The sequence below is a fragment of the Micromonospora sp. NPDC050784 genome (genome assembly GCF_044456765.1).
Lineage (GTDB): Bacteria > Actinomycetota > Actinomycetes > Mycobacteriales > Micromonosporaceae > Micromonospora > Micromonospora foliorum.
Genome location: NZ_JBITGG010000009.1, coordinates 115,343 through 170,129, shown reverse-complemented (window position 1 = coordinate 170,129; position 54,787 = coordinate 115,343). Strand labels below are relative to the sequence as shown.

Genomic DNA, 54,787 nt, shown 5'->3' with positions numbered 1-54,787 from the left:
TGTCCAATCGCCGCGGCGCGACCATGACGAGTGCGACAGGAAGGGGCAGCCATGGGTGTACGTCGTCGCTCGTTGCTTGGCCGGGCCGCCGCGATCGGGGCAGCCAGCGCGGTCGGTTCCGTTGGCGCGATCCTGACCGCGGCCGCTCCGGCCCAGGCGGCGGTCTGGAAGAAGCGGCTGACCGGCGCGGACCTCGACACCAGCAGTCGCTGGCGGGTGGCCGGCACCGATCTGGGCATCCCCTACGTGCTGGAGAACGGGTCGATCGGCTACCTCTTCGGCGACACCTTCGACACGCCGTGGCCCGAGGGCCCGCCCCTGCCGAACGACTGGCGGTCGCCGGTCATGTTGCGCTCGGCCGTCCACCCGGCCGCGCCCGGCGGAGTCGTCTTCGACAGCGCCGCGCGGGTCGTCGGCAACGGACGGGCCCCGGAGTTGATGCACAACGGTCACCACGGCATCGGCATCGACGGTCTTCCGGAGGTGACCGTCATCCCCAACGACGGCATCAGCTTTCCGGAGACCGGTCGGCAGCTCATCTCCTACATGAGCATCGAGAACTGGAACTCCGCCGGCCCGGCCGGGCCGCAGTGGAAGTCCCGCTACGCAGGGCTGGCCTTCTCCGACAACGGCAACGACTTCGTCCGTACGCCGTTGAAGTGGTGGAACAGCCCGGACAACAAGGACCCGTTCCAGATGTGGACCATGCAGCGCGACGGCGAGCACGTCTACGTCTTCTCGGTCCGCTCCGGGCGGCAGGACGGCCCGATGATGCTGCGACGCGTCCGGTGGGACCGACTGTTCTACCCCGAGTCGTACGAGGGCTGGGGCTGGAACGGCACCAACTGGGGCTGGGGGAGACCCTGCACGCCCATCCTCACCGGCCGGTTCGGCGAACCATCGGTGCGCCGGCTCGCCGACGGGACCTGGGTGATGTCCTACCTCAACTGCCAGAACGGGTGCCTGGTCACCCGGACCGCGCCCGGACCGGACCGGGCCTGGACGGCGGAGAAGGTTCAGCTGACCAGCTGGCAGGAGCCCGGGCTCTACGGTGGGTTCATCCATCCCTGGTCCAGCCGAAACGTCGACGACCTGCACCTGATGGTCTCGAAGTGGACCCGCACGCCGGACGGCCGCAGCACCGCCTACCACGTCAGCCAGTTCACCGCCTCGGTGTGACGGGCCGCTGACCGACGGTCGTCGGGGCCCGGCGCTGACGCCCCGACCCGCCGGAGCTGATCTGCCCAAACGCCTGCCGCCCGTCCCTCAGCAGGGTGTGAGTGCGTGACTCAGGGGGTAGGACCACGGTTGCTGACGACCGCCCCGGAGCTGCCGGGCATCTGACGAGGTGCCGGCCATGCCGGAACTTCCCAATCCGGCGGACGCCGATCGAGGAGGGCGTACTGCGATGACGCAGCCGACGATGGATCCCGCCGACGCGATGGCCGAGCTGGGCCGGGTCAGACTCGACGAGGTCAGCCTCGACGACATGCTGGCCCGGATCGCCGAACTCGCCAAAGGGAGCATTCCCGGGACGAGAGAGGTGACGGTCACGCTGGTCCGGGGTCGGGTCGGTTGGACCGGGGCGTTCACCGGTGAGCTGGCCCGTCAGTTGGACGAGTGGCAGTACGAGCAGAACCGGGGCCCCTGCCTGGATGCCTCCGCCAGCGGCGACACCATCTCGGTGCCGGACATGGCCACCGAAGAGCGCTGGCCGACCTGGGCGGAGACCGCTCGCGCCGCCGGGGTGCAGAGTTCCCTCTCCATCGGGCTTCCCATCCAGGGGTCGGTGGTCGGTGCGCTCAACGTCTACAGCGATTCAGCGCACGCATTCGACCTGGCCTCGATCGCCAGCGCGGAGGGCTTCGCCGCGTACGCGGCGGTGGCTCTGGCCAACGCGCACCTGTACGAGAACGCCGCCACGCAGGCGGCGCAGATGCAGGAGGCGATGCGGAGTCGGGCGGTGATCGAGCAGGCCAAAGGAATCATCATGGGGGGCCGGCGGTGCTCGCCGGAGGAGGCGTTCGCGCTGCTGTCGAAGATCTCCCAGGACACCAACCGGAAGGTGCGCGAGGTCGCGGAGACCCTGGTCGCCCAGGCAGCGGGAAAAACTCAGGGGTGAGCGTCGCCCTGGCTGCGCTGCTTCGCCTGACAGGGCCGCCCGCACGAGGCGGGCGAGCCGGTCGACGGTGCCAACCAGGCAGTCGTCCGCAATGCGGTCCGATGACGACTCGCGGGTGTGGGTGCCGGACCGGTGGGTAGGGCTGAGCCATGCTGAAGCGAGCGGTGTGGCAGGGAGTGGTGGCGGGTCTGGCCGGGGCGGCGGTGATGACGGCCGCCGAGAAGATCGAACAGCGGGTGAGCGGACGGCCTGACTCCTACGTGCCTGCTCGGGTTCTGGCCAGGCTGACGGGCCTGCCGGAATCATCCGGGCAGCAGCCCCGGTGGCAGAACCTGACGATGCACTACGGCCAGGGCGCGCTGGTCGGCGTGCTGCGCAGCGTCATGGCGCAGGCCGGGCTGCGCGGCGTCTGGGCGTCAACGATGTTCACGGCGGTGCGCCTGACCAACGACCAGATCCTGGAGAACGCCACCGGCGTGGGGGCGCCCCCACCGACCTGGCCCCGCCCCGAACTCGCCATCGACGTGTTGCACAAGTCCATCTACGCGTTCGCCACCGGAGCGGTGGCCGACGCGCTCGCCGCCCGCGACGGAGCGGGTCCCGGGCAGCGGCACGCGGCGCTCCGTCCCGGTCGCCACGCGGACGTCGGTCCGTTGCCCCGGGCAGCAGCACGTCGGGCCTAGCCGCGGAGGAGTTGCCGACGGCCAGGAAGCCGCGTGCGGGACCGCGGCGTGTTTAGCTGCACGGATGATCACACCCGTTCCCCTCGGTACGTGGCCGACGCCGCTGGAGGCCGCGCCCCGGCTCGCCGCCCGGCTGGGGCTGGCCGAACTCTGGTTCAAGCGTGACGATCTCAACGGCCTCGGCGGGGGCGGCAACAAGATCCGCAAGCTCCAGTACACCTGCGCGCAGGCGATCACCGAAGGCGCCACCACTGTCGTCACCTCGGGGGCGCCGCAGAGCAACCACGCCCGACTCACCGCGGCCGCGACCGCACGGCTCGGTCTCTCCTGCGTGCTGGTGCTCGCCGGTGCGCCCCCGGAGAACCGGCGCGGGAACCTGCTGCTCGACGGGCTCGCCGGCGCCGAGATCGTCTGGAGCGGAGACCGTCCGCTCGCCGAGGTGGTGGCGGTCGAGGCGGAGCGACGATCGGCGTACGTCATCCCGTTCGGTGGCACCTCACCCGCGTCGACCCAGGGCTATGTGGACTGCGGTCGGGAGCTGCGAGCCCAACTGCCCACCATCGACGGGGTCGAGGTCGTGGCGGCGCTCGGCTCCGGCGGGACGATGGCCGGCCTGGTGCGGGAGTTGGGCGCGGAGCGGGTGGTCGGCGTGGATGTCGGCGCCGTGCCGGACCCTCGGGCGACCGTCGCCGGGCTGCTCGTCGGCGAGGTCGAGCCGGAGGCGCTGCGGATCGACGGCACCCAGGTGGGTGCCGGGTACCGGACGCTGACCGACGCCGTCCGGGTGGCGTTGGAGGTGACCGCGCGTACGGAGGGGGTCTTCCTGGATCCGACGTACACCGGTCGGGCGATGGCGGCGCTGCTGGCCGGCAGCTTTCCGCGCGGCGACCGGGTCGTCTTTCTGCACAGTGGCGGGTTGCCGGGACTCTTCGGCCATCCCGAGTTGTAGGGGCACCGGCCGGGCACGCACGGCGGTGCCCTCCGGTGGATCGCGCCGGAGGGCACCGCGCCGAGCTGTCGGCGGATCAGGCGCTGGCGAAATGCTCGCGGTGATCGTGGACGAACTCGGCGAAGGTTCGCGGCTGGCGGCCGACGATCCGCGCGACGTGGTCGTTGGTGAAGTCGCCCCACCCGGAGCCGTAGGCCACCCGGTACTCGGCGAGGACCTCGGCCGACCACTGGTCGAGGCCGGCCTGGAGCAGGCCGTCGCGTGCCTGTTCCGGGCTCTGCGGTACGTAGCGCACCGGCTGGCCGAGCGTACGGGCGATCTCGGCGGCCGCCTGCTCCAGCGTGATGCTCTCCGGGCCGGTGGGCGTGTAGATCATGCCCTCGTGCTGCTGCGGCGCGGCGAGGATCGCCGCCCCTACGGCGGCGATGTCCCGGGCGTCGATCAGGCCGACCCGCGCGTCACCGAAGAGGCCGAAGAGGTGCTCACCGGCCTTGGCGCCGAGCAGGTTCTGCATGAAGTGACTGGGTCGCAGGATCGTCCAGGGGATGCCGGACTCCTGTAGCTCAGCGTCGGAGAGGGCGTGCAGTCGGCCGTTGCGGGTGGGCGCGTCGTGCGCGGCGCCGATCGCGGAGAGCCGGACGATGTGCCGCACGCCGGCCTGCCGGGCCGCCCACACCGCGTTCATGCTCTGGCTCGGCGCCAGCGGGCCCATCGGCATCAGCAGCCACAGCGTCGTCACGCCCTCGAACGCCGGAGTCAGCGTGGTGGGGCGGTCCAGGTCGCCGACGACGTACTCGACCCCGTCGAGGCCCGGCGTGCGCGACGCGTCCCGCACGAGGGCGCGGACCGGCTGGTGGCCGGCCAGTTCCCGCAGCACCTCCCTGGACACGGTGCCATTTGCCCCGGTTATCAGAATGGTCATGGTCATCCTCTCGGTCAGGCGGACCGAGGTCGGGCCGCCGGTCGCCGCCAGCGACGATATAGTCCATAAGTTGTACCGTCCAATGATTGGACCAAATTATGAAGCGCAGCACACTGAAGGAGCGGGACCCCGACCTCGGGATCCTGGCCGTGCAGCTCTCCGCGCGCGTCCAGCGGGAGATCTTCCGACGCTCGGCGGAGCAGGGGTTCGACGACGTCCGCCCCCGCCACGGCGCGGTCCTCGCCTACCTGGACGCCGAGGGCACCCGCCCCGGCGAGCTGGCCCGGCTGGCCGGCCGCAACAAGCAGACGATGGGCGCGATCCTCGACGAGTTGGAGCGGCTGGGTTACGTCCGGCGTACGCCCGACCCGGCCGATCGCCGGGCAAAGTTGATCGTGCCAACGGATCGGGGCCTCAGCTTCATGGCGGCCTCCGACGGCTTCGTGCACCTGATCGAGCAGAAGCTCGCCGACACGCTCGGCCCCGACCGGTACCGGGACTTCCGGGACGCGCTGGCCCGCGGCGTGGCGAGCCTCCCGGCGACCGGTCAGGACACCGAGGGCTGAGCTGGCATGTGCCGGCGTCAACCGGGTACGCCGCCGTGGCCCCGGGGGCCGGCGGAACGCCCAGGCTGACCGCTTTTCACGCAGCCGAGGAGCACCGACATGCGCATGGCAGGGCGGGCCCGACTCACACCGACGGTCTCCCTGGTGCTGCTGGCGTCGATCCTGGTGTCGTTCCTGGCCGCCTCGGCCGCCCCGACCCCGCTCTACGGTGTGTACCAGGAACGCTGGCACTTCTCGCCGGTCACCACCACCGTGGTGTTCGCCGTCTACGCGCTCGCGGTGCTGGCGTCGCTGCTCACGTTCGGCAAGTTGTCCGACCACGTCGGTCGACGGCCGGTGCTGGCCGTCGCGATCGCGGTGCAGATGCTCGCGCTGGTCGTCTTCATCTTCGCCAACGGTGTCGCGGCCCTGCTGGTCGCCCGCCTCGTGCAGGGGCTGGCTGCCGGCGCCGCCACCGGCGCCGTGGGCGCCGCCATGCTCGACATCGACCGGGCCCGGGGCACGCTCGCGAACTCGATCGCCCCCGGTATCGGAACCGGGAGCGGTGCGCTGCTCTCGGCGCTGCTCATCCAGTTCCTGCCCGCGCCGACGCGACTGGTGTACGTCGTACTCCTCGTGATCCTGCTGGTCCAGGCCGTCGGGGTCGCGCTGATGCCGGAGACGGTCACCCCGATGGCCGGAGCCCGACGCAGCCTACGGCCGGACATCACGCTGCCCCGCTCGGTGCGCCAGCCGGTCCTGGTCGTCGTCCCGGTGCTCTTCGCGGTCTGGGCACTGGCCGGGTTCTTCGGCGCGCTCGGCCCGGCGCTCGTCCGCAGTCTCATGAACACGTCGATCGTGATCGGCGGTCTGGTCCTCTTCGTCTTCGCCGTCTTCGGGTCGATCGCCGTGCTGGTACAACGCAACACCGCCGCGCGGACCGTGATCCTGACCGGCATCGTCGCGCTCATCCTCGGCATGATCGTCACGTTGGTGGCGGTCATGGCGCAGTCCATCCCGGGCTTCTTCGTCGGCCTCGCTCTCGGCGGCGTCGGCTTCGGCAGCGGCTTCCAGGGCAGCCTCAAGACGGTCATGCCGCTGGTCGAGGCGCACCAACGCGCCAGCGTGCTGTCCGTGCTCTACGTCGTCAGCTACGTCGGCTTCGGTCTCCCCACGGTGATCGCCGGCTTCCTCGTGGTCTACGCCGGCGGCCTGCCGCGGACCGCCGACGAGTACTCCGTCGCCGTGATCCTCCTGGCCCTGGTCGCCCTGCTGGGGGTGCGCAGGGCCACCAGGATGGCGCCGGGTTGATGCCGGCAAGCCGGCGCCGAGCACTGACCCAAACAGTAGCGTGATGATCAGAAAGGGGGGGGCGATGAGCCCGAAGGTGGCCCAGGGCGACGCGAGTGCGACGTCGCGCATCGAGAGCCTCGACGTCAAGCTCGAGGTGATCGTCATTCCGGTGTCGGATGTCGACCGGGCGAAGGCGTTCTACGAACGGCTCGGGTGGCGGCTCGACCAGACCCCGCCCGGCATCGTCCAGTTGACGCCGCACGGCTCCGCGTGCTCCGTACAGTTCGGCCCCGGCCTCACGCCGGCGGCGCCCGGCTCGGCCATGGCGTACCTGATCGTGTCCGACATCGAGGCGGCCCGCGACACCCTCGTCGCGGCCGGTGTCGAGGTCGGCGACGTCTTCCACGTCAGCCCGGACGGCCCGGTCGACGGGCCGGACCCGCAGCGGCGCAGCTACTTCTCGCGCGCCACGTTGCGTGACCCGGACGGCAACACCTGGCTGATGCAGGAGATCACGACCCGCCTTCCCGGACGCATCGAGGGTGGCCTGACGTCGTTCGGCTCCACGAGCGACCTGGCGAGCGCGCTTCGGCGCGCGGCCGCCGCGCACGGTGAGCACGAGAAACGCACGGGCGAGCATGACGACAACTGGCCCGACTGGTATGCGGCGTACATGGTGAGCGAGCAATCGGGGGCCACGCCGCCCGAGTGAGCTCCGCCGACGGGTCAGACATCTGCTGATCGACGTGCTGCCGGTGAGTCATCATCACGATGACTCACCGGCAGAGCTGTTCGTAGGGGCGGCGTACGCGAGTTCCACGCCGAGCACCGGCGCTGGGATTCCATGCAGTGGACGATTCCTTGTGGATACCCCACCAAAGCTGTAGGAATAGTAGGTCATAGTGATCGGGAGAAGCCGTGACCGTTGTTTCCGCAGTACAGACCGTGGCCGCCGACAACGGCGCCGCACCACCGACACGCCCGCCGCACGCGCAGCGGCGCGCCGGTTGGTGGCGACGCGTCGCGCTCCGCGTCGTCTCCCTCCTGGCCCTGCTGGCGCTGTGGCAGCTCCTCGCCGTGCTCACCGACAACCCCACGTTCATACCGTCACCGGGGGCGGTGTGGGACCGCCTGGTGCAGACCTCCACCACCCACGACGGCGTTCGCGGCTACAGCGGTCACCTGCTGGTCGAGCACCTTGGCGTCAGTCTGCGCCGCATTCTGATCGGCTCGGTGGTGGGCGTGGCCGCCGGGCTGGTGCTCGGCCTGGTGATGGGCACCGTCGCCTGGGTGCGGGTCGCGACCGAGCCGGTCGTCACCTTCGTCCGCGCGCTGCCACCACTGGCGTACTTCAGCCTGTTCATCATCTGGTTCGGCATCGACGAGACGCCGAAACTGTGGCTGCTGTCCATCGCCGCGCTGCCCCCGGTCGCGGTCGCCACCGCCTCCGCCGTCAAGGCCGCACCCGCCACCCTCGTCGAAGCGGCCAGGGCGTTGGGCGGTGGCCGTTGGGCGGTCACCCGCGACGTGGTGCTGCCGCACGCGCTGCCGGAGATCTTCACCGGCATCCGGCTCGCCGTGGGCATCGCGTACTCGTCGGTGGTCGCCGCCGAGACCATCAACGGCGTACCGGGCATCGGCGGCATGGTCCGCGACGCGCAACGGTACTCGCAGACCGACGTGGTGGTGCTCGGGCTGTTCGCCATCGGCCTGTCCGGCCTCCTCATCGACGCGCTGCTGCGCACCGCGGAGGACCGGCTCGTCCCCTGGCGCGGTCGAAGCTGACCCGCGCTCTCCACCCCTCTCAGAAATGGGCGTCCCGTGCGTAGACCGATCACCAGAATCCTCATCGCGACCGTTCTGCTCGCTGCCGCCGTACCACTCGCGGCGTGCGGCGACGGCGCCGCCAGCGGTGGTGGCGATCCGCAGCGTAAGAGTCTCCGGCTCGCCTACCAGGCGTTCCCGAGCGGCGACCTGATCGTGAAGAACCAGCAACTGCTGGAGAAGGCACTACCGGACTACAAGATCACCTGGACCAAGTTCGACTCCGGCGCGAGCATCAACACCGCGTTCGCGGCCGGCAGCGTGGATATCGCCGCGATCGGCTCCAGTCCGGTCGCCCGGGGTCTGTCGGCGCCGCTGAACCTGCCCTACAAGGTGGCCTTCGTCCTCGACGTCGCCGGCGACAACGAGGCGCTGGTGGCCCGCAACGGCGCCGACGTCGCCAGCATCACCGACCTTCGGGGCAAGAAGATCGGCACGCCGTTCGCGTCGACCGCGCACTTCAGTCTGCTCGCCGCCCTGGAGCGGGCCGGGGTGAAAGAGAGCGAGGTGACCCTTGTCGACCTGGAGCCGCAGGACATCCTCGCCGCCTGGACCCGCGGTGACCTCGACGCCGCGTACTCCTGGCTGCCGTCGCTCGACGAGCTGAAGAAGACCGGGAAGGTGCTCCTGAGCAGCCGGGAGTTGGCCACCGCCGGCAAGCCCACCCTGGATCTCGGCGTGGTCTCCACCGCGTTCGCCGACGCGCACCCGGAGGCTGTCGACGCGTGGCGCAAGGCCGAGGCGCAGGCCCTCGACCTCATCGCCAGCGACCCGACCGCCGCGGCGACCGCCGTGGGCCGTGAGCTGAACCTGGACACCGCCGCGGCCCAGCACCAGTTGAGTCAGGGCGTGTTCCTCAAGCCCGCCGACCTGGCCAGCCCGGAGTGGCTGGGCTCGCCGGACAAGGTCGGCGCGCTCGCCGAGAACCTGTACAACGCGGCGGTCTTCCTGAAGGGCCAGAAGAAGATCGACGCGATCCCGGACCGTTCGGTGTTCGAGGCCGCGATCTACACCAGGGGTCTGCCGAATGTCCTCCAGCCCTGACGCCGCGGTCGAGGTCCGCGACGTCACCCACACCTACGGGAGCGGGTCGGTGGCGGTCACCGCCCTCGGCCCGGTCGACCTCCGCGTACCGCCGGGTGCCTTCCTGGTGATCGTGGGCGCCTCGGGCTGTGGCAAGACGACGCTGCTGCGGCTGATCGCCGGTTTCGAGCGGCCGACGGCCGGCACGGTGACCGCGGCCGGCCTGCCACCGGTGCCGGGACGCAACGCGGGTCTGGTCTTCCAGCAACCACGGCTGCTGCCGTGGAAGACGGTCGGCGGCAATGTCGGGCTGGCGTTGCGCTACGCCGGTGTCTCCCGTCCGGAGCGGTCCCGTCGGGTGTCCGCTCTGCTGGACCGGGTCGGCCTGCCGCACGTCGCGCACCGGCGCACCTGGCAGCTCTCCGGCGGCCAGCAGCAGCGGGTGGCCATCGCGCGGGCACTGGCCGTGGACAACCCGTTGCTGCTGCTCGACGAGCCGTTCGCGGCCCTCGACGCGCTGACCAGGGAGAGGTTGCAGGAGGACCTTCGCCAGGTCAGCGCGGAATCCGGCCGTACCTGTGTGTTCGTCACGCACAGCGTGGACGAGGCCGTGTTCCTCGGCAGCCGGGTGATCGTCCTGACCCGCCGGCCCGGCCGGGTGGCCCTGGACCTCGACGTCGACCTTCCGCGCACCGGCGTCGAACCCGACGAGTTGCGCGGCTCACCGGAGTACGCGGCGCTGCGCGCCACCATCGGCCACGCCGTACGCGCCGCCGCCGCCTGAAAACGAAAGGGCACCGTCATGACCGACACCCTCGTGAAACTCGCACTGGAACCACTCGGGCCGCACTTCGGGGCCGAGGTGCGGGACCTGGACCTGCACGGCGCGACCGACGCGGAACTCGCTGCCGTACGGGCGACGTTGGTGCAGCGCAAGGTGCTGTTCTTCGCCGACCAGCGCCTCGACGACGACGGCCAGGTGCGCCTCGGTCGCCGGCTCGGCGAGCTGACCGCCTCGCATCCCGTGGTCGGCGGCGTCGACGAGAAACACCCCGAGGTGTACGCCCTGGACAGCGCGGACAACGGCTTCGCCGACGTGTGGCACACCGATGTCACCTTCGTGGCCCGTCCACCGCTCGGCTCGATCCTGCGCGCGGTGACGCTGCCGCCCACCGGTGGCGACACGTCCTGGGCGGACAGCCAACTCGCGTACGACTCCCTCGCCGAGCCGGTGCGGCGGCTGGTGGACCAGTTGGTCGCCGTGCACGACGGCAACCGTGAGTTCGGCTACTACCTCGCACAGCGCCGTGGTGGTCGGGGCAACGTCTGGGAGGGCGAGGTGGTCACCCGCCTGGACCCGGTGGAGCACCCCGTCGTGCGCGTCCACCCGGAGACCGGTCGCAGGGGCATCTTCGTCAACCCCGGCTTCACCTCGCACATCGTCGGTGTGTCGGAGGCCGAGAGTCGGGCGATCCTGGACCTGCTCTACGCCCACCTCACCAAGCCGGAGCACGTGGTGCGACACCGGTGGCGACCCGGCGACGTGGTGATGTGGGACAACCGCAGCACCGCGCACTACGCCAACCGCGACTACGGCGGCGCACGCCGGGTCGTACACCGGATCACCCTGCGCGGCGACCGCCCGCAAGGCCCGGTCGATCCGTGGCGTGGCGCGGTGGCCTGACCGCTGGCGGTCAGCGCAGTCCGCGGATGAGGTTGTCGACCAGGGTGCGGGCGAAGTCCTCGGTGAGCGGCAGGTCGGCGATGAGAAGCCGGTGGTAGCAGGCGCCCCAGAGCTGGTCGACGACGGATTCGGGGTCGATGTCGGCGCGTAGCTGCCCACGGGCCATGGCCCGGGTGAGTGTCTCGACGGCGAGGGCCCGACGGGGGCCGGAGTAGCGCTCGCGGTAGGCGGCGGCCAGTTCCGGGTCGGTCTGCGCCTGCCCGATGAGCTGGCTGATGACCCGCCCGGCGGTGGTGTCCCGCACGAGGTGGACGAAGGCGACGAGCTGGTTGGTCAGGTCGGCGACGATGTCGGCGCTGTCGGCGAAGGCCAGGGTGGGCGCGACGACGGTGAAGTAGCCGTCCAGTGCGAGCGCTCCCTTGGACGGCCACCACTTGTAGATGGTCATCCGGCTGGCTCCGGCGCGGGCCGCGACCTTCTCGATGGTGAAGCCGGCCATGCCCTCGGCCAGCAGGAGCTCACCGGCGGCCGTGAGGATCTCCACGCGTACCTGGTCGGCGGGGCGACGGCCGCGACCACGGCGCACTGGCGTCTGGGCATCCGGCGTGAGCTCGGCCACTGGTCCTCCCGGTGATATGGACACGCTGTCTACTGAATGGTTATATGGACACAGCGTACACAGCGTACACAGCGGTGCCCGGACACCACGACGCGCCGCGACGACGACCGAAGGAGACGAGGAACATGACGGGTCTACGACGGCGACGGTTGGGTGCCTCCGGGCCAGAGGTGTCGATCATCGGGCTCGGCGCGATGGGCATGTCCGACCTGTACGGGCCGGCCGACGAGGCGGAGAGCATCGCGACGCTGCACGCGGCGGTCGACGCCGGTGTGAACCTGATCGACACCGCGGACTTCTACGGGTCGGGTCACAACGAGCTGCTGATCGGCCGGGTGCTACGGGAGCGTCGCCGCGACGAGGTGGTGCTCAGCGTGAAGTTCGGCGCACGCCGTACCCCCGACGGCGGGTTCCAGGCGGCACCGTACGACGTGTCGGCGGCGGCGGTGAAGGACCGGCTGGCGTACTCGCTGCGCCGGTTGGGCACCGACCACATCGACATCTACCGGCCGTCGCGGCTCAACCCCCAGGTGCCCATCGAGGAGACCGTGGGCGCGCTGCTCGAGATGCAGCAGGCCGGCTACATCCGGCACATCGGGCTCTCCGAGGTGGGCGCGGACAGCATCCGTCGGGCCGCGGCGGTGGCGCCGATCAGCGACGTCCAGATCGAGTACTCGCTGCTCTCCCGTGGCCCGGAGGCCACCATCCTCCCGGCGCTGCGGGAGCTGGGCATCGGATTGACCGCCTACGGCGTGCTGTCCCGGGGTCTGCTCAGCGGCCACTGGTCGCCGGACCGTGAGCTGACCGGCACCGACTTCCGGGCGAACAGCCCACGGTTCCAGGGCGAGCACCTGACCGCCAACCTGCGCCTCGTGGACGCGCTCGGCCGCGTCGCGCAGCGGCTGGGGGCGACCACGAGCCAGGTGGCGATCGCCTGGGTGGCAGCGCAGGGCGAACAGATCGTGCCGCTTGTCGGTGCGCGGCGGCGGGACCGGCTGACCGAGTCGCTGGCTGCGGTCGACCTGGTGCTCGACCAGGACGCGTTGGACGAGATCGAGCGTGCCGTGCCGGCCGGCGCCGCCTCCGGTCAGCGGTACGCGACCCCGATGATGGCCCTGCTCGACAGCGAGAAGTGACCCGACGGGCGGGCTCAGGAAGCTGCTCGCCAGACCCAGTTGCGGCGTTCGTAGAGCGGCACCAGCCCGGCCCGGCGCAGGTTGTTCAGCGACGGGTTCTGCTGACCGGGCGCGGGCTTGCCGGTCTCGGCGAACAGCCACCGGCACCCCGCCTCGGCGGCGGCTCGGGCGCGGGCGGCGATCAGCGCCGACTGCGCCCCGAGGCCGCGGTGACCGGAGGCCGTCGCGGCGGCGTTGAGCGACGCGGCCTCGCCGTGCAGGAACAGGTTGCCGCCCGCCACCAGCTCACCGTCGTTTCAGGCCGCATACGGTCGCCACGCCGGCCGGCCGACCGTCGCGGCCAGCATGTCGGTGAGCCCACCGGACGGCATGCCGAACCCGGCGAGCAGCACATCGGCCCAGCGCTGCGCCTCGGCGGCCGGCACCGGGGCGACGCGCAGGCGGGTCTGCGCCGCGGCGACGTCGCCGGGTCGGCCGGCGAGCTTGACCCAGGTGCTTCCCGGCTCAAGTCCGCGCGCGGCGGCGACCTCGTCGAAGCCCGCGGGCAGCACCGAGGAAACGAGCTGGAGGACGGCCTGGCCGACGCCCTGCTCCCGGTAGAAGTCGAGGACGTGATCCAGGGTCTGCGCGGTGAACGGCTCGGTGGTGCCGAAGCCGAGGGCCTTGCTCCAGTACCCGCCGGAGGGATCGTTGCGCATGGCCAGGGCGACACCGCCGCCGACGCGGGTGGTCGCGATCCCGAGATCGGTGTACGAGGGCCCGGGCGCCTGTGACTCGTAGGAGTACATGAACTCGCACTCCACGGCTTCGGCGAGCGGGGTCAGGTCGGCTGGCGCGGTCATCGGCCGATTATCGTCTGGCCCGTTCCCAGGCCCGCACCAGCTGCATCCGATTGTGGATGCCCAGCTTGTGGTATATGGAGCGGAGTTGGGTGTCCACCGTGTGGAAGGAGACGAAGAGGCTCCTGGCCGCCTCCTTCTTCGTGGCGCCGGCGGCGAGCATCTCGGCCACCCGCTCCTCGGCGGGCGTGAGCGCGCCGATGCCCCGGTGTGGCTGTTCGTCGAGCGACGGCCGGTGGCGCGGGGTGGCGGCGAGGTCGGCGCAGCGCCGGTCGGCGATCGCCTGGTCACCAGGGGCGCCGATCCGGGCGTAGAGGGCAGCCGCCTCGTGCGCGGCGTCGCGCGCCTCCCCGGATCGCGCCCGGGGGCTGTTCGCGAGGTCGAGCAACGCGTCGGCCAGCGCCGGCCGCGCGGCGGTGGTGCGCAGCTGGTCGACCGCCGACCGGAGCGCGTCCGGGTCACCGTCGCGCAACCCTCGGCTCTGGTCGGCCAGTGCGTGCCACAGCGGCACCGGAGTGCGGGTGGACACCAGCTCGACCAGTTCGGTGACCCGGCGGGCGGCCCGGGTGTCGTCGGCGGCCACCGCCGCGCGTACCAGTCGGGGGCCGAAGTGCGGCACGGGCAGCAGTGACCGGACCGACCGGTGCAGGTCGGCGACGACCCTGGTGAGAAGGCCGGCCGGCGCGCTCAGGGCGGGGTCGCGAACCGCCACACAGAACGCGAAGGTCCACATCGTACGGTCGGGCCATCGATCCTCGGCGAGGCAGGCGCGGAGGATGGCACGCGCGTCGTCGTGCTCGCCACGGCGGTAGCGGACCTCGCCGATCACCGCGACCAACAGGGCACGCACCTCCCTGCTGAGGTCCGCCGAGTCGGAGCTGAGCGTCGTGACGGCCAGCGCGGCCGCCTCGGGCAGCTCTCCCACGGCAACCATGCGCAGACAGTCCAGCGCGGTCAGCCCGGTGAACGAAACGTCGGCCTCGTCGGGCGCCTGGCGGGTCGCGGCCCGCGCGTCCTGGTGCCGGCCCAGGCCGAGCTGCACGAGGATCCGTTCCGTCCGGATGGACGGGGCGTCGGCGCGTGCCGCCCAGGAGTCCGGGTCCAGGGACGCCAGCACGGCCTGGGCGCCCGGTAGGTCACCGTGCGCGAGCGCGCGGGCGGCCCGGCCGAGGGCGAGGTGGCGGGCGGACGCCTGGTCACCCGACGCGGCGTGCGCGGTGCCCGCGTCGCGGAGCAGGGCATCGGTGTCCGGATGCCCGGTGCGGGCCGCGATCGCGGCGACCAGGGCGAGCAGGGTGCCGCGGCTCCGGGCGTCCAGTCGGAGGTTCAGCGCCTGCCGCAGACCGGCGAGGGCGATGGTGGGCTGCTCCAGTGCCACCATCTGCGCCAGGCGCCCGAGCAGGAGGGCGCGGTGACGCTCCCCGCTGCGACTCGTGGCGACCTCCGCCGCCAGGACGTGGAGCGCCTCCATCCCGCGTCCGGCGAGCCGGAGCTGGTCCGCCGTGCCGAACAGCCGGTGGCGTCTCTGCTCGGTGTCGGCGGCGGTGTCGTCGGCCGGGAGCGTTCCGGCGTGGAAGGGTGATTCGGACAATGGCGTTCTCCCCGGTTGTTACCAGGCGCGTCGAAATGCCGTCCTGCGACCGAGCCTAGCCATGGCGGCCGGTACGGGCGACCAGATCGACGAACCGGCGGGATTGCGCCGAATGGTCAACGCCGTCCGGGATTTGACGCCTGGTAATGGCGCGATCACGTGATGCGACGGTCGGTGTTCGGCACCGATGATCGAACCATGGCTCAGCTCACCCAACTTCCCGGTCTGCACCGGCTCCGGGTCGTACTGCTGATGTTCGTCCTCTATGCCGGCACCGGGGCGGGTGGTCACGTTCCGGCGTGGACCCGCCTGGTGCTGATGGCGATCGCGGCGGCGGTTCCGGTCGCGATCGCGGTCCAGTACGGCTGGCCCGGAGTGCGTGCCCTGCTGGGGGTCTCGTCCCGGCTACGGCTGCGGGGCGGATCCGTTCCCGCGCCCAGTCCGATCCGACCCGAGTGAGGAGACAGCGATCATGGCGAACAGCGATCCCGAGCCGCGGCGCGGCGACCAGGGCGCCGCGCCCTTCGCGGGCCGTAACGTCGAGCTCGAACGGCAGAACCCGGACCTCCTGGTTCCGCCGACGACCGACAGCCGGCTGGTGCCCAACCTCAAGTTCTCGTTCTCCCAGGCGCACACCCGCGTGGAGAAGGGCGGCTGGACCCGGGAGGTCACCAGCCGTGACCTTCCGATCGCCAGTCAGTTGTCCGGCGTCCAGTTCGGTCTCGAGCCGGGCGCGTACCGGGAGATCCACTGGCACCAGCAGTCGGAGTGGGCGTACATGCTCAGCGGAAGCTGCCGGATCAGCGCAGTCGACCACGAGGGTCGCAACTTCATCGAGGACGTGAAGGCGGGCGATCTGTGGTTCTTTCCGCAGGGTGTGCCGCACAACATCCAGGCGTTGGAGGACGGCGCGCAGTTCCTGCTGGTCTTCGACGACGGCGCGTTCTCGGAGAACAACACGTTCCTGCTCAGCGACTTCTTCGCACACACGCCTCGACACGTCCTGGCCAAGAACTTCGGCTGGACGCTGGAACAGATGGAGAACCTGCCCGAGCGGGAGAAGTACATCTTCCAGGGCGACGTCCCACCACCCCTGCAACAGGACCGGGTGGTCAGCCCGACCGGCGACATCCCACGAACCTTCAAGCACCGGATGCTCGCGCAGACCCCACAGCGTTTCCGCGGCGGAACGGTTCGGATCACCGACTCGACCAACTTCGCCGCCTCCGTGACCACCGCCGCGGCCCTGGTGGAGGTCGAGCCGGGAGGGCTGCGCGAGTTGCACTGGCACCCCACCACCGACGAGTGGCAGTACTACATCTCCGGCACCGGGCGGATGGGCGTCTTCGCCTCGCAGGCCGCCGCCCGGACGTTCGACTTCCAGGCCGGCGACGTGGGTTACGTCCCCTTCGCGTACGGCCACTACATCGAGAACACCGGCGACGAGCCGCTGGTGTTCCTGGAGATGTTCCGCCATCCCCGGTTCGAGGACATCTCGGTGATGCAGTGGATGGCCAACACGCCCCACGAGGTCATCGCCGACACGATCAACGTGCAGAAGTCGATCGTGGACAGCCTGCCGAACACCAAGCAGGTCGTGATCTGAGCGAGGCGTCCGGCCGTCCGTCGCCTGATGGACGGCCGGACCGGTGGATCAGCTTCCCGCGGGTGCCGGGGAGGTGGGAACCGCGGCAGGTCGTCGGCGGCGAGACACCGCCCCCAGCGCGACGTCGATGACGAGGAAGGCGAGCAGGGTGAGCCCGAACAGGGGCAGCGCCCAGCCGATCGCCACGATCACCGGTACGCCGATCAGCAGCGCCCAGAGCGGCAGGCCGCGTACGCCACCGCGGGCCGGCGGGGCGCCGGCTACCGCACGGCGGTCGGCGCGGGTCGGTCGGCGTTGCCACCACATGCGGTAGCCCCAGAAGATGACGCAGAGCAGCCCGAGGGCGAGGGCGGCGAGCAGGATCTGGTTGACCAGGCCGAAGAGGATCCCCATGTGGGCCTGGGTGCCGAGGCCGCTCAGTTGGGCCAGCAGCGGCCAGTCGGCGAAGTCGCTGCGGGCGGTGACCGTGTCGGAGGCCGGGTCGACGGCGACGCGGTCCTTGTTGACCGGCCAGGTGTTGTCGACCTGCGTGACGGTCCACGCTGAGCCCGGCTCCGGCGCGGGGGTGATCTCGACCGGGCCGGAAAGGCCCGCGTCGCGAGCGACCGCCAGGACCCGGTCGAAGGCCGCCGACTCGACCACCCCGCCCGCCCCGGCGGCACCGTGCTCGTGGCCGCCGCCAGTATCGGCAGGGGCGGCAGGGACATTGGTGAGGCTGGTCGAGATCTCCGGTGCACGGGCCTGTAGTGCGTCGAGGCCGGCGCTGAAGTTGGCCCCGGCATAGCGCGACCAGGTCAACCCGGTGGCGGAGAGGAAGAGCAGGCCGACGGTGAGCCAGATGCCTGTGGTGGCGTGCCATCCTCGGGTGCGGCGGACACCCTTACCGGTGGACAGGTCCGGCACGAGCAGGTGCCGAGCGGCGGCGCGGGCTGCCCCGCGTCGACGCCACCAGAGGACGACCCCGCCGAGTGCCATCACCCACAGCCAGCTCGCGGCCAGCTCGGAGTAGTGCCGGCCCACCACGCCCAGGTGCAGGTTGCGATGCAGGTCGTCCAACCAGGTCGTAGCCGGGGTTGACCCGAACCAGGTGGTCAACTGGCCCTTGACCTGCGCGGTGTACGGGTCGACGTAGACCGTGTGCTGCTTCTCGCCGAGATCCGGCAGGGAGAACGTCACCCGGGTGGTCTGGTCGCCGTCGCCGGGTTGCACGGTGGTGATGCTGCCGTCGGGGTGTGCGTTGCGTGCGGCGCCGACCTGCTCGGCCAGCGGTAGCTGACGGTCACCCACCTGGGCGACGGTCAGCTGGTCGCCGTAGAGGATCGTGTCGAGTTGCGGTGTCGTGGTGTAGGCCAGGCCGGTCAGTGCGGCGACCACCAGGAACGGGGCGACGAGGATGCCGGCGTAGAAGTGCAGCCGCAGCAGCAGCGCGCCGAACGGTGACGTGCGCCGGGCCGGCCGGGCCGGCTTCTCGGCGGTGGTGGCGGGCTTCGGCGTCGGCGTGCCGGACAGTTCGGTGAGAGACATGGTGATCCGATCGGAAGAGTCGGGAAGCCGAAAGGGTTTTTCCCGTACTGGTCTGGTCGCCCGGTGAGGTGTCGCGTCGGCCCTGACTGGTAGTCGGGGGAGAGACGCCGGCGGTTCCCGAAGATCAGGTTCCCGATGTCAGGGCTGGTCCGGCCGGGCCGTGCGGCGGGGGTCGCTGTCGGTCCGTCCGGCTGCGGCGAGAAACGCGTTGTAACGGGCGAGGTCGTCCTCCGCGCCGGTGGCGTCGGCCCGGTCGGCGGCCCGGTCGAGGCGCCCCTGTTCGCGCTGGTCGGCGCGAATCCACTGGCGAATCAACACGATCATGACGACGACGGCCGGCAGCTCGCCGAACGCCCAGGCGATGCCGGCGCCGAGCTTCTGGTCGGCCAGTAGCGACGACGCCCAGGTGGGGTGTACGGCGAGGTACCAGTCGGGGGCGATGACCGTGGTCGTCTGCACGAGGACCAGGCCGAAGAAGCCGTGCGCCATCATCGACGCCAGGTGGATGACCACCAGCAGGGGATGGGGGAGGCGGCGGCGACCCGGGTCGACACCGATGAGCACCCAGAACAGCAGACAGCCGGCGACCACGAAGTGGGTGAGCATCGCGAGGTGACCGAGGTGGGAGCGCATCAACACGCCGAGCAGATCGCTGAAGTACAGGCCGAACAGGCTGGCGGTGTAGATGCCCAGCGCGACGAGCGGATGCGTGAGCAGCTTCGCGAGCCGGCTGTGCACCGCGATCAGCAGCCACTCCCGGGCACCGCGTACCCCCGGGTCGGTCGGTCGACGCAGGGCTCGCAGGGCGAGGGTGACCGGCGCGCCGCCGACAAGCAGGATCGGCACCAGCATCGACAACACCATGTGCTGGGCCATGTGCACGCTGAACAGCACGTACGCGTAGCGGGCGACACCAAGGTTGGTTACCGCCGCCAACAGGAGCAACCCGCTCAGCCAACTCGCCGTTCGGGTGACCGGCCAGTGGTGCCCGCGTGCGTGCATCCGGCGCACTCCGGCCAGGTAGCCGCCGATGCCGAGCACGCAGAGGGTCAGGAAGAACATGTCCGGCAGTGGCTGTCCGAGCAGGTGTCCCGCGCTGGGCGCGGCGGGCATCGGGAAGCCCAGCAGTTCGGTGATCGGGTCGGCGTCGGTGCCGGCTTCGGCGACGGGAGTGGGGCTGCGCGAGAGCGCCACCGCCAGCCCCACGGTGGCGGCGAACACGACCAGTTCACCGGCGGCCAGTCGGCCGAACGCCCATCGCCCTCCGGCGCGCAACGCCGGCAGGGTGCGGGCGCGGTGTATCGCGCCGAGCGCGCCGAGGATCAGCAGGGCGGCGAGCTTGCCGAGAACCAACCAGCCGTAGCGGGAGTGCCAGAGCTGCTCGACCGACCCGAGGCGGACGGCGGCGTTGGCCGCCCCACTGACCGACACGGCGACGAAGCAGCCCAGGGCGAGGCGACTGTACCGAGCGGCGGCGTCGGCCAGCAGCCGACTGCGCCGTACCACCAGCAGGGCGACGAGCGCGCCGATCCACACCGCGGCGGCGAGGATGTGCAGGGCCAGGCTGGTGACGGCGATCTGGTGGTTACCAGCACCAGCGGAGTGCCCGGTGAAGGCCGGGGGGAGCACCGCCACCAGGGCCAGGACCGCGACGGTCGCGGCGAGCCCCCGGGACACTCCGAACCGGGCCAGCAGTGCCACGGTCAGGGCCAGGCCGGCCTGCAGCGTGAGCGACTGGCCCTGCGAGATGGTGGTGGCGAAGCTGACGACCGTCGCGGGCCCGAGCGTCGTCAGTGGTTGTCCGAGGAGGTCCGAGGCGGTCAGTCCCACCAGGGACAGCGTCGTCACCGACCAACCGAGGGCGGCGACACCGGCCCGCCGCAGGAGCAGGTAGCCGTGCGGCGAGACGCTGCGTCCGTCGCCGGGCAGCAGGAACGCGGCGGTCACCAGCATGCCGACGGTGACGGTGGCGAGACCGTCGGACAGGAGCCGGAAGACGGGTAGTGCCCGGGTCGTGATCGGCCCGGCGTCGGGGAGGCCCGGAATCGCCGCCGTGAGCGCACCCCCGACCCGCAGGCCGAGGACCAGGAGGGTGACCCCCGACGCGACGGCGGCGACCGTGAACAACCAGCCGGATCCTGCAAACCCCTTGTCTCGGGCGGCGGACGAGGCTGGACCGGTCGGGGTTGTCGAGGCGGTGGCGACGGTGCGGGCGCCGCTCGGATCGTCGGTGGCGAACTGCCGTGGTGCTGTGTCGGACACGTGTTGACCTTGCTTGGTGAGGTGATGAGGCGAGTCGACCGCGCGGGTCGGATCAGCGCCGGGCCGCCCGCCGCCACAGCAGCCCAGCCGTCGCCAGGACGAGGAGGGCCAGTGCGGCACCCGCGACGAGTACGCCGGCGCTCGGACCACCGCCGGTCTCCACTGCGCCGGCGGCGGACGGGGCGGGCGCTGACGCGCTGACGTTGGCAACCGGCGCGGCGCTGGACGTGGGATCGGCCACCGTGAACGGATAGGACCCCTGAACCGGGTGCCCGTCGACGGAGACGACCCGGTAGGCGACCGTGTACGTCCCGTTCGGCAGGGTGTCGGTCACCTGGACCGTGCTCGTCGCCCCGGTGACCACCGGCTCGCCGGTGGGAAGCTTCCGCTTGGCGGCGTCGGTGAGCACGATCGTGGTGAACGCGGGGTCGAGTCGCTGCATGAATTCGAGCGTGACCTCGGTCGGTGCGTTCGACAGCGTCGCGTCCCGAGCGGGCGTGGCCGTCCGGAGCGAGTTGTGCGCCCAGGCCGGGCTGGCCGGGACGAGCACCGCCACGACGACGGCGAGCACCGCCGCACCGAGCCGGACGGCGGTGGGCCGGGACGACGGTACGGTCATGACGAAACTCCGGTTGGCATGGTCATCCGAGCACCTGCTCGCCGACCCAACCGCCCGGTGGACATCCGGGCGGGATGGCGAAGACGGCGGAACCGATCGGCGTGGTCCACTCGTTGAGCAGGTCCCGCTCGGCCAGACGGCGTTGGATCGGCAGGTACTGCCGGGCGATGTCGGCCTGGTACGAGGTGAAGATCAGGCCGCTGTCGGCGTGCCCCTCGGCTGTCGGCACAGCGTCGTAGTTGTAGGGCCGGCGCAGGATTTTCAGCCGGTCGTCGGTGACGTGCGCGCGAGTCATGTGAGAGAAGTCGGGAATGACCGTGAGGCCGTCCGGGCCGGTGGCGGCGAAGTCGGGTTCCTCGTGTTCGGCGGTGCCGGTGAGCGGGGCGCCGGTGTCGAGCCGCCGCCCGACGGCGAGTTCGCGGTCGGTCCGGCCGAGCAGGTCCCAGGTCTCCAGGTTCATGCTGATCCGCCGGACCACCACTGTGGTGCTGTCGCGTAGCCACGCCGGGCCGTCCGGCACCCAGAGCGCGGTGTCCAGCGGTGTGCCCGGTCGGGGATTGGCGGTGCCGTCGAGCTGACCGAACAGGTTGCGTTGGGTGTGGCCACCCGGCTCGACACCGGGGCTGCGCCGGAAGCCCTGCTGAACCCACCGCACGGTGGCGAACGGTCGGCTGTCCTTGATCAGGACCCGCTGGGCGTGCGCGACGGAGATCGCGTCGTCGGCGCAGATCTGCAGCAGCAGGTCACCGCCGGACCAGGCCGGCTGGAGCCGGTCGATGCGGAACGACGGCAGGTCGCTGACCGATGCCGGCCGGCGGTCGTCGACGCCGGCCGCCCGGTAGAGGCCGGGCCCGAAGCCGAAGGTCACGGTCAACCGGGCCGGCAGCAGCCCGAGTTCGGCCTCGGTGTCGGCCAGCGCGGGCCGGCCCTGGGTGAGCCGTGCGGCGTCGTCGGTGAGCAACCGCAACATCCGACCCAGCGCGGCCCGGTCGACGCCGGCCCGCAGGGTGAGCGCCACGAACGACGCGTGCGCCTGTGGTTCGGTGGCCACCCCGGCCTGCCGGGCGCCGTGAAACGGCTCGACCAAACCGCCGACGGTCGCCGCCAGGGTCGTGTCGGCAGCGGTCGCCGACGGTGGTCCGGTCCTCCCCACGCGGGTAGCGGCGATCGCGGCACCGCCGGCCAGGGCTCCGCCGGCGGCCAGGGCTCCGCCGGTGAGCAGGCCACGCCTGCTCACCGGCCGGACAGGCGGCGTCTGCGTCACGATGCCGGGCTCATGCTCATCCCCGGCGTGGCGCTCGTGCCGGTCATCGGCTCGCCGTGCCCGGGGGCGTAGCTCTCCTGCGCGCCGGTGAACGGCTTGGCCACCGCGCGGAACTGCTGGGTCTTGCCGTCCGCGAAGGTCAGGGTGAAGGTCAACTCGTCGCCGGCCTGGACGGGCTTGGTGAGGTTCATCAGCATCAGGTGGTCGCCGCCGGGCTCCAACGCGTGCGTGCTCCTGGCCTTGATCACGATGCCGCCCTGCTTCTGCTGCATGACCATCTTGCCGTCCTTCATGGTCATCTCGTGCAGCTCCATCGGTGACAGGGAGGTCGTGGCGCCGGTCACCGTGACATCGGTGTCGCCGTCGTTGACCAGGGTCCCGAAGGCCGCCGTCATGCCCTTGTCGGCCGCCTTCACCCACGGGTCACGAATGCCGATCACACCAGCGTCCGGGTTGGCCGAAGTCGACGCGGGCGGGCCTGCCTGCGCGGTCGACGGAGAGTCGGACGAGCCGCAACCGGCGACGCCCACCGTCAGGATCGCGGCGGCGAGGATGGCGGCCGAGCGACGGCGTGAAGCGTTTGGGCTGGTGGTGCGCATGTGTTCTTCCTCCGATGGTTGCTGCTGGGAGGTTGGTCGGCCGCAGCTCGGAGAAAGTTCCGGACTCAGGGAACGTTGATCGTGAACTCCCCGGTGTGCACCTTGCCGGCGACCTGGAAGTCGAAGAAGGCCCGGTACCGGCCTGAACTCGGCGCGGTCAGCCAGAACTTGACAGTCCCGTCGACCAGCTCCTCCTCGGGGTGGACGTGCACGTAGCCGAGGTCACCCTCACGAACAACGACGAGGTGCCCGTACGCGCCCAGGTATCGCTCCAACTGGGCGGGTATGGTCGGGTCGGCGCTGACCTGGAAGTGGATCGGTGCCGTCACCCCCACCGTCGGGGTGCCGGTCATCGACACCGCGTACGGACCAGCCGTCGCCTGCGTCTGAGCGGGCGGCAGTGCGGTCGGGGTGTGCGCGCCGGGCACGATGTGGTCGACGCCCAGCACGAGAGGCCGCTGCGTGCCGTCGGCCGCCGTGACGGAGAAGTCGGCGAAGACGCGGTAGCCACCGGGCCGGGCCAGCGTCAGGGGAACGCTCCAGGTGCCGTCGGGTGCCATCGTCGGGTGCAGGTGCTGGTAGCCGGTCAGGTCGCGACCCACCACGATCAGGTGCAACGGCTTGTCGTGGACGACCGCGAAGGTCGTTGCCGGCTGCCGGTCGGTTCCGACGATGCGGAACCGGTAGTCGGCGCGTACACCGGGCGGTTGGGACCGCTCCAGTGGTTGCAGGGTGTACCCACCGGCGCTGACCGTCGTCCCGGTCGCCAGCGTCGCGCCCGTCGCGTCGTCACCCCGATGCGTGTGCGGCCCCGTTCCGGCCGGGTGTTGGTGGCCGTCGGTCGCGGAGCCCACCTGGCCCGAGTCGGGCGGTCCACCGGCTGACGGTCGTGAGTTGCCGGTCGTCGGACGACTCTCGTCGGCGGTGCCGATACGGGCCAAACCGAACCCGGCCAGCAGGGCCACCACCAGACCACCGACGAACAGCGCCAGGTGGGTGTTGCTCAGCCGGGACCCAGGCGTCGCGGCGGCGAGGTCCGTGTCGGGCCGTGGTCCGGGGTCGACCGTCGGCTCGCCGTCCGTGCTGGCGAGGGCCTTGGTCACCTGATCGGTAGGCGTCGGATCGACAGCATCGCCCGTGCGGGCCGTGACGACCGTGTTGCCCTTGCGCGCCGCCGGCACGGTGGCGGGCCGCCGATTGTCGCTCGCGGTACGCGCGACGACGCCGGTCGCCGCGCCGACCTTGCCCCCGACGACCTTGCCCCCGACGACCTTTCCCCCGGCGGGCTTACCGCCGACGGTCTTGCCAGTGCCGGCCCTGTTCGTGGTACGGGCGCCACCGCCGCGTCGACCGGAGGTCACCGCCGAGGTACGGCCCCGGCCGGTGAGTGTGCCGGCGGATCGGCGACGCCAGACGACGAACCCGGCCACCGCCCCGGCCGCCGCGGCCGCCGCCCAGCCGGCCCAGGCCAGAGCCCCGGGACCGCTCTCCTCGGTCGACTCGGTCGGCGGAGCCGCCGCAGCCGTCGGGGTCGCCGGGTCGGCAGGCGTGGTCGGCACCGCCGAACCCTGCCCGGAAGCCTGGTGCTGCTCGGTGGCGGCCAGCAGTGCCGGGTCCGGTTGGGTCGACGGCGGGCTCCACCCCTTCGGCGCCGCCGTCACCGGCCCGTTGTAGCGGAACGTCATCGTGCCCCGCACGGCGTCACCGTCGGACGCGATCGACAGGTAGCTCACCGAATACTGGCCCTTGGCGGGCAGATGCGCGACGGCCACGACCGCCGGGAATCCCGTCGTGTACTCGCGTGGCTCGAACTGCCCGTTGACCATGAAGTACTCGCGCACCGGCTGGGCGAGCGGCTTCGGTTCCCCGTACGACCAGCCGTTGTCGACCCGGGTGCCGCCAGGGGCGGTGATGGTGAAGAACGCGTTGGCGGCGGCCTTTTCGGTGAAGAACAGCCGCACCGACGTCACCGGCTCGCGCACCGTGGCGCCTGCCGCTGGCGCGGACTCGGCGAGGGTCCCATGAGCTGCGGCGGGCTGAGCGGGGGCGAGCAGAGCGACCGCCGAGGCGAGGAGGAGCGCGAGGAGGCCCGAGACCATCCGCCCAGGAATCTGAGGGTGACGACGCATCTGAATATCCTCACTGTGCCGAGACTTTTTACAAGAGGTCACGATCTTTTTCCTCAGTCGGCAAAAGCTGACCAGCCCTGACCGCTGGTATCCGGGTGGTCGGCCGGGTCGGCCGAAAGTTCCGACGGTCGCCGGTGCGGGTCACCGAGGAAGCCGTCCGCCCGACAATCCGGTCGGATAGCGTCCACGTGACGTCTCGACCACGGAGAGTGTGGGAATGCCATGCGTGCTGCGGTGCTGCGGGAGTTCGACGTTCCGCTGACGATCGAGGAGATCGATCAACCGATTCCCGAGGCGGGGCAGGTGCTGGTGCGGATCGTCGCCAGCGGGGTCAACCCACTCGACACGAAGATCCAGGCAGGGAAGGCCGCGCACGCACGCGTCCACCCGCCCGCGGTGCTCGGCCTGGACCTTGCCGGTGTCGTCGCGGCGGTCGGCGCGGAGGTGACCAGCTTCGAGCCGGGAGACGAGGTGTACGGGCTGTGCGGGGGCGTCGGCGACCTCCAGGGCTCGCTGGCCGAGTACGCCGCCGTGGACGCCCGGCTGCTGGCCCGCAAGCCGAACACCCTCTCGATGCGGGAGGCTGCCGCGTTGCCCCTGGCGGCGATCACCTCCTGGGAGGGGCTCGTCGACCGGGCCGGGGTCCACGCCGGGCAGAAGGTGCTGGTGCACGGCGGTGCCGGCGGTGTCGGATACGTGGGCGTGCAACTCGCCCAGGCCCGAGGCGCCGAGGCGTACGCCACGGGCGGGCCGGCGAGCATGCGGGTAATCGAGAGCCTGGGCGCCGTGCCGATCGACTACACCGCGAGCAACGTCGAGGAGTACGTCGAGAGGTACACCGGCGGCGAGGGGTTCGACATCGTGGTGGACAACGTCGGTGGCGCGACGCTCGACGCCTCGTTCGCGGCGGTACGCACCTACCACGGGCACGTCGTCAGCGCGCTGGGCTGGGGCTCACACTCGCTCGCTCCGCTGTCGTTCCGTGGCGCGACCTACTCCGGCGTGTTCACCTTGCTGCCGATGCTCACCGGGCGGGGCCGCGAACACCACGGCGTCATCCTGCGCGAGATCGCGACGCTGGCCGATGCCGGCGCGCTGCGCCCCCGGCTGGACGGGCGCAGGTTCAGGCTCGACACGGTCATGGACGCCCACCACCTGGTTGCCGGTGGCACCGCCGAGGGCAAGGTCGTCGTGGACGTCGCCGGTTGAGCCGAGCCGTTCGTTCACACCGAAGAGGTCGCTGGTTCGATACCAGCATCGCCCACTCTCAGTTTTCGCAAGTCAGAGGCCGCTTCCCGGGTTCGGGAGGTGGCCTTTCTGCTGTCGTACAGCAGCTAAGTACAGCAACGGCGTCAGTGGTCGAGTGAATCGCCAAGGCGCTTGAGGGCGTCTCTGGTCGCCTTGTTTGATACCTGCGTGTAGATCTCCATCGTCACGGAGAAGCGGGCGTGCCTCAGCACCTGCATGGCGACTCTGGGGTGGACGTCGAGGTCGGCCAGCAGCGTGGCGCAGGTGCGGCGGGCGTCGTGGACGGTAATCAGCGTGACGTTGGTCTTCTCGCACCTCGCCTGCCACGACCGTTGGAAGTTGCGCGGCTCGATGGGTGTGCCGTAGCGGGTGGTGAAGACGAGTCCGGACTCGTGCCACGCCTTGCCGGCGGCTGCCTCAGCCTCGTCGCGTTGTTGCTGCCTGAGCTTGAGGGCGGTCAGGCAGATGTCGGGCAGGGGGAGGATGGCGTCGGACGCCTGGGTCTTGGTGTCGCGGTGTAGGAGCTGCCCGCGTACGCGTTGGAGTTGGCGACCGATGGTCAGCTCTCCGGCGTCGAGGTCGACGTCCTCCCATGTCAGTCCGAGGGCCTCGCCCTTGCGGAGGCCGGTGACGAGGACCAAGGTGTAGGCGGCGTAGAGCGGGTCCTCGTCGGCGCGGGCCGATTCGAGGAACTTCCGCGCCTCGTCGCTCGACCAGGACTTGCCCCGCCGCCGGCGGACGGTGGCCAGGGTGACCGGCACGGCCGGGTTCTTGGCGATGAGGTCCTCGGTCTGGGCGTGGGTAAGGGCGGCCCGCAGCGCGGCCCGGATGTCGCTGACAGTGCGGGTCGACGGGACGGCCTGGCAGCAGCGGCCGACCGCGCAGCAGCGCCGTTTGTGCTTCGGGCGGGCGGCGTCTTTGCCCTGGTTGCAGCACTGGCAGGTGCGGGCCACCTTGTTGATCCAGGTCTGCACGTCGCGTGACTGGAGCCGGTCGAGCCGCTTCGCGCCGAGGCCGGGGGAGATGTAGCGGCGGACGAACGTCTCGTAGGTCGCGTAGGTCAACGGTGCCCGGTTCGGCTGGATGATTTCGGCCAGCCAGTAGGTGAGGAAGCTGCCGACCGTCGGGACGCTGGTCGCCACCGGTCCCTGCTTCGCCTGCTGGTGCAGTTTGATCCACTTGTCATGCACCGCTTCACGGGTCTTGCCGTAGACGTACTTGCGGGTGCGTCCGCCGTCGGGCTTGGTGACCCAGACGTAGGCGGCGAAGCCGTTGCGGTACGGGAAGATGGAGCCTTCGCCGTTGGCTCGGGTGCGTCCGGGCATCAAGCGGCCTCCTGGCGATCGACCTGTTCGCGGATGTAGTCGTCGACCCATTCGGGGAGGATGCGGCGGTACTTGCCGTCCTTGATGGAGCGCAGCTCGCCGGTGGCGATCTTCATCTTGACCTTGGAGATGCCGAAGCCGAGCAGGACGGCGACCTCAGCGGGCGAGTACCAGCGCGGGGTGAGGTCTCGGCTCATGCCGCCGCCCCCAGCCACGCCTCATGAGCGAGTTCTTCTCGGCCGATGCGTCTGCTCTCGCGTCGCTGCCTCGCGGCGGTGTTGGCGAGCAGGGCGTCACCTTCGGTGAGCCAGCCGGACCCTATGTAGGTCAGGGTGCCGACGGTGATGCTGTCGGCTGGCTCGTCGTCTTCTTCGCGTCGGTAGGTGGCGCGGGTGTCGCGGAGCAGGGCGAAGGTGACGGAGTAGCGGCGGGCTTTGGTGAGGAAATGGCCGCCGAAGCCGAGCACGTGAGCCCACCGGCGCAGCCCGGAGTAGGCGTTCGGTTTGGCGTCAAGGCTGTCTTGACGGTCGTCGGCGGTTGCGGCGCCGCTGCTGGTGTCGGTGTGGGTGGCCCGGCCGAGGTGCCAGCAGGCGTCGATGAGGCGGGCGAGGTGGTCGCCTTCCGGGTCGGCGTAGTCGTCGATGGTGTCGGGGGTGAGGCGGGTGAAGGAGTGGCCCGTGGCTTCGGTGGCCTTGGTGGCGTACTTGGCGAGGTAGGCGGCGACCTTGCCGTCGGTCAGCTCGCCGTCGCTGCTGTTGATGTGGCGGACGTCGACCTGCTCGCCCCAGGTGATCAGCCACCCTTGCGGGCGGTCGGGGTGTGCTGGCGTGGTGACGGTGATCTGCCGGGCGGCGGCGTGGACGGCGGCCTCCAGGTCGTCGACGGTGATGCCGGCCGGTGGCGGCACGAGGGCGTCCGGGTCGTCGGGGTCGACGCCGTCGGGGCGCAGTAGGACGTGGAAGTGCACAGCGGCGCGGCGTTGCATTTCGGCGACCTTGCCGTGGGAGACGCGCACGGGCGGCACCCAGCGGACCTTGCCGGAGGCCGTGACGACCCGGACGAGCGGGATGCCACGTCGGCGGCAGAGTGCGGCGAGGTGACGTTCGATGGCCTGCTTGGTGCGCCGCCACAGCTCGCCAGAAAAGTAGTTCCAGACCACTTGGTGGGCGTGGTCGTAGCAATCGAGGCACAACGGCTGTCCGAGCCGCGGATCGTCGGCGTCGTGGCGAGCGAAGCACGCTACGGGCTGGCCGTGCGGGCAGGTGCCGACGGTGCTGCGGGCACGGCAGGGGGCCGGTCGGCAGTCGCAGCGCTGCCGGTGGCGGCAGGTGTGGCGGGGGACGTGCCGGTGGTGGACCGGGCCGAAGGACGGGGCGGTGAAGGTGGCGAAGACGACCGGGTGCTGGCTGACCGAGTCGGGGACGCCCTTGCCGCCGGTCAGGCCGCGACAGACGACTTGGTAGGCGTCGCCCTGGTAGACCCAGGCGCAGTCCGGGCACTGCGACTCGCGGCGGTTGCCGCACGCCTTGTAGAGCGTGCGGTCGGGCAGTTGGTCGGTGTGCAGCTCTCCAGTGATGCGGCCGGTGTTCCGGTCGACGGCGGCGATGGTGCCCGTGAGGCGCACAGGGCGAGCACAGCCGCCGGCGGGGCGGGTGTGCTCCAGCCAGCCACAGAACTCCGGCGTAGCGGCGCGGTGTAGGACCTGCGCGTCACGGCCGACGGCGAGATCGGGGCGGTAGATGGTGAGCGGGGTGGACACGACTGTCTCCTCTTCAAGGGGTGGCAGGGACGGGAGACGAAGCACCACCAGCCGTGGACGTAGGTCCGCTGGTGGTGTTCGTCGTGTCTCCTGGCACCGCCGAGAGGGCGGCTGACGCCGGAGGGCGGAAGCGTGGTCGTGCCACTTCCCGCCGATGGGTCATGTCCTTTCACGCTCATAAACCTGATGAATGAACCGGCAGGGGTGGGGAGCCTGGAATATCGGCATCCGGCGGGTTGCCGCAGGCTCGCCCTACCCGTGGAGAGGTGCGAATCCGAGACCATCATGGACGGCAGGAAAGGCCGTGCTAGGCCACTCAGCGGATTCAGAGGACCGGCATGGGGGCCGGTGCGATCGAGAGCCAGCGGGACGTGGCCCGCATCAGCGGCAGGAAGGCCGCTCAGCATCTCCGACGTCGAGTCCAGCGATCCGGCGGGAAGGCCGCGCTAGTGTGCTCGACGAAGGTCAGACTAGCACCGGGTACCGACACGTCAACGTGCCGTGAAACTGCTATCGAGCCAATTAGGTCCGGCGGTGCCTACAGAGCGATGCGGTTGACGACCGATCGCTGGACCGGACCGGTGTACTCGGTGAGGCTGAAGCGGCGATGCCCATCCGTGGGTTGGGCGGTCACGGCGACAACGCCTTCGTCTTCGAATCGCAGCGTGAAGACGGGGTCGAGTTCGCACAGGAATGCAAAAGCCTCTGGGTCCTCGTCGCTCTCGCTGACCAGGCGACCGTCGGCCTCCCAGCGGCCGGTGACGGCGGCAATTACGACGTCCACCTCGACGCTGCCAAGCAGGGTGGAGGAGTTCGCCCACCAGTCCAGCCAGCACCGGCCTTCGAAGCGGTCCATGCCGTCATCTTTGCAGGGCGAGGCCCGGCCAGCCGCCGGCCGACTGGGAGAACTTTCCTTACATCGATCAAGGCGGCCCGCAACGGGCCGCACGCGCCGCCGCCTGGGCGCGCGTCCGTCGCTCCGCTAGCGCTCCGACTCCGGCCGCCTAACACGCCCGGCGGCTGGCGCGGAAGCGGGTAGCCCAAGGGGCCGCCGCATGACGACAGGAGGCGTTTGAACGGGTGGTGGTGGGCCGCCAGCCGGCCGGGCCGCGCGGCCACGAGCCCGCGCGGCGTAGTGCAGCGCACGCCGGCCGCGTCGGCGAACTGGCGGCCGGGTAGCGGGTTGCGGTTACTGCGCCTCCGGCGGGGGCGCTCTTGCTCTGGGATGGGAGTGGGCCGTCGGCGGGTGCAGGGCCGTGGGTGGTTGCGGTAGGCCATCCCGCCTGCCGTCGACCCGGGCAAGCCGAGCAGACCACCGCCCGACCCGCCAGCGTTCGTATACGCGTCAAGGCCGTCTTGACGTGGCGGGCCGGGCGGAGGCCCGCTCCCAGGTAGGCGGGTCGACGGCAGACGGGATGGCGGGTGGGTGTGGTTGTGCCTGCGTTTGGCCTTGGGGGATGTGACGGTGTGTGCATGGGTGTGGTACTGATCGATGTCGCTGATGGCTGGCTCGGAGGGTGAGGGTTATGGATCCGAATGTGACTTCCTTGGCGGGTGCGGTGGTGCCGTACGTGGCGGCGGCTGCCGGAGCGTATGGGGCGGGTGTGGTGGCGCGGGTGCAGGAGGTGGCGGCGGACGCGACGGTCGGTCTGGGTGGGCGGCTGTTGCGTCGGTTGCTGGGACGGGAGGAATCAGCGCCGATGGTGGAGGCAGCGGTGATGGATGTGGCCGAGGACCCGGCTGATGAGGATCGGTTGGCGGCGTTGCGGTTGCAGATCCGTAAGGCGGTGGCCGCCGATGCGCAGTTGGCTGCCGAGTTGTCGCAGATGCTGGCTTCGGCGGGGGTGACGATTACAGCGTCGGGTGAGCGGTCTGTCGCCGGGCAGACGATCAGTGGGGTGGTGATCACCGGGGATGGCGGCCAGGTGACCCGATGACCGATCGGGATGCTGTCGGCCCTGGTGGGGCGAGCGCTGAGGGCGGCCGGTCGGTCGCGGCGAGTGAGATCAGCGGGTTTGCGATCACGGGGGATGACGCGAGGGTCGATGCGCGGCGGATCGAGCTGCATCGGGCGTCGACGGCACCCGATACGGGGAAGCGGTTGCACAACCTGCCCAAGCCGCCGATCCGGTTGTTTGTGGGCCGTCAGGATGAGTTCGCTGAGTTGGAGGAGGTGATGTCCGCCGGTAGCGGGGTGATTTGTCAGGCGGTGCATGGCTTGGGTGGGGTGGGTAAGACCGAGTTGGCGTTGCAGTACGCGCACCGGTGGCGTGAGCGGTATCTGGTGCGGTGGTGGGTGACTGCTGACAGCCCGGCGGCGATCGAGAGCGGTTTGGCGGCGTTGACGGCGCGGTTGAACCCGGAGTTGGTGTTGACGGCGACGGCAGCGGAGGCGGCGGGGTGGGCGGTCGGCTGGTTGCAGAACCAGTCGGGTTGGTTGCTGGTGTTGGACAACGTGGAGCAGCGTTCGGATGTCGAGCCGCTGTTGGCGCAGTTGGACACCGGGCACCTTTTGATCACGACGCGGCGTGATGTGAATTGGGAGACGCTGGTCGACGGGTGTCTGCGGCTGGACATGCTGGATCGTGAGTCCGCGGTGCGGCTGTTGCTGGAGCGTGGGGATCAGCAGGATCTGTTGGCGGGGGCGGTGTTGGCCGACGAGTTGGGCTATCTGCCGTTGGCGTTGCAGCAGGCAGCCGGCTATCTGAGGCAGACCCGCCTGCCGGCGTCGGTCTATCTGGATCGGCTGCGTGCCCAGCCTGCCGAGGTGCTGAACACGATCGCGGAGGGGGACCAGGCGGAACGGGCGGTCGCCCAGGTGTGGCTCCTTACCCTCGACCGGCTGCGCGAAATCCGGCCGGCAGCGATCGACCTGCTGCGGATCTTGTCGTGCTACGCACCTGACGACGTGCCACGCTCAGTCTTGGCCGGATATGCAGAACAGTACGGTGCTGTTGACGAGGCGCTGTCGGCGTTGGCGTCGTACAACCTGGTCACGCTTACGCAAACGACAGTCAGTACTCATCGACTTCTTCAGACGGTGGTCCGCAGCCAGGCGCAGATACAGGCCGAGGGTGACTACCGCGACGAGCGCAGCGAGCTACCCGAGTCGTTGTGGCAGCAAGTCCTTGGCCGCGCGTTGGCTCTGCTCGACCAAGCCCGTCCACCCGGCAACCCATCAGAGGACGTAGACACCTGGCCGCAGTGGAGGGCATTCGCCCCACACGTCGAAGAGTTCGTCCAACACAAGCCTGAGGACAGCGTGGATCTGACCTTCGCGTACCTGCTGGGCCAGATTGGGTTGTATCACTACACGCAGGCCAGGTACGGCCAGGCTCTACAGGCTGAAAAGCGGGCTTTGGAGATCAGCGAGGCGGCGTTGCCGGCAGGCCACCCCGACATCGCGACCCGGTTGGACAACTTGGCGGGCACGTTGGGGGTTCTGGGGCGGTCGGAGGAGGCGCTGCCGTTGCGGCGGCGGGCGTTGGAGATCAGCGAGGCGGCGTTGCCGGCAGGACACCCCGCCATCGCGACCCGGTTGAACAACCTGGCGTACACGTTGGGGGCTCTGGGGCGGGCGGAGGAGGCGCTGCCGTTGCGGTGGCGGGCGTTGGAGATCAGCGAGGCGGCGTTACCGGCAGGACACCCCGACATCGCGACCCGGTTGAACAACCTGGCGCACGCGTTGGGGGTTCTGGGGCGGTCGGAGGAGGCGCTGCCGTTGCGGCGGCGGGCGTTGGAGATCAGCGAGGCGGCGCTGCCGGCAGGCCACCCCGACATCGCGACCCAGTTGAACAACCTGGCGCACACGTTGAGGGCTCTGGGGCGGGCGGAGGAAACGCTGCCGTTGCAACGGCGGGCGTTGGAGATCAGCGAGGCGGCGCTGCCGGCAGGCCACCCCGACATCGCGACCCGGTTGAACAACCTGGCGCACACGTTGGGGGCTCTGGGGCGGGAGGAGGAGGCGCTGCCGTTGCAACGGCGGGCGTTGGAGATCAGCGAGGCGGCGTTGCCCGCAGGCCACCCCGACACCGCGACCCGGTTGGACAACCTGGCGCTCACGTTGGTGGCTCTGGGGCGGGAGGAGGAGGCGCTGCCGTTGCAGCGGCGGGCGTTGGAGATCAGCGAGGCGGCGTTACCGGCAGGACACCCCGACACCGCGACCCAGTTGAACAACCTGGCGCACACGTTGAGGGCTCTGGGGCGGGAGGAAGAGGCGCTGCCGTTGCAACGGCGGGCGTTGGAGATCAGCGAGGCGGCGTTACCGGCAGGCCACCCATCCATCGCGACCCAGTTGAACAACCTGGCGTTCACGTTGGTGGCTCTGGGGCGGGAGGAGGAGGCGCTGCCGTTGCAGCGGCGGGCGTTGGAGATCAGCGAGGCGGCGTTACCGGCAGGCCACCCATCCATCGCGATCCGGTTGGACAACCTGGCGCTCACGTTGGTGGCTCTGGGGCGGGAGGAGGAGGCGCTGCCTTCGCAGCGGCGAGCGGCCGAGATCAAGGTAGAAAATCAGCGTTTAAGGTTTGGTTCGAATGATGCGGGCTGATTGCAGCAACTTGCGCAGCCCCGGCTCTAACGAGTGACTAACTGGGTGACGACCAGGTCGTACGCTGGTGGACAACTACGGACTTCGGGGGACGTTCGGAGTCAGCTCAATGATGTGTAACAGCTGGTGAGAGTGGCTTGGTTGTTGCCTGGGGGTCAAGGAGTCCTCGGGGGTACACACGGGGCACAAGACAGCGTGAAACGTCGGCAACCAGCCATCAACGCCGTGAGTTCAGGAGCGAACGTGACCAGCGCGTCGACCAGGCCGCAGCAGGTCAGGCGAGAGGGAGTCTAAGTTCCGCTTCAACTCACCTGCGTCCAGCCGCCGCCGGGCGTCCGCCGTGACGGGTTCGCCAGGCGGGGAGGGTTAGCTTCTAAGTCGTGAATAGGACGGGTTGGCTGCGGGCGTTGCTGGATAGGGGTACTAGGGCTCGGCCCGAGAAGTCCCCTGCCGCCGAGCCCTTCGCACCGGAGTGCATGTCGCTGCTTGAGTTGGCCCGGTTGCTCGCCGGTCGGGAGTACAGCGAGAGAGTTGCCAGTGCGTATGTCGAGGTGGTGACCTTCGCATCGGCTGACGAGATCGTGGCGATGCTGGAGGTGACGCTGGAGGAGGACTGGATAGGTCTTCCGGTCTGGGCGCGAAACCTCGCGTTCCGGCTGGCCTGCCTTCAACGGCCGGAGGATGTCGAACTGTTGCGTGTGGCGGCCAGCGATCTACATGCTTTCGGTCCCGACTGGGACGCCATAGCTGCGGAGCTTCACAGTCGGGCAGACCGATTGGAGGCCGGGCAGGAAGAGAGCCCTCCCTGACTCCTCTGCTCCTAGGCGGTCGTCCTGGTGCTGTCGACAGCAACGGCGACAGCAACCGCCCCGGACGAGGACAGCCGGCAGTGACCGGGCGCGGGCAGTCGCCCGACGTCACAGACGCAGACGGACACCGCTGGACGAGATGAACAGAGCTTGTAAGCGAGATGTCGCGGGCGTGGCGGCCGGCTCTGCGAGAGATCTATTCAGCGACGAAGACGCCAACGCCGGGTAGCGTTTCGGTCATCCCTTTGATCCGTAGTACCTGCATGGCACGGTCGATTACCGGCTCGGTGACCCCGTAGTGCTCGATCAGCTCTCGCCGGCTGGGCAGCTTGGAGCCGGGCTGGAACTCGCCTGACGCGATGCGTTCGGCGAGGTCGTCGGCAATCTGCTCGTAGCGGTAACGCGGTGGCACGTGGTTCTCCTCGGTTGGCAACACGAGTAGACCACCTACGTCAGCCCTTGACTACCCAACGGTACCTATGGGAGGTTGCCGAGGAGGTCGATTCCCTCGGTTGGCGCTGTGGGCCGTCCTCGTCGGCGTGGATGTTCGGCGCGTCCCCCGCGTTCGGGCATCCACGCCTCCAGATTGCTCCGGATCAAGGAGACGGCAGTGCTCCCTTCGACAAGGGCAGGGTGGACCCTGGCGCAGGCGGCCGAGGCGAGCCGGTGAAGCGAGTCTCGTACGACGAGTACGTGCTGGCGGTGGCGCTGACTCTGGCTCGCCGTCACCAGCCGGTCTGGTCCTGGCGACACTGGCGGCGCATCTGCCGCTGCGGAGGCGAGCTGCCATGCCGAAGCCGCCACCGCATCCCGATCAACCGCGGCCACTGGCCCAGCCAGGACGGCCCGCAGTGACAACTCACCACCCGATCAAGCCGGCCTGGACGTGCGGCGGCTGTGCGGGGGAGTGGCCATGCCAGACCCGGCGCCAAGAGTTGCGAGCCGAGTATGACCGAGCCCCAGTGTCACTCGCCCTCTACCTGGCCGCCCAGCTCGTCAACGCCGCCCAGGACCTGGCCCACGTTCCCGCCGGCCACCTGCATTACCGCTTCCTCGGTTGGACCCGATGAGCATCCTGCGGCCGGGTGACGAGAAGTTCCACTACAGCGACGGCTCCCACAAGTGGATCCCGCCGGACCCGGACTACGACCAGGAGGTCTGGGACGAGCAGGTCCGCCAGCACAAGTACGGACATCTCAGGAACGAGCGCCCCAAGGTCCGGATACAGCGCCTTGTCTGATGCCAGCAGTACAGCACCGAAGTACAGCAACCGTGCCAGCCAAGCCGGCCCGAGAGGCGCTTCAGCGGACCGTCTGACCTCGCATCAAGCCCGACCCGACCGGCTTGCCGAGAGTTCACACCGAAGGGGTCGCTGGTTCGGTGCCAGCATCGCTCACTCTCAATTTGCGCAAGTTAGAGGCCGCTTCCCGGGTTTGGCGGTGTCACGTTCGCTGTGCCTGAGGGTTCATCTCTGTGAGCCTTGGCGATGGGATGGTGTGACCGATGGACGAGAATGAGTGGTTGGCCGCGCGCTTCGAGCAGCACCGACCCCGGCTGCGGGCGGTGGCTTATCGAATGCTCGGTTCGCTGGCTGACGCGGACGACGCTGTTCAGGATGCCTGGCTACGGCTGAGCCGGTTCGACGCGGATCAGATCGACAACCTCGGCGGGTGGTTGACCACTGTCGTCGCCCGGGAGTGCCTGCACATGTTGCGCTCTCGCCGACGCCGCCGGGAGGATCCGTTCGCCACGCACCTGCCCGACCTGGTTGTCATTCCGGACGGGGACCTCGACCCCGAGCAGGAGGCGTTGCTGGCCGACTCGGTGAGCTTGGCCCTGCTCGTCGTGCTCGACCAGCTCACTCCTGCTGAGCGGTTGGCGTTCGTGCTGCACGACATGTTCGACCTGCCCTTCGAGGAGATCGCCGGCATCGCGGGCCGCACCCCGGCCGCCGCGCGACAACTCGCCAGCCGGGCACGGCGCCGGCTGCACGGTGCCGAGATCCCTTCACCCGATCCGGATCTAGCGCGCCAGCGGCAGGTCGTCCGTGCCTTCTACGCGGCTGCGTGGACCGGTGACTTCGACGCCCTCGTGCAGGCTCTCGACCCCGACGTCGTCCTGCGCACCGACTTCGGCACCGCCAGGCCGGCGACCGTCGTTCGCGGCGCGGCGGCCGTGGCCAAGCAGGCGCGTGCCCCACGCGGTGGCCAGCTGCGCCCCGCCCTGGTCAACGGCGCGATCGGAACGTTGATCACCCGCGACGGGCAGCCGTTTTCTGTCATGGCATTCACTGTCGCGGGCGACAAGATCGTCAGGATCGACGTTGTCCGCGACCCCGACCGCGTCCGCCGCCTCGCGTCCGTCCTCCTGAACCAGGCGGAGCGACCAATGGGGTGGATGCCGAACCCCACTTCCACGAGCTGTGGGTCTGATGCCTCGTGACCGGGCGGCGCAGCATCAGGCCAGGGACTCGAGATATTTCTGGGTTTCCCGCTTCTTGAAGTACTGCGCCCAGCCCGCCGGCTGCGCGTTGAACCCAGGTTCGCGGGCGGTGTGGTCGGCACCGTGCTCGACCAGCAGGCGCACGATCGACAGCTCACCCGCTGCCGCCGCATAGTGCAAGGCGCTGGCGCCGGCGGCGGTGACACCGTTGACGCCGAAGCCAAGTTCGATGAGCAGCCGGACCGTTGACCAGTTGCGCGCCTCGGCCATCCGCGTAACCAGGTCGGCGTGCCGATCGCACAGCCCAGGGTCGGCGGACAGCATCGACCGCATCGTCGCTTCGTCGGCGGCCTCGGCGGCTTCTTCAAACTGCATTGTGTCCTCCTCGCGTGTGTGCACTCGTGCTTATGAGCCCAGACGACGAGCCGATGTGACAGGGCGAGGTACTCGAACGAAGCCAGACGCGAGGCTGTCGACAGCCATGGTGGCAGCACCACGCCTGATGAAACGCCCGTCGGCGGCCGGCCGTGTACGAGCTGTCGGAGAGTGGACGTGGCTCGGTCGCGCCTGGTAGGCAGGCTGGCGTGCGAATCGTCTCCCTGCTGCCGGCGGCCACGGACATCGTGGCCATGCTTGGCCTGACCGGGCAACTGGTCGGCCGTACCCACGAGTGTGACTGGCCGCCGGGGGTTCTGGCCGACATCCCGGCGGTGACCGCGACGTCCCTGCCTGAGACCTTGACGAGCCGGGAGATCTCGGCGGCGATCGCCGGTGACGCGCACCGAGGATCGTCGTTGTACCAGCTCGACGTCGCCATGCTGGAGGGGTTGAAGCCGGATCTGATTCTGACCCAGGATCTGTGCGACGTGTGTGCGGTCTCCTACCAGCGGGTCAACGACGCGGTTGGTCTGATCGATCTCGACACCAGGGTGATGTCCCTGGAGGCGAGGACCATCGGCGGGATCCTGGACACTGTCGATGCCGTGGCCGCGCTGACCGGCACCGGAGGCAGGGCGGCGGAGATCCGAGCCGACGCCGAGCGTCGCCTCGCCGCGTTGCCGGGGCCGGTGGCCGGCGCGCCGACGGTGCTGTTCGTCGAGTGGCTTGACCCGTTGATGCCTGGCGGGCACTGGGTGCCGGAGCAGATCACCTACGCGGGCGGGCGGTCTCTGCTGCTCGGGCCGGGCGCGCACAGCATCCCGCAGCTGTGGTCGGTGGTCGCGGACCTGGCGCCCGAGGTGGTGGTGTTCGGGCCGTGCGGGTTCACGCCTGAGCGAACCGTCGACGAGTTGTCCGTGGCGACCGCGCAACCCGCTTGGGCGGACCTGCCCGCGGTCCGTCAGGGGCAGGTGTGGGTGGTCGACGGGCCTGCCTACTTCAACCGCCCCGGCCCGAGGGTCGTCGACGGCGCGGAGATCCTCGCCGCCATCCTCGCCGGCCGTCCGGACCCCCGCGCTCGGCGGGTGCCCCTCGACGTCGGCTGACGCTGCCGCGCCCGAGTGGCGGACGCGGACCTCCGATGCCGATCGCCCGTTGCCCCGGCATTCGCAACCACCGCACCGAGGGTCAGGCGCGTGCCCCCACTGTGCCAGCCAGGTCGACGATCCGGTCGCTCCAGCGGTCCAGCAGGGTCTGGTCGTGGGTGATGACCAGAACCCCGGCCTGCTGGGTCCGCTGGTAGTCGCGGATGACGGCGGCGACGTGCGCCTGGGTCGAGGCGTCGAGCATCGCGGTGGCCTCGTCGCAGAGCAAGTAGTCGGGGCGGTGTACGAGGGCCCGCGCGAGGCAGGCGCGTTGCAGTTGCCCGTCGGACACCGCGTGGGGACGCCGGCTGCGCAGATCCGCTGTGAGACCGACGAGGTCGGCGAGTTCGGCAACCCGTTCCCGGACCGCCGACTCGGGCGTCCGGGTGGCGCGCAGCGGTTCGGCGATCAGATCGGTGAGGCTCAGGCGAGGATCGGCGGCGGCGCGCGGGCTCTGGAAGAGGGCGGCGACGCGGGTCCGTAGGGCGACCGGAACGGCGTACCGGACGGCGTCGACGAGCATCCCTGCCGCCGCGGTCGACGCCACGAGGCGTCGGAAGGTCGGACGCATCCGGGCCACAGAGGGCTCCTCTGGTGTGGGGAGGAATCGTTGGTCGGGTGGGCGCAGCGCCGGAACCGTTGATCGTCACGGTGACACAGTTGCCACTCTTGGCAATTACCACTTGCCGGCATCAGGTGGTTGATCAACAGCTGTTCACGTTGCGGTCTGGTGCCGAACACCCATCCGGAGCTGCACGTTCTCGCGCCTACGGCAGTGTGGGCGCGATTCCTGCCGCCGCGATCCCGGAGCGCTTCGTGTCCCTGCACCGACGTCGTCGACGAAGCGCGGTGACCGTCCTCCCACTGGCGGCGCTCGCCGTCACCGCGTCCGTCACGGCCCTGCCGCCGCTGGCGGTGGCGCACCCGTCCGGCGACCCGCAGACCGTGTCCATCGCGCGCGACGACCAGCGGCCGGAGGTCGTACGGGTGCGGTGGCGCGTCGGCGGCCCGGACGACCTGACGCTACTCGGCGTCTCGCTCGGCCTGCTACCGCCGGACCGCGTCCTGCTCGACGGTGCCGTCGACTACCGCACGACCGATCCCGCGGTGCTCGCATCGTCCGAGCGGTTCTCCGCGTACCTGCTCGAGCGGATCACGGTGGCCGACGGCGGGCGTCGCTGCCTCGGCGTGGTCGCCGAGTCGAAGGCGCTGGCGAGGGCCGGCGCCACCGTCGACTACACCTGCCCCGGGCCGGTCGACACGGTCACCGTCGCGGTGCGGACGCTCACCGACCTCAACCCCGCGTACCGTGCGACGGCCACCGGCCCCACCGGACAACGCGCGGAATACGGCGCGGGTGAGGACTCCCACGACTGGGCCCTCGACGGCGCGCCGGCGGCGGGCAGTTCCACCAGTGGACGCAGCTCCAACAGTGGAGGCAGCGCCACCGTCCGGCTCGCCGCCCTCGGCGGTGCTGCCGTGCTGGTCGTCGTTGGCGCGCTGCTGCTGTCGTGGCGACTGCGGCGACGGCGGGCCGCGACATGACCGCGAGCCGTCGCCCGTGTCGCTTCCGCCGGGCACTGCTGCCAGCCGCCATCCGTCGGTGGTGACGGTCACCGGTGACCGGCTAGGGTTCCCGGATGTTCCGCGCTGTCGTGTTGATCGCTGCTGTGGTGCTCGCCGCGGATCAGCTCACCAAGTACTGGGCCGAGTCCACGCTCTCCGACGGGCAGACCATCTCGATCCTCGGTGACCTGCTGCAACTGCGACTCGTGTACAACCCTGGTGCCGCCTTCTCGATCGGCTCCGCGTACACCTGGATCTTCGCGGTGTTCGCGGCGGCGGCGGTGGTCGCGGTGACGGTCGTGGCGCGGCGGGTCACCTCGCGTGCCTGGGCGGTGGCGTTGGGCCTGGTGCTCGGCGGCGCGGCGACGCACCTGCTGGACCGCCTCTTCCGGGAGCCGGGGTTCGCCCGCGGGCACGTGGTGGACTTCATCGACTACGCCGGGTTCTTCGTCGGCAACGTCGCCGACATCGCCCTGGTGGTCGGCGTGGGCATCGTCATGCTGCTCAACGTGCGCGGCACTCCGCTGCACGCGACGGCCGACCCGGGCGAGAGCCGCAGTGGCGAGCAGGTGTCGTCGTCAGGCGCCTGAGCTGCCCGCCGGGCCGCCTGGGACGACTTCGTCGGAGCCGACAAGGACGACTCCGTCGTCGGGGCCGACAAGGACGACTCCGTCGTCGGGGCCGACCAGGACGATCTCCAGCCGGCGTGGGCCGTGCACTCCCTCGACGCGGTTGAGCTCGATGTCGCTGGTCGCGGACGGGCCGGAGATCCAGGTCTGCGGCGCGCGCGGGTCCAGTCGGGTCAGCGCCTGCGGCAGCAGGCCGACGACCTGGTCGGTGCGGACGACGCAGATGTGCCGGTCGGGCACCAGGGTGAGCGCGCGTCGCCCCTGTGCCGGGCCGGCGTCGAGGATGATGGTGCCCGTGTCGGCGACCGCGACGGCGCAGCCGGTCAGGACGGCGTCCAGGTCGTCGAGCGCGGCCGGCGACAGCGGGGGCGCGTCGCGGTGCAGCTGCCCGGCGTAGCCGGCCAGCCAGTGGGCGGGGACGTCGGTGGGGACGGCGAGCCGGTCGATCTCGCTGAGCAGCCGGGGCAGGGCGTCGATGCCGTGGTGGACGACCGCGCGGTAGTCCTCCAGGCGGTCGACCAGGGTTCCGATCAGGTCGGGGCGGTCGTCGACTCGGCGGTATCGGCGGGGCACCTCCACCGGCGGCGGGCTGTCGGCCAGGGCCGTCCGCAGCCGCGCCAGGATCTCGTCGCGTGCGCTCACTGCTTTCCCCACCATTCCCGGAAGGTCTGTGGCGCGGGCAGCGGCAGGTCTCGCGACCGGGTCCACGCCGAGGCGGGCCAGGGCAGTCGCCGCAGCGTCCGGGCGCCGGTGCGCCGTTCACGGTACGCCCCGAGCGGCCCCGCGCCGGCCCGGGCCAGGCGCAGGGCGGTGGCCCAGCGTCGAGGGCTGCGCATCACCCAGGACAGGACGCGCATGGCGGCCCGTTCGGCTGGCGGGTGCGGGGCCTGCTGGCGCAGGTGGACCAGGATCTCCGGAATGTTGATCTTCACGGGGCACACGTCGTAGCAGGCGCCGCAGAGGGTCGAGGCGTACGGCAGCGAGGCGTTGTCGGCCACGCCGGTCAGCTGCGGCGACAGGATCGCCCCGATCGGCCCCGGATACACCGAGCCGTACGCGTGCCCGCCGGCCCGCTCGTACACCGGGCAGACGTTGAGGCACGCGGAGCAGCGGATGCAGGACAGCGCCGGCCGCCCGACCGGGTCGGCGAGCACCGCGGAGCGGCCATTGTCGACAAGGACGACGTGCACGTCCTGTGGGCCGTCGCCGGGGGTGACGCCGGTCCACAGCGAGGTGTACGGGTTCATCCGTTCGCCGGTCGAGGACCGCGGCAGCAGTTGCAGGAAGACCTCCAGGTCGGTGAAGGTCGGCAGCAGCTTCTCGACACCGACGACGCTGATCAGCGTCTGCGGGAGGGTGAGGCACATGCGACCGTTGCCCTCGGACTCCACCACCACGAGCGTGCCGGTGTCGGCGACGGCGAAGTTGGCGCCGGAGACGGCGACCCGGGCCGAGAGGAAACGTCGTCGCAGGTGGGCGCGGGCCGCCTCGGCCAGCGCGGCCGGTTCGTCGCTCAGGTCGGCCGGCGCGTCGGCCATCCGGCGCTGGAAGATCTCCCGGATCTGGGCCCGGTTGTAGTGGATCGCCGGCACCAGGATGTGCGAGGGGGTGTCCTCGCCGAGCTGCACGATCAGTTCCGCGAGGTCGGTCTCGTACGCGGCGATCCCGGCGGCCTCCAGCGCCTCGTTGAGCTCGATCTCCTGGGTTGCCATCGACTTGACCTTCACGACCTCGTCGGCCCCGGCGGCCCGGGTCAACGCGACCACGATCCGGCACGCCTCGGCCGCGTCGCGAGCCCAGTGCACGGTGGCGCCGGCAGCGGTGGCGGATGCCTCGAACTGCTCCAGCAACTCCGGCAACCGACGTTGGACGTCTGCCTTGATCGCCGAGCCGGCGTCCCGCAGGGCCTCCCAGTCGGGTACCTCGTCAACGACCCGGGCTCGCTTGGCCCGGATGGTGCGGGTGGCCCGGTGCAGGTTGGCCCGGAGCTGCGTGTCGGCGACGGCCGGCTTGGCGGCGGTGGGAAAGGGCAACGGCGTGCGGATCCGCCCGCTCCCGGGGGCGGGTGCGACCGGTTGGCTCATGAGGTGGCTCCCGTCTCGGCGAGAATCTCGGCGTAGTGCACGGCCCGTACCCCCGACCGGTTGCGGTCGAGGCCGCCGCCGATGTGCGCCAGGCAGGAGTTGTCGGCCGCGGCGAGCACCCGGGCGCCGGTGTCGCGGACCCGGGCGCACTTGTCGGTGAGCATCGCGGTGGAGACGTCCGGGTTCTTCAGGGCGAACGTGCCGCCGAAACCACAGCACTCCTCGGCGTCGCCCAGCTCGACCAGCTTGATGCCGCGCACCTGGCGCAGCAGGCTCAGCGGCCGGTCACCGAGGCGCAGCATCCGCAGGCCGTGGCAGGTGGGGTGGTAGGTGACCGTCTCCGGGAACTCGGCGCCCACGTCGGTGACGCCGAGAACGTCGATGAGCAACTCGGACAGCTCGTACGTGCGGGCGGCCACCGAGGTGGCGGGCGGGTGCAGGCTCGGGTACTGGTCGCGGATCATCGCGGTGCATGACCCGGACGGCGCGACGATGGCGTCGTAGGAGTCGAAGACGTCGACGTAGTTGCGCACCATCGGCAGGGCCTCGGCCCGGTAACCCGTGTTGGCGTGCATCTGCCCGCAACAGGTCTGGTCGGCGGGGAAGTCGACGGTGTGGCCGAGTCGCCGCAGGATGCGGGTGACCGCGATGCCGGTGGCCGGGAACGCGAGGTCGTTGACGCAGGTGATGAAGAGGGCGATCCGCATGGCGGCTCCTCGGAGGTGTGGGAGTGGGTCACGCCGAGTCGCGCGGTGTTCCGGGGGCGGCGGGTAGCCGGTCGAAGGCGGGCAGGTGACGCTCCCGGGCGGCGGTGAGGTGGGCGCGCATCGCCTCGGTGGCGGCTGCCGCGTCGCCAGCGACGATGGCGGCGGCGATGCGCTGGTGCTCGGTGTTGGTGTCCGGCGCGCCGGCGACCGGAAAGTACAGCCGGTGCAGGTGCAGGTGGGAGTGCAGCCGCGTGATGGTGTCTCGCAGCAGAGGGCTGCCGGAGGCCTCGGCGATCAGGTCGTGGAACTTCGCGTCCAGGGCGGTGAACGCGGCGTGCCGGCGGTATCCGTCGCCGGCCTCCACGTCGATGCTCGCCGCCGCCTCGACGCTGATCCGGTGGCGGGCTTCGGCGGAGGCGTGCGTGGCGGCCCGTCCGGCGGTGTCGCCCTCCAACAGTTGGCGGACGTCGAACAGGTCGTCGAACTCGGCCCGGCTCAGCAGTGGCGTGGTGGTGTAGCCGGAGAGCGGACGTTTACGGACCAGGCCGTCGGCCTCCAGTCGGGCGAGGGCCTCGCGGACCGGGGTGGGGGAGACATCCAGCTCCCGGGCGAGCGCGTCGATGTTGACCCGCTCGCCGGGGGGAAGGATGTGGTCCATCACCAGCGTCTTTATCGACTCGTAGACGTCCTCGGTGAGGGTGAGCCGACGGGCGGGACGGAGTCGACCCTCGCGAGGTTCCTGCTGGGCCATCTCGTCTCCTCAGCAACCCCTTGACTGTGCCGGTGTGAGCGAGTACACACTAGCAAAGCAACATCCTATAGGAAATAGGTTCCCCCGCCAGCGTCTCGCCACCACCACCCCCGAGGAGACGAACATGTCGCGCAGAATGCTGTCCCGAATCGGCTCCGGCCTGACCATCGTGGCCCTCGCCACGACCACTGTGGCCTGCACGAAGAAGAGCGACACCACCGACGCCGAAGCCGGTGGCCGGGAACCGGCGCAGGTCAAGGTCGCGCTCGTGCCCGGCGGCTCGCACCCGTACTTCCAGCCCTGGAAGGACGCCGGGGCCAAGGCCAAGACCGAACTCGCGCTCGGCGACGTCACCTTCAACGAGACCGCGGGCTGGGACCAGACCAAGCAGAACGACGTGCTCAAGTCCCTGGCCGCGCAGGGCTACAACGCCTTCGGCGTCTTCGGCGTCTCCCCGGACAACATCAACTCCACCTTCGAGGACCTCAAGCGGCAGGGCTTCCCCGTCGGCTCGCTGGCCTCCTGCCCGGCCGGGGCGAACAAGGCCGACTTCTGCCTCTCCACGGATGTGGAGGTCGCCGCGTACAAGGGTGCCAAGGCCGCCATCGACGCGATGGGCGGTCAGGGCAACCTGGTGCACCTGACCGGGAACAAGGTCGACTCCAACACCCAGCGCCGGATCGCGGGCGTGGAGAAGGCGGTCGCCGAGACCGGCGGCAAGGTGACCCTGATCCAGAGCGTCACCGACATCGACAAGGACCTACAGAGCGCGCAGAAGGCCGTGGCCGACCTCCTCGCCGCGAAAGGCCGCCAGATCCAGGCGATCGTGAACACCGCCTACAACCCGGCGGTCGCCTCGGCCGAGGGCGTCCGCCAGTCGAAGCTGCCCATCAAGGTCATCGCCATCGACGACGACCCGGCGGTCCTCGACGGGCTGCGCGGCGGCTCGGTGGCCGCCACCATCCTGCAGAACCCGGTCGGTCAGGCCCAGGTCGGCTCGTACGCCCTGATGAAGCTCAGCGGCGGCTGCACCATGGCCGAACCCGGAGTGACCATCGACTCGGGCTCGTTCGTGGTGACCAAGGACAACCTGGACGGCTACGAGGCCGACCGCTCCGCGACCACCGCGGAGCTGCGGAAGAAGTTCGACGGCGACCTGCTCAAGTGCAGCTGATGTCGACCGTCACCAAGGCCGAGGCGTACCTCGTCGACATTCCCGTCGAGACCGTCCGCACCGACGCGGTACAGGCGTTCCTCAAGCAGGAGACGATCTTCGTCGAGGTGCGCACGGCCGACGGCGGGCACGGCACGGGGTACGCGTACACGATCGGGACCGGCGGCACGGCGGTGCTCGCGCTGCTGCGCGACTACCTGCTGCCGCATCTGGTCGGCCGCGACGCCGCCAGGTTGGAGGCGGTCTGGCGTGACCTGCACGCCGCCACCCGCGCCACCGCGGTCGGGGCCATCACCTCGTTGGCGCTCGCCGCGATCGACACCGCGCTGTGGGACCTGCGGGCCCGCGCCGCCGGCCTGCCGCTGTGGGTGCTCGCCGGTGGCGCCAAGGACCGGATCCCGCTGTACGACACGGAGGGTGGCTGGCTGCACCTCACCGAGGACGAGCTGGTCGCCGGGGCGAAGGCGTCCCAGGCGGCCGGCTGGCCCGGCCTCAAGCTGAAGGTCGGCAAGCCCAACCCGGCCGAGGACGCCGCCCGGATCGGCGCGGTCCGGGCGGCGCTCGGCGACGACTTCGACGTGATGGTCGACGCCAACCAGTCGCTGACCGCCGCCGAGGCGATCCGCCGGGCCCGGCTGCTCGAACCGCACCAGCTCGCCTGGTTCGAGGAGCCGCTGCCCGCCGACGACGTCGCCGGGCACGAGCTGCTGGCCCGGGCGACAAGCATCCCGGTCGCGGTGGGGGAGTCGATGTACTCGATCGGCCAGTTCGCCGAGTACCTACGCCGCCAGGCGGCCGGCGTCGTCCAGGTCGACGTCGCGCGCATCGGCGGCATCACACCGTGGCTGAAGGTGGCGCACCTGGCCGAGGCCTGCAACGTGGTGGTCTGCCCGCACTTCCTCATGGAACTGCACGTGAGTCTCTGCGCGGCCGTGCCGAACAGCCGCTACGTCGAGCACATCCCGCAACTGCGCGCGATCACCCGGACCGAGATCGCGATCGTCGACGGCCACGCGCTCGCCCCCGGCGAGCCGGGCCTCGGCATCGACTGGGACCGCGACGCGATCGAGGACAGGAGAGTGGCGTGAGGACGGAAACAGCGCCGGAGGCGCCGGCGGTGCCTCCGGCCGCGGAGCCCAGGCCGCCGGCCCGGGCCCTGCCGGTCTGGGCGAACCCCCGGCTCGGCCTGCTCATCGTCATCGCCGTGCTGGTCGTCCTCTTCTCCTCGCTCACCCCCGCGTTCCTCGACCCCCGGCTCACCCTGGCACCGCTACAGGCCGACATCAGCGTGTACGTCGTGGTCGGTCTCGCCCAGCTCGCCGTGCTCTCGCTCGGGCACATGAACATGGCCGTGGGCCGGATGGCCGCGCTGTCCACCTTCGCGATGGGCCTGGCCTACGACCGGCTCGGCGTACCGCTGCTGGTCGGGCTGCTCGTGGGTCTCGTCGTCGGGGCGGGCATCGGGGCGCTTGCCGGACTGCTCATCGCCAAGACCGGCGTGAACTCCTTCGTGGTCACCCTGGCGCTCGACTTCGGGCTGCTGGGCCTGGTCACGATCCTCTACACCTGGGCGACCGGCGGGGTGTCGTTCGCGGTGCAGCCGAGCGGGCTCTCCGCCCTGCGCTTCGACACCTTCGCCGACTACTGCATGGGCGAGGTCTGCGGGCCCCGGATCCCGCTGGTCGTGCCGATCGCGGTGGCCGCGGCGCTCGGTGTCGGGTTGCTGTTCCGGCACGCCCGACTGGGCCGGGAGATCCTGATGACCGGCTCCAACACGGTCGCCGCCGAGCTGTCCGGCATCCCCACGCACCGCCGGGTCGTCGCCGCGCACGCGTTGAGCGGGCTGCTAGCCGCGCTGGCCGGGTTCCTGCTCGCCGCCAACAACGGCGCCTTCTCCGCCACCATCGGCGAGTCGTTCCTGCTGCCGTCGTTCCTGGCCCCGGTGCTCGGTGGGACGCTGCTCGCCGGTGGCGCGGTCAGCGTCCTCGGCACCGCGCTCGGCGCGACCCTCACCCAGGTCATCTACAAGGGCCTCAACCTGCTCCAGTTCTCCCTGGAGGAGTTGAAGCTCTACATCGGACTCGTGCTGCTCGCGGCGCTGTCGCTGGACCGGCTGCGGGCCGTGCTCGCCGAGCGAAGGGCGGTGTCACCATCATGAGGAGCGTGGTCCGGACCAACGAGTTCACCCTCGCGGTGATCGCGGCGCTCGGGTTCGCGGCGCTCGCGGTCGCCACCGACTTCAACCTGCTCACCGCCGGCACCCTGGACGCCTTCCTGCGCTTCCTCGCCCTGCCGATCGTCATCGGCCTGGCCCAGATGGTGGTGCTCGCCGTCGGTCAGATGAACCTCTCGGTGGGCGTGCTCACCGGGTTCTGTGCGGTGGCCTCGGGCTGGCTCATGATCGACGCCGGGTTGCCCGCCCCGGTCGCGGTGCTCGCCGCGCTGGCGCTCGGCGCCGTCGTCGGACTGGTCAACGGCCTGTTGGTGATCTTCACCCGGATCAACGGGTTCATCGTCACCCTCGCCACCATGACCATCCTCGAAGGGCTGCGGTACGGGGTGAACGGCACCGGCACCTACCAGGGCTACTCGCCCGGCCTGCGCGAGTTCGGGCAGGCGTCCCTGGCCGGCGTACCGGTGGTCTTCCTGCTGGCGGTCGCGATCGCCGTCGCGGTCGCCCTCTTCTTCCGGCGTACCCTGCCCGGACGGCACCTGCTCGCCTCCGGCGGCAACCCGTTCGCCGCCCGGCTGTCGGGCATCTCCAACGACCGCGCGTTGGTGCTGGCCCACACCCTGTCCGGGCTGCTGGCCGGCTTCGCCGCGGTGATCGTGGTGGCCGCCTTCGGCTCGGTGAACGCCTCGATCGGTGACGACCTGCTGCTGCCCAGCTTCGCCGCGCCGATCATCGGCGGGGTGGCCCTGGCCGGCGGCATGGTCAGCGTGACCGGCACGGTGCTCGCGGCGTTCCTGGTGCGGCTGGTCGACGTGAGCCAGTCGCAGTTCGACATCAACCGTCGGTGGGTGGACCTCATCATCGGCGCGGTCGTCCTCGGCGCGGTGCTGCTCGGGCAGTTCCGCGACAAGCTCTCCGGAGGTCCACGATGAGCGTCGTGCTGTCCGCGGAGAAACTGGTCAAGACCTTCCCCGGGGTACGCGCCCTGGACGAGGCGACGCTGACCCTGACCGCCGGCAGCGTGCACGCGCTGCTCGGCGAGAACGGCGCCGGTAAGAGCACCCTGATCAAGATCCTGACCGGGGTGTACCGGCCGGACGGTGGGCTCCTGCGGCTGCCCGGGCCGGACGGCGAGCTGCGCACGGTGCAGCTCGGCAACCCGCAGGACGCCCAGCGGGCCGGCATCGGTGTCGTGCACCAGGAGCGGAACCTGATCCCGGCGTTCAGCGTCGCCGAGAACATCTGCCTGCAACGCCTGCCCCGCCGCGCCGGCCTGCTCGACCGGGCGGCGTTGCGTACCGAGGCCCGCCGTTGCCTCGACCTGCTCGACCTCGACCTGGACCCCGACCTGCCGGTGTCACGGCTGTCGGTGGCCCAACTGCAACTGGTGGAGATCGCCAAGGCGCTGTCGGCGGACTCGACAGTGCTGTTGCTCGACGAACCGACCGCGTCGCTGACCAACGACGAGGCCGACCGGCTCTACGGCATCGTGCGCCGGCTGTCCGAGCGGGGCCACGCCACCGTGCTGGTCAGCCACAAACTGGAGGAGGTCTTCGCGGTCGCCGACACGGTGACCGTGCTGCGCGACGGGCGCAGCGTCGCCGAGGCGGAACCTCTCGCCGACCACAGCCGCGAGGAGATCGTCGACCTGATGGTCGGCCGGGCGTACCAGCAGGTGCACCTCGCCGTTCGGACCGTGGCGGCGGACGTCGAACCGGCGCTGGCCCTCGACCACGTCGCCACCACCGCCGGCCACCACGACGTCAGCCTCGCCGTCCGCCCCGGTGAGATCGTCGGCCTGTACGGGCTGGTCGGCGCGGGCCGCAGCGAGCTGGCCAAGGCGCTGCTCGGCCTCGACCGGATCACCGCCGGCGAGGTGCGGGTGCACGGGCGTCCGGCCCGGATCCGGGACGTGGGCGACGCCCTGCACCGGTACCGGATCGGCTACGTCACCGAGAACCGCAAGGAGGAGGGCCTCTTCCTCGACCAGACCGTGGCCCGCAACACCGCGGTGACGGTGTGGCGTCGGCTGGCCCGGCTCGGGCTGGTCCGCGACCGCGCCGAGCGGACGCTGGTCGACGAGTACGCCGACCGGTTGGGCATCCGCCTCGCCTCGCCCGACCAGCACGCCGGTCAGCTCTCCGGCGGCAACCAGCAGAAAGTCAGCCTGGCCAAATGGCTGGCGGCCGACTGCGACGTGCTCATCATCGACGAGCCCACCGTCGGCATCGACGTGCGCACCAAGGCGGCCTTCCATGAGTTGATCGCCGGCCTGGCCGCGCGGGGAATGGCCATCCTGCTGATCTCGTCGGACCTGCCGGAGATGGTCACCCTCGCCGACCGGATCGCGGTGATGCGGGAGTTCGCCATCGTTGGTGAGCTGGACAACGACCACGACTACGACCGGATGAGTCAGTCGGTGATCCGGTTCATCCATGACGGGCAGGGGGTCGTCGCGTGAAGGCAACCGAACTGGTGACCCTGGGGCGCACCGACGTGGCGGTGACCCGGCTCGGGCTCGGGCTCGCCCCGATCGGTGGAATGTTCGACGTCGTCGGTGACGAGGTCGCCCACGCCACCGTCCAGGCGGCCTGGGATCTCGGGCTCCGATACTTCGACACCGCCCCGCTCTACGGCTGCGGCCTCTCCGAGCGGCGCGCCGGGGCGGTCCTCGCCGGCAAGCCGCGCGACGCGTTCACCCTCTCCACCAAGGTGGGTCGGCTGCTCGTCCCCGGCGGTGCGGACCGGCAGGAGTTCTGGGCCGAGCCGACCGACCTCGCGCCGCGGTTCGACTTCTCCGCCGCCGGGGTACGCCGCTCCCACGCGGAGAGCCTGGCCCGGTTGGGTCTGGACCGGATCGACATCGCGCACATCCACGACCCGGACGACCACCTCGCCGAGGCGGTCGCCGGGGCGTACCCGGCGTTGGCGCAGCTGCGGAAGGCCGGCGAGATCGGCGCGGTCAGCGCCGGAATGAACCAGGCCCCGGCGCTGGTCGAGCTGGCCCACGCCGGCGACTTCGACTGCTTCATGCTCGCCGGCCGGTACACGCTGCTCGACCAGTCCGGTCTCGACGAACTGCTGCCGCTGTGCCAGACCAAGGGGATCGCGGTCATCGCCGCCGGGGTCTACAACTCGGGCGTGCTGGCCGACCCGGCACCGGGCGCCCACTACGACTACGCCCCGGCCGACCGGGGGCTGCTCGACCGGGCCACCGCGATCCGGTCGGTGTGCGAACGGCACGGCGTACCGCTGCGGGCCGCGGCGATCCAGTTTCCGCTCGGGCACCCGGCGGTCGCCAGCGTGGTGGTCGGCGCCCGGGACCCGGAGCAGATCGCCGACAACGTGGCGATGTTCGAGTGGGAGGTGCCCGGCGCGCTGTGGGCCGATCTCAAGGCCGAGGGTCTGCTGCCGAGCGAGGTGCCGACACCGTGATCATCGACGCGCACCACCACCTCTGGACCGCCGACTACCCGTGGCTCGCCGCACCGGGCCTGGAGGCTATCCGGCGCGACTACACCACCGCCGACCTCGTACCCCGGCTCGACGCGGCCGGGGTGACGGCGACCGTGCTGGTCGAGGCGGGCCGCTGCGACGCCGGGGAGACCGCCGAGTTCCTGGCCCACGCCGCCGCCACGCCCCGGATCGCCGGCGTGGTCGGCTGGGCGTCGCTCACCGACCCGGCCATCGCCGCCACCCTGGCCGACTACCGCGACCTGCCCGGCGCGACCAAGCTGGTCGGGCTCCGAGACCAGGTGCAGGGCGTCGCCGACCCCGGGCACCTGGCCCGCCCCGACGTGCGCGCCGCCCTCGCGGCGATCGGAGCCGCCGGCCTCACCTTCGACCTGGTCGTCCACGTCGGACAGCTGCCCAGCTGCGCCGAGGCGGCGCGGGCCACGCCGGGCACCACCTTCGTCCTCGACCACCTGGGCAAGCCGAGGATCGCCGCCGGCGGCCTCGCCGAGTGGCGCACGGCGGTACGCGACCTGGCGGGTTGCGACAACGTCGTCGCGAAGCTCTCCGGTCTGCTCACCGAGGCCGGCCCCGGGTGGCAGGTGGCCGACATCCGGCCGTACGTCGACACCGCGCTGGAGCTGTTCGGCCCGCACCGGCTGATGGCCGGCTCGGACTGGCCCGTCTGCGACCTCGTCGCCTCGTACGCCGAGGCGTGGACGGCGCTCGACGCCAGCCTGGGGGAGCTGTCCGCCACCGAGCGGGCAGACGTCCTGGCCGGCACCGCAATTCGTACCTATGCACTGGAGGTTGGTTCGTGAGATTCAAGCGCGTCGGGCCCGTGGGGCGGGAACGCCCCGTGCTGTACGTCGACGGGCGGCACTACGACCTCTCGTCGCTCACCGCCGACATCGACGGCGCGTTCCTCGCCGGCGACGGCGTCCGGCGGGTCCGCGAGGCCACCGACCTGCCCGAGATCGACGTCACCGGTCAGCGGGTCGGCGCACCGATCGCCCGGCCCGGGGTGGTGCTGTGCGTGGGGCAGAACTACGCCGCGCACGCCGCCGAGTCGGGTGCCGCGCCACCGACCGACCCGATCATCTTCTACAAGGCGCCCAACACCGTCGTCGGCCCGTACGACGAGGTCCTGATCCCGCGCGGATCGACGAAGACCGACTGGGAGGTGGAGCTGGCGGTGGTGATCGGCCGGCCGGCCCGCTACCTCGCCTCGCCGGCCGACGCCCTCGGGCACATCGCCGGGTACGTGCTGTCCAACGACGTCTCCGAGCGGGACTTCCAACTCGCCGTCTCCGGCGGCCAGTGGTCGAAGGGCAAGTCCTGCGAGACGTTCCAACCGCTCGGCCCGTGGCTGGTCACCACCGACGAGATCGGCGACCCGCAGGCGCTGCGGCTGCGTTCCTGGGTCAACGGCGAACCCCGCCAGGACTCCAGCACCAAGGACATGATCTTCGACGTGGCGTACCTGGTCTGGCACCTGTCCCAGTTCACGGTCCTGGACGCGGGCGACGTCATCAACACCGGCACCCCGCAGGGGGTGGCGCTCTCCGGCCGGTTCCCGTACCTGGCCGCCGGCGACGTGATGGAGGTCGAGATCGACGGCCTCGGCCGGCAGCGCAGCACCCTCCGGAACGCCTGATGGCGGTGATCACCTCCGTCGACACGTACGACGTCCGGTTCCCGACCTCGCGGGACCTCGACGGCTCCGACGCGATGAACCCCGACCCCGACTACTCGGCCGCGTACCTGGTGCTGAGCACCGACGACGGTCCGGACGGGCACGGATTCACCTTCACCATCGGACGGGGCAACGACGTCTGCCGGGCGGCCATCGACGCGCTGGTGCCGTACGTGGTCGGTCTCGATCCGGACACCGTGGACCTCGGTGCGTTCGCCCGCTCGCTCACCCAGGACTCGCAGCTGCGCTGGCTCGGCCCGGAGAAGGGCGTGATGCACCTGGCCGCCGCAGCGGTGATCAACGCGATGTGGGACCTCGTCGCCAAGAGAGCGGGCAAGCCGGTCTGGCGCTACCTCGCCGACCTCAGCCCCGAGCAGATCGTCGACCTGGTCGACTGGCGCTACCTCACCGACGCCCTCACCCCCGACGAGGCACTGGAGATCCTGCGCGCCGCCGAGCCGGGCCGGGCCGACCGGATCGCCCGGCTGACCGAGCGGGGGTACCCCGCGTACACCACGTCGCCCGGCTGGCTGGGCTACTCAGACGACAAGGTGGTCCGGCTGGCCCGGCTGGCCGTGGCCGACGGGTTCACCCAGATCAAGCTGAAGGTGGGCGCTGACGCCGCCGACGATGTGCGCCGCCTGAAGATCGCCCGCGAGGCGGTGGGCCCGCGGATCCGGATCGCGCTCGACGCCAACCAGCGCTGGGACGTCGCCGAGGCGGTCGACCGGATGCGGGAGCTGGCGCCGTACGACCCGTGGTGGATCGAGGAGCCGACCAGCCCCGACGACGTGCTCGCCCACGCGGCGATCCGGTCCGCCCTCGCCACCAGCGCACCCGACGGCGGGCCGATCCGGGTCGCCACCGGCGAGCACGTGGCGAACCGGGTCGTGTTCAAACAGCTGCTCCAGGCCAACGCCGTCGACGTCGTGCAGATCGACGCGTGCCGGGTCGGTGGCGTGAACGAGAACGTCGCGATCCTGCTGCTGGCAATGAAGTACGGGGTGCCGGTCTGCCCGCACGCCGGGGGAGTGGGCCTCTGCGAGCTGGTGCAGCACCTGTCGATGTTCGACTTCGTGGCGGTGTCCGGCTCGATGCGCGACCGGGTCGTCGAGTACGTCGACCACCTGCACGAGCACTTCCTCGACCCGGTGGTGATCAAGGACGGGCACTACGTGGTGCCCGCCGCGCCGGGGTTCTCCGCCGCGATGCGTCCGGAGAGCCTCGCCACGTACGCGTACCCCGACGGGCCGGCATGGGTCTGACGGCGGTGCGTCACCTCAGGGGACTACTCGAAAGGGGAGAGCAGCATGCGGTGTGACGGTCTGGTGGCGGTGGTGACCGGAGGTGGATCGGGGATCGGGCTTGCCTGCGTGCGGGCGTTCGCCACCGCCGGCGCCCGGGTGGGTGTCCTGGACCTGGAGCTGTCCGGTCTGCCGGAGGACCCCGGCGTACTCGGCGTCCGGGCGGACGTGGCCGACCGGGCCTCGCTCAGCGCGGCCGTCGCCTCGGTCGCGGAGGCGTTCGGCGGCATCGACATCCTGGTGAACAACGCCGGCATCTCGGCCGTGGGCACGGTGGAGGAGAACGACGACGAGCAGTGGAGCAAGGTACTCGACGTCAACGTCTCCGGCGTGGCCCGAACCAGCGCCGTCGCCCTGCCGTA

55 protein-coding genes (1 of these 55 only partly in view) are annotated in these 54,787 nt (G+C 70.7%); 33 read left to right on the top strand and 22 right to left on the bottom strand.

The genetic code is table 11. The annotated features are described in order from the left end of the window. Nucleotides 1–51: 51 nt before the first annotated feature. The 4 genes from ACIBD9_RS14995 to ACIBD9_RS14980 all read left to right on the top strand — a co-directional run bounded on the left by ACIBD9_RS14995 (nucleotide 52) and on the right by ACIBD9_RS14980 (nucleotide 3,754). The gene (locus ACIBD9_RS14995; RefSeq protein ID WP_396717856.1) at nucleotides 52–1,179 is read left to right on the top strand and encodes a DUF4185 domain-containing protein; all 1,128 of its coding nucleotides are present in this window, start codon (nucleotides 52–54) and stop codon (nucleotides 1,177–1,179) included. A 229-nt stretch (nucleotides 1,180–1,408) separates the two neighbouring features. Beyond that, nucleotides 1,409–2,122 (top strand): ANTAR domain-containing protein, encoded by a 714-nt coding sequence (locus ACIBD9_RS14990; RefSeq protein WP_396717854.1) that lies wholly within the window; start codon nucleotides 1,409–1,411, stop codon nucleotides 2,120–2,122. A 149-nt stretch (nucleotides 2,123–2,271) separates the two neighbouring features. Beyond that, complete coding sequence (locus ACIBD9_RS14985) at nucleotides 2,272–2,805, top strand: hypothetical protein (RefSeq protein WP_396717852.1); 534 nt, start codon at nucleotides 2,272–2,274, stop codon at nucleotides 2,803–2,805. Nucleotides 2,806–2,869: 64 nt separating this feature from the next. Beyond that, the gene (locus tag ACIBD9_RS14980; RefSeq protein WP_396717850.1) at nucleotides 2,870–3,754 is read left to right on the top strand and encodes a pyridoxal-phosphate dependent enzyme; all 885 of its coding nucleotides are present in this window, start codon (nucleotides 2,870–2,872) and stop codon (nucleotides 3,752–3,754) included. 76 nt (nucleotides 3,755–3,830) lie between these two features. On the opposite strand, the gene ACIBD9_RS14975 is transcribed toward ACIBD9_RS14980, so the two are convergent. Next, a complete protein-coding gene (locus tag ACIBD9_RS14975) occupies nucleotides 3,831–4,676 on the bottom strand; it encodes an SDR family oxidoreductase (RefSeq protein WP_396717847.1) in 846 nt (281 codons plus the stop codon). Nucleotides 4,677–4,774: 98 nt separating this feature from the next. Between ACIBD9_RS14975 and ACIBD9_RS14970 the strand changes: the two genes are divergently transcribed. From ACIBD9_RS14970 to ACIBD9_RS14940, 7 genes are all read left to right on the top strand, one after another. Next, nucleotides 4,775–5,242, top strand: coding sequence for a MarR family winged helix-turn-helix transcriptional regulator (locus ACIBD9_RS14970; protein WP_396717844.1), 468 nt, complete (start codon nucleotides 4,775–4,777; stop codon nucleotides 5,240–5,242). Between the two features lie 99 nt (nucleotides 5,243–5,341). Continuing rightward, nucleotides 5,342–6,532 (top strand): MFS transporter, encoded by a 1,191-nt coding sequence (locus ACIBD9_RS14965; protein ID WP_396717842.1) that lies wholly within the window; start codon nucleotides 5,342–5,344, stop codon nucleotides 6,530–6,532. 76 nt (nucleotides 6,533–6,608) lie between these two features. Continuing rightward, nucleotides 6,609–7,226: a VOC family protein gene (locus tag ACIBD9_RS14960; protein ID WP_396717839.1), complete on the top strand. Its 618-nt coding sequence runs from the start codon at nucleotides 6,609–6,611 to the stop codon at nucleotides 7,224–7,226. A gap of 206 nt (nucleotides 7,227–7,432) precedes the next feature. After that, nucleotides 7,433–8,299 carry an ABC transporter permease gene (locus tag ACIBD9_RS14955; protein ID WP_396717837.1) on the top strand — a complete coding sequence of 289 codons (867 nt, stop codon included), beginning with the start codon at nucleotides 7,433–7,435 and terminating at the stop codon, nucleotides 8,297–8,299. A 36-nt stretch (nucleotides 8,300–8,335) separates the two neighbouring features. Continuing rightward, complete coding sequence (locus tag ACIBD9_RS14950; RefSeq protein ID WP_396717835.1) at nucleotides 8,336–9,382, top strand: ABC transporter substrate-binding protein; 1,047 nt, start codon at nucleotides 8,336–8,338, stop codon at nucleotides 9,380–9,382. Next, complete coding sequence (locus ACIBD9_RS14945) at nucleotides 9,366–10,145, top strand: ABC transporter ATP-binding protein (protein WP_396717833.1); 780 nt, start codon at nucleotides 9,366–9,368, stop codon at nucleotides 10,143–10,145. Before ACIBD9_RS14950 ends, ACIBD9_RS14945 begins: the two co-directional genes overlap by 17 nt. 18 nt (nucleotides 10,146–10,163) lie before the next feature. Beyond that, the gene (locus ACIBD9_RS14940) at nucleotides 10,164–11,045 is read left to right on the top strand and encodes a TauD/TfdA dioxygenase family protein (protein ID WP_396717830.1); all 882 of its coding nucleotides are present in this window, start codon (nucleotides 10,164–10,166) and stop codon (nucleotides 11,043–11,045) included. A 10-nt stretch (nucleotides 11,046–11,055) separates the two neighbouring features. Here ACIBD9_RS14940 and ACIBD9_RS14935 read toward each other — a convergent pair whose 3' ends face one another. Further along, nucleotides 11,056–11,664: a TetR/AcrR family transcriptional regulator gene (locus ACIBD9_RS14935; protein ID WP_396717828.1), complete on the bottom strand. Its 609-nt coding sequence runs from the start codon at nucleotides 11,662–11,664 to the stop codon at nucleotides 11,056–11,058. Between the two features lie 125 nt (nucleotides 11,665–11,789). Here ACIBD9_RS14935 and ACIBD9_RS14930 point away from each other — a divergent pair, with 125 nt between their 5' ends. Next, complete coding sequence (locus ACIBD9_RS14930) at nucleotides 11,790–12,800, top strand: aldo/keto reductase (RefSeq protein WP_396717826.1); 1,011 nt, start codon at nucleotides 11,790–11,792, stop codon at nucleotides 12,798–12,800. Nucleotides 12,801–12,814: 14 nt separating this feature from the next. Here ACIBD9_RS14930 and ACIBD9_RS14925 read toward each other — a convergent pair whose 3' ends face one another. From ACIBD9_RS14925 to ACIBD9_RS14915, 3 genes are read right to left on the bottom strand one after another with little or no spacing between them, the layout of a single operon-like run. After that, the gene (locus ACIBD9_RS14925; protein ID WP_396717824.1) at nucleotides 12,815–13,081 is read right to left on the bottom strand and encodes a hypothetical protein; all 267 of its coding nucleotides are present in this window, start codon (nucleotides 13,079–13,081) and stop codon (nucleotides 12,815–12,817) included. A 15-nt stretch (nucleotides 13,082–13,096) separates the two neighbouring features. Then, entirely contained in the window at nucleotides 13,097–13,642 is a 546-nt protein-coding gene (locus ACIBD9_RS14920) for a hypothetical protein (protein ID WP_396717822.1), read from the bottom strand. Between the two features lie 7 nt (nucleotides 13,643–13,649). Further along, complete coding sequence (locus ACIBD9_RS14915; RefSeq protein WP_396717820.1) at nucleotides 13,650–15,230, bottom strand: LuxR C-terminal-related transcriptional regulator; 1,581 nt, start codon at nucleotides 15,228–15,230, stop codon at nucleotides 13,650–13,652. Between the two features lie 198 nt (nucleotides 15,231–15,428). On the opposite strand from ACIBD9_RS14915, the gene ACIBD9_RS14910 reads away from it, so the two are divergent. Next, complete coding sequence (locus tag ACIBD9_RS14910) at nucleotides 15,429–15,689, top strand: hypothetical protein (protein WP_387176010.1); 261 nt, start codon at nucleotides 15,429–15,431, stop codon at nucleotides 15,687–15,689. Nucleotides 15,690–15,702: 13 nt separating this feature from the next. After that, on the top strand, nucleotides 15,703–16,836 hold the full coding sequence (locus tag ACIBD9_RS14905) for a cupin domain-containing protein (protein WP_396717818.1): 1,134 nt from the start codon (nucleotides 15,703–15,705) through the stop codon (nucleotides 16,834–16,836). Between the two features lie 48 nt (nucleotides 16,837–16,884). Here the strand turns inward: ACIBD9_RS14905 and ACIBD9_RS14900 are convergent, their stop codons facing one another. The 6 genes from ACIBD9_RS14900 to ACIBD9_RS14875 form a co-directional block, all read right to left on the bottom strand. Further along, nucleotides 16,885–18,360, bottom strand: a complete 1,476-nt coding sequence (locus ACIBD9_RS14900; RefSeq protein ID WP_396717815.1) for a PepSY-associated TM helix domain-containing protein — start codon at nucleotides 18,358–18,360, stop codon at nucleotides 16,885–16,887. Nucleotides 18,361–18,498: 138 nt separating this feature from the next. Next, nucleotides 18,499–20,622: a cytochrome c oxidase assembly protein gene (locus ACIBD9_RS14895; protein WP_396717812.1), complete on the bottom strand. Its 2,124-nt coding sequence runs from the start codon at nucleotides 20,620–20,622 to the stop codon at nucleotides 18,499–18,501. A gap of 52 nt (nucleotides 20,623–20,674) precedes the next feature. Continuing rightward, entirely contained in the window at nucleotides 20,675–21,241 is a 567-nt protein-coding gene (locus ACIBD9_RS14890) for a copper resistance protein CopC (protein ID WP_396717810.1), read from the bottom strand. A gap of 22 nt (nucleotides 21,242–21,263) precedes the next feature. Then, a complete protein-coding gene (locus ACIBD9_RS14885) occupies nucleotides 21,264–22,478 on the bottom strand; it encodes a Dyp-type peroxidase (protein WP_396717808.1) in 1,215 nt (404 codons plus the stop codon). A gap of 23 nt (nucleotides 22,479–22,501) precedes the next feature. Continuing rightward, nucleotides 22,502–23,104, bottom strand: a complete 603-nt coding sequence (locus tag ACIBD9_RS14880) for a copper chaperone PCu(A)C (RefSeq protein ID WP_396717805.1) — start codon at nucleotides 23,102–23,104, stop codon at nucleotides 22,502–22,504. 65 nt (nucleotides 23,105–23,169) lie between these two features. Beyond that, nucleotides 23,170–25,233 carry a copper resistance protein CopC gene (locus ACIBD9_RS14875; protein ID WP_396717803.1) on the bottom strand — a complete coding sequence of 688 codons (2,064 nt, stop codon included), beginning with the start codon at nucleotides 25,231–25,233 and terminating at the stop codon, nucleotides 23,170–23,172. A gap of 222 nt (nucleotides 25,234–25,455) precedes the next feature. On the opposite strand from ACIBD9_RS14875, the gene ACIBD9_RS14870 reads away from it, so the two are divergent. Further along, on the top strand, nucleotides 25,456–26,442 hold the full coding sequence (locus ACIBD9_RS14870; RefSeq protein ID WP_396717800.1) for a zinc-dependent alcohol dehydrogenase family protein: 987 nt from the start codon (nucleotides 25,456–25,458) through the stop codon (nucleotides 26,440–26,442). 143 nt (nucleotides 26,443–26,585) lie between these two features. Here ACIBD9_RS14870 and xerC read toward each other — a convergent pair whose 3' ends face one another. The 4 genes from xerC to ACIBD9_RS14850 all read right to left on the bottom strand — a co-directional run bounded on the left by xerC (nucleotide 26,586) and on the right by ACIBD9_RS14850 (nucleotide 30,421). Next, nucleotides 26,586–27,806: a tyrosine recombinase XerC gene (gene xerC, locus ACIBD9_RS14865; RefSeq protein ID WP_396717798.1), complete on the bottom strand. Its 1,221-nt coding sequence runs from the start codon at nucleotides 27,804–27,806 to the stop codon at nucleotides 26,586–26,588. Further along, nucleotides 27,806–28,003 carry an excisionase family DNA-binding protein gene (locus ACIBD9_RS14860; protein ID WP_396717796.1) on the bottom strand — a complete coding sequence of 66 codons (198 nt, stop codon included), beginning with the start codon at nucleotides 28,001–28,003 and terminating at the stop codon, nucleotides 27,806–27,808. The genes xerC and ACIBD9_RS14860 overlap by 1 nt, the downstream gene beginning before the upstream one ends. After that, the gene (locus tag ACIBD9_RS14855; RefSeq protein ID WP_396717793.1) at nucleotides 28,000–29,565 is read right to left on the bottom strand and encodes a replication initiator; all 1,566 of its coding nucleotides are present in this window, start codon (nucleotides 29,563–29,565) and stop codon (nucleotides 28,000–28,002) included. The genes ACIBD9_RS14860 and ACIBD9_RS14855 overlap by 4 nt, the downstream gene beginning before the upstream one ends. 538 nt (nucleotides 29,566–30,103) lie before the next feature. Next, entirely contained in the window at nucleotides 30,104–30,421 is a 318-nt protein-coding gene (locus ACIBD9_RS14850; protein ID WP_396717790.1) for a hypothetical protein, read from the bottom strand. Nucleotides 30,422–31,091: 670 nt separating this feature from the next. Between ACIBD9_RS14850 and ACIBD9_RS14845 the strand changes: the two genes are divergently transcribed. The 3 genes from ACIBD9_RS14845 (at nucleotide 31,092) to ACIBD9_RS14835 (ending at nucleotide 34,923) form a co-directional block, all read left to right on the top strand. Then, complete coding sequence (locus ACIBD9_RS14845; protein ID WP_396717788.1) at nucleotides 31,092–31,502, top strand: hypothetical protein; 411 nt, start codon at nucleotides 31,092–31,094, stop codon at nucleotides 31,500–31,502. After that, on the top strand, nucleotides 31,499–34,114 hold the full coding sequence (fxsT, locus tag ACIBD9_RS14840) for an FxSxx-COOH system tetratricopeptide repeat protein (protein ID WP_396717785.1): 2,616 nt from the start codon (nucleotides 31,499–31,501) through the stop codon (nucleotides 34,112–34,114). Before ACIBD9_RS14845 ends, fxsT begins: the two co-directional genes overlap by 4 nt. A 476-nt stretch (nucleotides 34,115–34,590) precedes the next feature. Then, nucleotides 34,591–34,923: a hypothetical protein gene (locus ACIBD9_RS14835; protein WP_396717783.1), complete on the top strand. Its 333-nt coding sequence runs from the start codon at nucleotides 34,591–34,593 to the stop codon at nucleotides 34,921–34,923. A 196-nt stretch (nucleotides 34,924–35,119) separates the two neighbouring features. Here the strand turns inward: ACIBD9_RS14835 and ACIBD9_RS14830 are convergent, their stop codons facing one another. Then, nucleotides 35,120–35,359, bottom strand: coding sequence for a GntR family transcriptional regulator (locus ACIBD9_RS14830; RefSeq protein WP_088948848.1), 240 nt, complete (start codon nucleotides 35,357–35,359; stop codon nucleotides 35,120–35,122). A gap of 630 nt (nucleotides 35,360–35,989) precedes the next feature. On the opposite strand from ACIBD9_RS14830, the gene ACIBD9_RS14825 reads away from it, so the two are divergent. Both ACIBD9_RS14825 and ACIBD9_RS14820 read left to right on the top strand, forming a co-directional pair. Further along, on the top strand, nucleotides 35,990–36,163 hold the full coding sequence (locus ACIBD9_RS14825) for a hypothetical protein (protein WP_396717780.1): 174 nt from the start codon (nucleotides 35,990–35,992) through the stop codon (nucleotides 36,161–36,163). A gap of 263 nt (nucleotides 36,164–36,426) precedes the next feature. After that, complete coding sequence (locus ACIBD9_RS14820; protein ID WP_396717778.1) at nucleotides 36,427–37,365, top strand: sigma-70 family RNA polymerase sigma factor; 939 nt, start codon at nucleotides 36,427–36,429, stop codon at nucleotides 37,363–37,365. Nucleotides 37,366–37,380: 15 nt separating this feature from the next. Here the strand turns inward: ACIBD9_RS14820 and ACIBD9_RS14815 are convergent, their stop codons facing one another. Next, entirely contained in the window at nucleotides 37,381–37,740 is a 360-nt protein-coding gene (locus ACIBD9_RS14815) for an ankyrin repeat domain-containing protein (protein WP_396717775.1), read from the bottom strand. Between the two features lie 209 nt (nucleotides 37,741–37,949). On the opposite strand from ACIBD9_RS14815, the gene ACIBD9_RS14810 reads away from it, so the two are divergent. Next, entirely contained in the window at nucleotides 37,950–38,849 is a 900-nt protein-coding gene (locus ACIBD9_RS14810; protein ID WP_396717773.1) for an ABC transporter substrate-binding protein, read from the top strand. 82 nt (nucleotides 38,850–38,931) lie between these two features. On the opposite strand, the gene ACIBD9_RS14805 is transcribed toward ACIBD9_RS14810, so the two are convergent. Beyond that, nucleotides 38,932–39,459 carry an ATP-binding cassette domain-containing protein gene (locus ACIBD9_RS14805; RefSeq protein WP_396718028.1) on the bottom strand — a complete coding sequence of 176 codons (528 nt, stop codon included), beginning with the start codon at nucleotides 39,457–39,459 and terminating at the stop codon, nucleotides 38,932–38,934. Nucleotides 39,460–39,665: 206 nt separating this feature from the next. On the opposite strand from ACIBD9_RS14805, the gene ACIBD9_RS14800 reads away from it, so the two are divergent. Together ACIBD9_RS14800 and ACIBD9_RS14795 are read left to right on the top strand one after the other, a co-directional pair. Beyond that, the gene (locus ACIBD9_RS14800) at nucleotides 39,666–40,433 is read left to right on the top strand and encodes a hypothetical protein (protein ID WP_396717772.1); all 768 of its coding nucleotides are present in this window, start codon (nucleotides 39,666–39,668) and stop codon (nucleotides 40,431–40,433) included. A gap of 95 nt (nucleotides 40,434–40,528) precedes the next feature. Next, nucleotides 40,529–41,044: a signal peptidase II gene (locus ACIBD9_RS14795; protein WP_396717769.1), complete on the top strand. Its 516-nt coding sequence runs from the start codon at nucleotides 40,529–40,531 to the stop codon at nucleotides 41,042–41,044. Here the strand turns inward: ACIBD9_RS14795 and ACIBD9_RS14790 are convergent. From ACIBD9_RS14790 to ACIBD9_RS14775, 4 genes are read right to left on the bottom strand one after another with little or no spacing between them, the layout of a single operon-like run. Then, nucleotides 41,033–41,725: a lactate utilization protein C gene (locus tag ACIBD9_RS14790; protein WP_396717767.1), complete on the bottom strand. Its 693-nt coding sequence runs from the start codon at nucleotides 41,723–41,725 to the stop codon at nucleotides 41,033–41,035. The genes ACIBD9_RS14795 and ACIBD9_RS14790 overlap by 12 nt on opposite strands. Continuing rightward, complete coding sequence (locus tag ACIBD9_RS14785) at nucleotides 41,722–43,167, bottom strand: LutB/LldF family L-lactate oxidation iron-sulfur protein (RefSeq protein ID WP_396717764.1); 1,446 nt, start codon at nucleotides 43,165–43,167, stop codon at nucleotides 41,722–41,724. The genes ACIBD9_RS14790 and ACIBD9_RS14785 overlap by 4 nt, the downstream gene beginning before the upstream one ends. Beyond that, nucleotides 43,164–43,874 (bottom strand): (Fe-S)-binding protein, encoded by a 711-nt coding sequence (locus ACIBD9_RS14780; protein ID WP_396717760.1) that lies wholly within the window; start codon nucleotides 43,872–43,874, stop codon nucleotides 43,164–43,166. The genes ACIBD9_RS14785 and ACIBD9_RS14780 overlap by 4 nt, the downstream gene beginning before the upstream one ends. Before the next feature lie 28 nt (nucleotides 43,875–43,902). Next, nucleotides 43,903–44,625 (bottom strand): GntR family transcriptional regulator, encoded by a 723-nt coding sequence (locus ACIBD9_RS14775; RefSeq protein ID WP_396717759.1) that lies wholly within the window; start codon nucleotides 44,623–44,625, stop codon nucleotides 43,903–43,905. A gap of 124 nt (nucleotides 44,626–44,749) precedes the next feature. Here ACIBD9_RS14775 and ACIBD9_RS14770 point away from each other — a divergent pair, with 124 nt between their 5' ends. The 10 genes in view from ACIBD9_RS14770 to ACIBD9_RS14725 are tightly spaced (at most 45 nt apart) and all read left to right on the top strand, a layout consistent with a single transcriptional unit that may run on beyond the window. Next, complete coding sequence (locus ACIBD9_RS14770) at nucleotides 44,750–45,799, top strand: sugar ABC transporter substrate-binding protein (protein WP_396717756.1); 1,050 nt, start codon at nucleotides 44,750–44,752, stop codon at nucleotides 45,797–45,799. Further along, complete coding sequence (locus tag ACIBD9_RS14765; protein ID WP_396717754.1) at nucleotides 45,799–46,887, top strand: mandelate racemase/muconate lactonizing enzyme family protein; 1,089 nt, start codon at nucleotides 45,799–45,801, stop codon at nucleotides 46,885–46,887. Before ACIBD9_RS14770 ends, ACIBD9_RS14765 begins: the two co-directional genes overlap by 1 nt. Further along, the gene (locus ACIBD9_RS14760) at nucleotides 46,884–47,957 is read left to right on the top strand and encodes an ABC transporter permease (RefSeq protein ID WP_396717752.1); all 1,074 of its coding nucleotides are present in this window, start codon (nucleotides 46,884–46,886) and stop codon (nucleotides 47,955–47,957) included. Before ACIBD9_RS14765 ends, ACIBD9_RS14760 begins: the two co-directional genes overlap by 4 nt. Beyond that, nucleotides 47,954–48,904 carry an ABC transporter permease gene (locus ACIBD9_RS14755; RefSeq protein WP_396717750.1) on the top strand — a complete coding sequence of 317 codons (951 nt, stop codon included), beginning with the start codon at nucleotides 47,954–47,956 and terminating at the stop codon, nucleotides 48,902–48,904. Before ACIBD9_RS14760 ends, ACIBD9_RS14755 begins: the two co-directional genes overlap by 4 nt. Continuing rightward, complete coding sequence (locus ACIBD9_RS14750) at nucleotides 48,901–50,433, top strand: sugar ABC transporter ATP-binding protein (protein ID WP_396717748.1); 1,533 nt, start codon at nucleotides 48,901–48,903, stop codon at nucleotides 50,431–50,433. The genes ACIBD9_RS14755 and ACIBD9_RS14750 overlap by 4 nt, the downstream gene beginning before the upstream one ends. After that, nucleotides 50,430–51,407 carry an aldo/keto reductase gene (locus ACIBD9_RS14745; RefSeq protein WP_396717745.1) on the top strand — a complete coding sequence of 326 codons (978 nt, stop codon included), beginning with the start codon at nucleotides 50,430–50,432 and terminating at the stop codon, nucleotides 51,405–51,407. Before ACIBD9_RS14750 ends, ACIBD9_RS14745 begins: the two co-directional genes overlap by 4 nt. Continuing rightward, the gene (locus tag ACIBD9_RS14740) at nucleotides 51,404–52,246 is read left to right on the top strand and encodes an amidohydrolase family protein (RefSeq protein ID WP_396717742.1); all 843 of its coding nucleotides are present in this window, start codon (nucleotides 51,404–51,406) and stop codon (nucleotides 52,244–52,246) included. The genes ACIBD9_RS14745 and ACIBD9_RS14740 overlap by 4 nt, the downstream gene beginning before the upstream one ends. Continuing rightward, on the top strand, nucleotides 52,243–53,082 hold the full coding sequence (locus tag ACIBD9_RS14735) for a fumarylacetoacetate hydrolase family protein (RefSeq protein WP_396717740.1): 840 nt from the start codon (nucleotides 52,243–52,245) through the stop codon (nucleotides 53,080–53,082). The genes ACIBD9_RS14740 and ACIBD9_RS14735 overlap by 4 nt, the downstream gene beginning before the upstream one ends. Then, nucleotides 53,082–54,386: an enolase C-terminal domain-like protein gene (locus ACIBD9_RS14730; protein ID WP_396717738.1), complete on the top strand. Its 1,305-nt coding sequence runs from the start codon at nucleotides 53,082–53,084 to the stop codon at nucleotides 54,384–54,386. The genes ACIBD9_RS14735 and ACIBD9_RS14730 overlap by 1 nt, the downstream gene beginning before the upstream one ends. A 45-nt stretch (nucleotides 54,387–54,431) precedes the next feature. Beyond that, a protein-coding gene (locus ACIBD9_RS14725) for an SDR family NAD(P)-dependent oxidoreductase (protein ID WP_396717735.1) crosses the window boundary here: on the top strand, nucleotides 54,432–54,787 show its beginning. 433 nt of this gene lie beyond the right edge of the window; 356 of the gene's 789 nt are visible here — the first part of the coding sequence; it begins with the start codon at nucleotides 54,432–54,434; its stop codon lies off the right edge, out of view.

Excerpts from the sequence above, each read along its gene's own strand:
- ACIBD9_RS14995 (WP_396717856.1), top strand. The coding sequence starts at position 52 with ATGGGTGTACGTCGTCGCTCGTTGCTTGGCCGGGCCGCCGCGATCGGG.
- ACIBD9_RS14990 (WP_396717854.1), top strand. The coding sequence starts at position 1,409 with ATGACGCAGCCGACGATGGATCCCGCCGACGCGATGGCCGAGCTGGGC.
- ACIBD9_RS14985 (WP_396717852.1), top strand. The coding sequence starts at position 2,272 with ATGCTGAAGCGAGCGGTGTGGCAGGGAGTGGTGGCGGGTCTGGCCGGG.
- ACIBD9_RS14980 (WP_396717850.1), top strand. The coding sequence starts at position 2,870 with ATGATCACACCCGTTCCCCTCGGTACGTGGCCGACGCCGCTGGAGGCC.
- ACIBD9_RS14975 (WP_396717847.1), bottom strand. The coding sequence starts at position 4,676 with ATGACCATTCTGATAACCGGGGCAAATGGCACCGTGTCCAGGGAGGTG.
- ACIBD9_RS14970 (WP_396717844.1), top strand. The coding sequence starts at position 4,775 with ATGAAGCGCAGCACACTGAAGGAGCGGGACCCCGACCTCGGGATCCTG.
- ACIBD9_RS14965 (WP_396717842.1), top strand. The coding sequence starts at position 5,342 with ATGCGCATGGCAGGGCGGGCCCGACTCACACCGACGGTCTCCCTGGTG.
- ACIBD9_RS14945 (WP_396717833.1), top strand. The coding sequence starts at position 9,366 with ATGTCCTCCAGCCCTGACGCCGCGGTCGAGGTCCGCGACGTCACCCAC.
- ACIBD9_RS14940 (WP_396717830.1), top strand. The coding sequence starts at position 10,164 with ATGACCGACACCCTCGTGAAACTCGCACTGGAACCACTCGGGCCGCAC.
- ACIBD9_RS14930 (WP_396717826.1), top strand. The coding sequence starts at position 11,790 with ATGACGGGTCTACGACGGCGACGGTTGGGTGCCTCCGGGCCAGAGGTG.
- ACIBD9_RS14920 (WP_396717822.1), bottom strand. The coding sequence starts at position 13,642 with ATGACCGCGCCAGCCGACCTGACCCCGCTCGCCGAAGCCGTGGAGTGC.
- ACIBD9_RS14910 (WP_387176010.1), top strand. The coding sequence starts at position 15,429 with ATGGCTCAGCTCACCCAACTTCCCGGTCTGCACCGGCTCCGGGTCGTA.
- ACIBD9_RS14905 (WP_396717818.1), top strand. The coding sequence starts at position 15,703 with ATGGCGAACAGCGATCCCGAGCCGCGGCGCGGCGACCAGGGCGCCGCG.
- ACIBD9_RS14900 (WP_396717815.1), bottom strand. The coding sequence starts at position 18,360 with ATGTCTCTCACCGAACTGTCCGGCACGCCGACGCCGAAGCCCGCCACC.
- ACIBD9_RS14890 (WP_396717810.1), bottom strand. The coding sequence starts at position 21,241 with ATGACCGTACCGTCGTCCCGGCCCACCGCCGTCCGGCTCGGTGCGGCG.
- ACIBD9_RS14880 (WP_396717805.1), bottom strand. The coding sequence starts at position 23,104 with ATGCGCACCACCAGCCCAAACGCTTCACGCCGTCGCTCGGCCGCCATC.
- ACIBD9_RS14875 (WP_396717803.1), bottom strand. The coding sequence starts at position 25,233 with ATGCGTCGTCACCCTCAGATTCCTGGGCGGATGGTCTCGGGCCTCCTC.
- ACIBD9_RS14870 (WP_396717800.1), top strand. The coding sequence starts at position 25,456 with ATGCGTGCTGCGGTGCTGCGGGAGTTCGACGTTCCGCTGACGATCGAG.
- xerC (WP_396717798.1), bottom strand. The coding sequence starts at position 27,806 with ATGCCCGGACGCACCCGAGCCAACGGCGAAGGCTCCATCTTCCCGTAC.
- ACIBD9_RS14860 (WP_396717796.1), bottom strand. The coding sequence starts at position 28,003 with ATGAGCCGAGACCTCACCCCGCGCTGGTACTCGCCCGCTGAGGTCGCC.
- ACIBD9_RS14850 (WP_396717790.1), bottom strand. The coding sequence starts at position 30,421 with ATGGACCGCTTCGAAGGCCGGTGCTGGCTGGACTGGTGGGCGAACTCC.
- ACIBD9_RS14845 (WP_396717788.1), top strand. The coding sequence starts at position 31,092 with ATGGATCCGAATGTGACTTCCTTGGCGGGTGCGGTGGTGCCGTACGTG.
- fxsT (WP_396717785.1), top strand. The coding sequence starts at position 31,499 with ATGACCGATCGGGATGCTGTCGGCCCTGGTGGGGCGAGCGCTGAGGGC.
- ACIBD9_RS14835 (WP_396717783.1), top strand. The coding sequence starts at position 34,591 with ATGTCGCTGCTTGAGTTGGCCCGGTTGCTCGCCGGTCGGGAGTACAGC.
- ACIBD9_RS14825 (WP_396717780.1), top strand. The coding sequence starts at position 35,990 with ATGAGCATCCTGCGGCCGGGTGACGAGAAGTTCCACTACAGCGACGGC.
- ACIBD9_RS14820 (WP_396717778.1), top strand. The coding sequence starts at position 36,427 with ATGGACGAGAATGAGTGGTTGGCCGCGCGCTTCGAGCAGCACCGACCC.
- ACIBD9_RS14815 (WP_396717775.1), bottom strand. The coding sequence starts at position 37,740 with ATGCAGTTTGAAGAAGCCGCCGAGGCCGCCGACGAAGCGACGATGCGG.
- ACIBD9_RS14805 (WP_396718028.1), bottom strand. The coding sequence starts at position 39,459 with ATGCGTCCGACCTTCCGACGCCTCGTGGCGTCGACCGCGGCGGCAGGG.
- ACIBD9_RS14795 (WP_396717769.1), top strand. The coding sequence starts at position 40,529 with ATGTTCCGCGCTGTCGTGTTGATCGCTGCTGTGGTGCTCGCCGCGGAT.
- ACIBD9_RS14785 (WP_396717764.1), bottom strand. The coding sequence starts at position 43,167 with ATGAGCCAACCGGTCGCACCCGCCCCCGGGAGCGGGCGGATCCGCACG.
- ACIBD9_RS14780 (WP_396717760.1), bottom strand. The coding sequence starts at position 43,874 with ATGCGGATCGCCCTCTTCATCACCTGCGTCAACGACCTCGCGTTCCCG.
- ACIBD9_RS14775 (WP_396717759.1), bottom strand. The coding sequence starts at position 44,625 with ATGGCCCAGCAGGAACCTCGCGAGGGTCGACTCCGTCCCGCCCGTCGG.
- ACIBD9_RS14770 (WP_396717756.1), top strand. The coding sequence starts at position 44,750 with ATGTCGCGCAGAATGCTGTCCCGAATCGGCTCCGGCCTGACCATCGTG.
- ACIBD9_RS14765 (WP_396717754.1), top strand. The coding sequence starts at position 45,799 with ATGTCGACCGTCACCAAGGCCGAGGCGTACCTCGTCGACATTCCCGTC.
- ACIBD9_RS14755 (WP_396717750.1), top strand. The coding sequence starts at position 47,954 with ATGAGGAGCGTGGTCCGGACCAACGAGTTCACCCTCGCGGTGATCGCG.
- ACIBD9_RS14750 (WP_396717748.1), top strand. The coding sequence starts at position 48,901 with ATGAGCGTCGTGCTGTCCGCGGAGAAACTGGTCAAGACCTTCCCCGGG.
- ACIBD9_RS14730 (WP_396717738.1), top strand. The coding sequence starts at position 53,082 with ATGGCGGTGATCACCTCCGTCGACACGTACGACGTCCGGTTCCCGACC.